Below are 57,015 nucleotides of genomic sequence, written 5' to 3' on the forward strand. Positions count from 1 at the left end.
GACGGCGTCGCGTTCACCGCGACCGCCGATCAACGCGCCGCCGGATCGGCCCCGTCACCCAACTCCGGCCATAGCTCGTCAAGACGGTGCCGTACACGATCCACACTGTGCTGACCGACAACGGCGTCCAGTTCGTCCAGCACGACAAGCAGGCCGAAAGCGGCTTCGTCGCTCATATCTTCGGTGCCGGCTGCGCGGCTAACGGTATCGAGCATCGCCAGACAAAGCCCCATCATCCCTGGACGAACGGTCAGGCCGAGAGGATGGTGCGAACCATCAAGGACGCGACCGTGAAATCCTTTCACTACGCATCCATACATGACCTCCGTCGCCATGTCAGGGACTGGCTGCTCGCCTACAACTACGCCAAGCAGCTCAAGGCTCTGCGTTTCAAAACGCCGTTCGAAGCCATCCGACAAATCAGCAAGACAAAACCGGAAATCTTCCGCCGATCACCAAGCCATGATATGATGAGACCAAACACCTAGGCAGCGCGTATGCCGACGCCATGTGTCGACGAAGCGTCGCTGCGTCCTGAGTATCCGCAGCGTCCTTTCTAAAACCCCAATCCAGCCGCAGCGAGAACTAAACCCTTGTCCATTATGGTAGAAATCGCTCCGGGGGAGCTCGTCGACAAGATTACGATCCTGCAGATCAAGCTAGAGCGCATTACAGACCCCGCGAAGCTCGCCAACCTAAGGGTGGAATATGATATTCTGACCCGCAAGGCGGAAACGGCGCTCCAAGCGTCCCCCGAGCTATCTGAGATGAGCGACCGGTTAAAGGAGATCAACGGTCGGCTCTGGGAGATCGAGGACGAGATCCGCGACCTAGAACGAGCCAAGAGTTTCGGACCTGAGTTCATCGCGCTCGCGCGCTCGGTCTACCGTACCAACGACGAGCGCGCTGCTGTGAAGCGGCGGATAAACGAACTGCTCAACAGTGCGATCATCGAAGAGAAAAGCTATGCGAGCTATTAAAGGTCGCGTGAAGCCACTCACTCCCGTAGCGAACCCGTTGACTGGCGGCCGTAAAAGACGTCGCGGAGGCCTGATCAATACTCTCGCAACGATGTAACAATCTCTTCGCCGATGTCGAGCGCGGTCTTGCGGGGCCGTCGGCCCGCTGCGGCGATGAAATCGCCGATATCGACTTGGAACGCCGGACCGGTATCGCTGTCGGGCTGTTCGGTCAGCACATGATCTTCCAGTCTGAGATTGTGACGTTCGAACAGGGCGGTAGCGATGTCGCGGCCTTTGACCGTCCGTCCTGATGCCACGATGAGTTCTTCGACATCGGGTCCGGCGGCGATATCGGCGACCATACCCATGATCTCGTCGGCGGCGCTCCAGTCTATGAGGAAATCGAGCGTCCGGATCGTGACAACGGCGGGCCGGCCGTCAAGCGCCGCTGCCACAGCAGAACCGAGCTTGGGCAGTAGAAACTGTGAAGGACGACGCGGACTGTCATGGTTGAACAGCACGAGGTTCGTGCTCCTCACGCCATGCTCGTGCCTGTAATGGCGCATTAGGTCGCGAGCCGCAAGCTTGCTTATGCCATACAGGCATGTCGCGCGCATCGGTGTCTGTGCCGTCACCAATCCCTGCCATGGTGCAGGAAACACCTTGGCAGAGCCCGCATAAATGATCCGCATGGCAGGTGCGGCGGTGCGAGCATGCTCCAGCAGCACATGCAGAGCGAGCACATTGACCTGCATGACTTCGCGCCACACGGCCTCGTAGGCGAAGCCTGAGGCGATCGCTCCATGAACCGCCGCGACATGGAAGGCTACGTCGGGGCGTACTTCGCTGACAAGAGTCTCCAAGCCCGCGGCGTCACACAGGTCGAGCGGCACGTAATGAAATCGATCCGCCGGCCAGTCGTAGATTGCGGTACTACTGCGACCGACGCCCACCACGGTATAGCCGCGCTGCAGCAAGGAGTCCGCGAGATAGCTGCCGTCCTGGCCGAGGACGCCTAGAATCAGCGCAGTCGGCATGGGCACCTACGGCGATTGTGCCAAAGGGAAACGGATCGCGCTGGCATTCTATGGTCCGGTCGTTGAAGAGATGAAACGTTCGCAACGCATGCTGCCGAGCCTTGCGGTTCGCTCATAATGTGGTGCTTATCAGAAAGATGAAACCTCGGTACCGAACATCCAAAGCGAACTTGACCCAAGCTCGTTTCGCGCTGTCGAACGGCACTCAATTCCTAGAGCCTGTTATGAATCGGTTTTGATGGTTTTGGACTTGTACCGTGAAAGTGGAGAGCGTTTTCGATTTTACGCGGTCTGCCTCTCGAACTGAAGGGTGAACTATGGCGGAAACTGGATGATGTCGGTCTGAAAAAGGCGGCGTATCGAGGCGGGTGATCAAGCCTGCCAGAACCTCCCGAAGGAGCGATATGCCGTGACGACGGATAGCATCGTTTTCCCATTCCGACATCCCGACGCGATCGATGATCAGAGGTGACTCGGCCAATCTGCACAGCGGGCTGAGTGGATTGTCTGCCTGAAGGCGGCCAGGATGGCCGGGATCAGGAGAGACGATGACAAAAAGACCCAGGCGGAACCACAGCCCGGCCTTCAAGGCGAAGGTGGCGCTCGCGGCGGTGCGCGGTGACCTGAGCCCCTGAACTTCCTCCAGATTTGGGTAGAGTCCGTCGATCACGGAGACGGACGATGCGACCATCACGGTTCACAGAGGAACAGATCATTGTCAAACGGCCTTCAAAATTGACCCCCTATCGGCGTCCAAAATTGGGTCTGACTCATATCTGATTCAGTTGAGGAGCGGACTGGCGATTCATGAAGGAGATCGCCATGTCGAACGCCATTTCGCTGTCATCGCTCATTCCGGCCGGGCTCTCGGTCGAGCAGTTTGAAGCCTGTGAAGGGGCCCTCATCGTAACCGCATCCGCCCGGAACAGGCAGGCGGTGTGCCCCTCTTGCTCATCGCGCGCAAGCCGCGTGCATAGCCGATACATTCGAGGCGTGACGGACTTGCCGGCAGCGGGGCGAGTGGTTCGGCTGCGTCTGGTCACCCGCCGTTTCCGGGGCGACGTTGGCACCTGCCGGCGCAAGATCTTTGCCGAACGCTTCGGTGACACGGTCCCCGAACGAGCGCGCCGCACGGGCCGGATGGAGTGCATAGTCCACTATCTCGGTCTTGCGCTCGGCGGTCGTCCGGCAGCCAGCTTCGCCGAGCGTTTAATGATGCCAGTCAGCAATGACACGCTGCTCCGTGTTGTCCGGCGCCGGGCGCAACAGCGAGACGATCCCCTGAGGGCCGTTGGCATCGACGACTTCGCGTTCCGCCGGAACCACTGTTACGGCTCGATTATCTGTGACCTCGAGCGGCGACAGATCGTCAAGATTCTGCCGGACCGGGAGATCGCCACGGTCGCGGCATGGCTGGCCGATCATCCAGAGATCCGCATTGTCTCACGCGACCGTGGTGGCGGCTATGGTGAGGCAGCGGCGCTCGCATTGCCAGAAGTGGTGCAGGTCGCGGACCTGTGGCACTTGATGGAGAATGCCAGCGCGGCCTTCCTCGCCACGGTGAGGAACTCGATGAAGCCAATCCGGGCCGCTCTCGGAGCGACGACGATCGACCCGAAGCTCCTGACTTCGGCGGAGCGGATCCAGTACGAAGGCTATCTGCGGCGCGAGGAGATGAACGGGGTGGTCGCAAGCCTCGCGGCGAGCGGCATCACGATCAAGGAGATCGTTCGGCAAACGGGTCGGAGCCGGAAACTGGTTCGCCAGATTGTCCGCGGCGAGCGCACCGATCTATTCCGCACGCGACAGGGATCGCTCGACCCGCACCTTCCTTATCTCGACGCCCAGTGGGAAGCAGGCTGCCGGAACGGCGCCGAACTCTGGCGTCGTCTTCGCAGCCAAGGGTTCAGGGGTTCGCTGCGGGTTGTTGGTGAGTGGGCCACGCGACGCAGACGATCAGAGCAAATCTCAGGATCTGAGCTTCGAAGGACCCCGTCCGCGAGAGCCATTGCCCGTCTGATGACGCTGAAGCGAGATCATTTGACGAAGACCGAGACGGTCACGGTCGCCGCGATCGAAGCCGGAGTGCCCAACCTGGCCAAGGCGAGAGAGTTGATCGACCGGTTTCATGCCATGATCCGCAGTCGAGAAGTCGGGGATCTTTCGTCCTGGATTCACGATGCCGAGGGAAGTTTGTTGGCGTCCTTCGCTCGCGGCATCAGTAAGGATGCATCCGCAGTGCAGGGTGCGATTACCGAACCGTGGTCGAACGGCCAGACGGAAGGCCAGGTGAACAAGCTCAAGCTCGTGAAGCGGCAAATGTACGGGCGCGCCAAGCTTGATCTTCTTGAGGCCCGCTTGCTCGGCGCCGCCTGATCGTCATCGAAAGTGCGTCAGACCCAAAGTTGCACGCCGAATGACAGACGCGACCGGGCAAGCGGACTGGGCAGGTCGCGGATGGTTGCGTACCCTGCATTCATCATGTCGATCAGCTCGAAACCTGCGGCCCGCAGATTGCTGTCGATTTCGCCAAAGAGGGGCTGCCCGGCGTAGCCCTTAGCGAACTCGACCTCGCAATGCACGGCAACGGTATGATCGAGAACTTCAGGTGCGCCCAAGAGGACGTCGAACTCGCCGCCTTGCACGTCAATCTTGAGGAAATCGCAATCTCGCACGGCCTCGATGTCGTCCAGGCGGGTCGTCTCCACCTCATGCTCGCTTACCGGTTTGCACATCTCGGAGAGTGATTGGAAGCGATCGAGGAGGGCTAAATTGGCGGGGAACAGCGAGGAGGTGGGACCGAACTTGTTTTGCCGAAATATCGCTTTTGAGCCATTTCCGACGAAGTAGTTCAGCATGGTCACGCCGGACTCCGTCTTCGCGCGTGCCTCGGCATGCTCCTCGATCGGTTCGAAGCCCACGACGTCGGCGATGCCGAGGTCTACGAGCGCTTGATAGGCATGTGCCTTGGAGGAAAGCTGCTTTGCGCCGACATAAACCTCGTCAGGCGCGGAAAGCGCCCATCCGCTAATATCGCCTAGGGGAACGGCGCGATGACGTCGCGGATCCTGCCATGCTCAGCGATCCCGCCAGTCCTCGTCGCCTCCTGCAGCTTGACCAAGAGTTCGCCGCGCTCAGCTGCCAGCAGAGCGAAGTGTTTGCGCAAATGATCCAGTTCGAGCTTTATCTGAGCGTTCGCATCGGACGTCACCGTCCCCCGCCCAGTGCCGTTGCCGGAGATCTTCGACCGAACACCGGCCAAAAAGCGCTTTACGCCAGCATTCACTTCTTAGCTCCCTTCGACCGCGGTGAGGCGACTTCGTGCCCGAACTTGTGGGCTGGTGCCATGTTATCTGCAACTTATAGTTTTGACCCACAGACCAGGCAGCCATCCGTAAGCGCGCGGCTATCTCTACGATCCCGCGCCGACGGATAGGTTTTGATGAGCTGAGCCTGCTTTTCCAGAGCGGCGATGCGGATGGCCGCAGCCCCGTAAGACTCGCCCATCCGCTCCAGTTCGAGCGTCTGCGCGTGGTGGCGAGCCTGCAGATCGGCAAAAGCGGTCGAGAGCCGCTGAAGTTCCTTCGCATGCGCTTCGGTGATCTCAACGAGAACACCCGCGATACGCTGGTCCTCCAAAACAAGCCGATGCATCTCGTCGAGGACGAACTGCTTATTCGTCATACCCTTTACGAAACCACGCAGGCGCAATCCGACACGTTCCAGAACCGACGTCATCGAAGTAAGCTCGACCATCTCGTCATGTCGCCCTCCGTTCCCCTGACCCAGCAGAGGCAATCGCGAAGTCAGTCCGGAAGGGAATTGCGCCCATGCCGTCGAAACGAGAAGACGCTGCGTTGGCGCGCACTCGCAGTCGCACCGCCCGTTCGCGCGCGTCGTGGTGGACGCCGCTGTCGCCGGACGCTGCGGCATCATTGTCAGACGCGAGAAAGCTCATGAGATAGGTGCCCGGCGCCGTGTCCATCGGTACGCGATATACCACCCGGCATGCTTGCCCGGCCGACAGGTCCGCCAGTACGACACTGTGATTAAGGGTACCTTCGGAAAACACGAGTTCGCCGTTTTCCAGGTTGATGGCGTAGCCCAGATTTGGCCGACGCACGGGCGATCGTGCGACCGCAACGATCTCAATATCGATCGAGTCGCCGCACTCGCATTCGAGCCCTCCGGCGACCGGCTCCGCGTTGACCCTGACCTCGATCAAGGCTAGGCCGTCAGTCTTCGGGCTAGCTAGCTCAGTAATCAGATTGGACATGTTTCCAGTGTCGTCTTCGTGTTGCCCTCAAATGGCCTCTGCTGTATAGCACCTCCCTTACATGATATCCACATCGCCCCTCACCGAACCTCAATCGACCGTACCTGTGGCCGACGGACGACCAGAGGCGATCGTGGTCGACAGCATCACGAAGCAGTTCAAGCTCTATCGTCGCCCGATGGCCCGCTTCGCCGATTATGTCAGGCCGAAGCCCGGCCGTTTCGAACTGGTCAGCGCACTGGATGACGTCTCCTTCACGGTAAGCCGGGGAGAATGTTTCGGCATCGTCGGCTCGAACGGTTCCGGCAAAAGTACGCTACTGAAGCTGATCGCCGGAACCCTCGTACCGACGCACGGGAGTATCGGAGTCGAAGGTCGGGTGCTTGCACTTCTCGAACTCGGAGGAGGCATCAACCCCGAACTGACGGGCCGACAGAACATCGGCGTGAGTGCAACATTGCTGGGGTTCCCGGAGGGATACGCCGACGCCCGCATGGAGGACATCCGGAAGTTCGCCGAGCTAGGCGATTATTTCGACCGTCCCATGCGGACCTACTCCTCCGGCATGTACGTGCGGCTCGCCTTTTCGATCTATCTTTTCATGGACCCGCAGGTGTTCATCGTCGACGAGGCGCTCAGCGTCGGCGACGTCTTCTTTCAGCAGAAATGCTACGAGGCGCTACGAGACATTATGGCTCGCGGTGCGACGGTGCTTTTCGTATCGCACGATACTGGGGCGGTGCAGAAGCTGTGCGACCGGGCGCTCCTGCTCGAAAGGGGCAAGGTCCAGTTCATCGGCCTGCCGGACGAGACGGTGAACCGCTATCACACCAATCTGGGCCGCCAAACCCAGGCGAAACGCGAAAAGGAAGCGGCTGCCCTCTTAGCGACGTCCGGGCAAGCCGCCTTCGACAGGACTGGATCGGAAAGTCTACTGCGAGGCGGTCCGGTGATCTCGCGTGGAGAGCGCCTCAGCCTGACGGGCGCGCGAGTGATTGGTCCTGAGGGCGAGCCGCTGGTGGTGCAGGACATGCGCGGCGATCTCCGAATTCAGGCACTGATCGAGGCGAGGGGACAAGTCGAAAGACCGGACGTCCGGCTCACTGTACATGACCGCTTCGGCAGCCTCGTTTTCCGTTCGTCACCTGCTAGGCAAGGTGCGCCCCTGCAGGCGCTTGCGGACGGCGAACGCATGCTGGTCACGCTTACGCTGGGCTGTTGGATTGCAGCCGGCCAATACACCTTCACCCTCGGCGTCAACGAGGACGCGGAAGCGGCCGAGGACGGCTGGAGGGACTCGGCGATGCTTGGCCCGCTGTTCGTCGTCTGGGACAAGCAGACAAGCCCATTCTACGGCCAGCTCGGTCTCCGCTCGGAACTTGTGGTGGCGGAACCGCAGTGATCTGGCTCGAGCTTCTGCGGTATAGGCACTTTATCCTCGCCAACGCTCTGAGCGAAACCCGCCACCGATATGCGGGCACCGCCATGGGCGTGTTCTGGCACGTGATACAGCCGCTGGCCCTTATCTTCTTGTTCTCGTTCATCTTCGCCGGCTATTTCCCTATGCGACAGGGGGCAAGTTCGACCACGTCTTCTTTCCTGCACATCATGTCCGGCATGCTGCCTTGGTTGGCATTCGTCGACGGCCTGTCCCGCAGCACCATGTCGCTGACGGAGAACGCGCACTACCTGCGCAAGCTGCCGCTGCCCGAGTCGATCTTCGTCGCCCGGACCGCCGCATCCGCTGCGGTCACCATGACCATTTCTCTGGCCCTGGCAGCTGTCGCGACGATCGTCTTCGGTATATTACCGACCCTCGCCTGGCTGACTATACCGTTGGCTGGGTTTTTGATGATCGGCTTCGCCTTCGGGCTCGGGCTGATCTTGGCACCGATCCACGTCTTCCTCCGTGACACAGGCCAGGCAGTCAACGTTTTCACGCAGTTCTGGATGTGGCTCACGCCGATCGTGCTGGCCGAGAGCGTGCTGCCAGCGCTCCTACGCGAAGCCCAGACCTTCAATCCAGCCTACTGGTTCGTCACCGCCATCAGGACGCCTTTGCTGACGGGTGAGGCTGCCCCGCTCCACGCCTGGATCGTAATGGTCGTCCTCGTCGTCGTCACCGTTCTGGTCGGCGGGCGCATGACCAAGGTCATGCGCTCCGACATCCGCGACACGCTTTGAGCCCAACCTGCCCGCGACCATGCTCTCGGGTTAGCGCTTAAAGTGTTGGCGGGCGCTCGACCACTCAAACGAGCCGCCTAGATGGGCAGCGATCCGATTACGCGCTGTCGTCGCGCCAGACGTATGAAGAGCCTTCGCTCCAGAGACGCTGCCGGCGCAGAAGAGCTCCCTCTCCGGCAGCATCTAGATCGTGACGGAAGCGATCTGCCACGCGTCGGTTGTCGGGAAACAGCCAGGACGGATCGCAGGCCAGCTTCGGCTCGACCTTGCGGCGGCCGAAATCGACCAGTTCTGGAGCCCAGCCGTATCGCTCGGCCGTGATCGAGAGAGCGCGGGCCACGTCCAGATACCTGTCGCGCCGAACGAGCGTTTCTGTAATCAACCCGAGGTAGTGGTCGAAGGTGACGGGGCGATGCTCGTCAAACTCGGCGCGCGCGGCTCCGATGCCTCGCGTGCAGACGGATGCGATGCAGCGGGCGATGGTACGCGGATCCTCCTCGGTGATCTCGATGATCGGCCGCCCCGTCAGGCCGAAGTACTCGAAGTCGTGCGCGAAGGAGGCATAGACCGAAGTCGCGCGAGAGAGAATCTGGACGTTCGGTAGCGGCTTCGACGCGGTCGATGTCGCGGACACCGTGCCGCCGCTGCCGCAGCCGACAAACAAACTGCAATGCTGCGTCAATTCCGCGATCTCTCGCAGACTGATTCCGCCCGCATAGCGCGAGCGCGTATCTCGCAGGACCATCGGCAGGTGAGTTGAGAAGATCACCATGGAGTTCGGCAGAATGTCGTAGAGTTCGTCAGCGACGTCCTGCGCGACTTCCGGGGTAACAAAGGATTGCCCGCTCTTCGACGAGCACTCGAACAAGATGCGATGCTCGCGGTCGGCAAGTCCCGCCTGCCGCGCGAATGTGCTAACGCGCTCAAGTTCCACATCGTCCAGGACGATCACGTTCTCGATTGGAACGGTGATCGGGCGCCCGAGATTGCGCAGCAGCGAGCTGCGCACCGTGCCGTCGTAATTATGGAAGTTGTTCGGCCAGATCTGCGTCAGGTAGATATCGTCGAATTCCCGTCGCCCGTAGCGGCGCAACGCCTCGCGCTCGAACAAGCGCCACATGGACTCGTGAAGGTCCCAGCTGGGGATCTCGATTTCCCAGACGGCGTCGACATGCGGATTGTTGGCGATCAGCCGCGAGCATTGGCTGGAAATCGCCCAGGTGATCTCGGCGTCGGGATGATCGTGCCGCAGCTGCCGCGCGATAATGGTGGCATAGAGGCAGTCGCCATTGGCGCCGAGCTGGCCGAGTAAGATGCGTTTCATGAACGTCGCCGATGATCGGCCCGGACCGAGGCGCCTCGCATGCTAGGCTTCCGATCTGGCCAACGCCAGGCTGAGCATGCTCGAATCGCTCTTGGCGCGCTCGAGCATCTCTTCGAAATTGTCCGCCGATACCACTTCAACCTCGGGCAAGGGGAAGATCATCTTCGTCCCCGCCATGATCATGTCGCGCTCGCGTTCGAGAAATTCCTTCCGGAAATGCCAAGGCAGGACGAGGTAGTAGTCTGGTCGCGCCTCGCGCGACTCCGCCTCGGACACGATCGGGATGTCGGTGCCCAACGTCCGCGACCCGGCCTTCTGCGGGTTCCGATCCGCTGCGCAATCGACGATCACGCGGTTGATGCCGTACCACTGGAGCAGCACGTTGCCCTTGGTCGAAGCGCCGTAGATATGGATGCGCTCGCCGCGCGCACGGATGTCGAAAAGAAGTCGACTGAGTTCGTCGCGCAAATGGGCGATCCGCCGCTGGAAATCGACGTAGGGGCGATCGGTGTCGAGCTCCAGCTCGAATTCGCGTGTGCGCAGGCGATGCATCAGCGCGCGGTCCTCGGCGGTCCCATGCTTGTCGCTGAAGGCGTGGCAGGCGTAGCAGCGGATGCTGCCGCCATTGATGTTGTTCACCAAGATCTTGAAGATTCGCAGGCCCGCACGGGCCGCGATATCTTCCAAGACGGCCAGACTGTAATATTCTAGGTGTTCGTGGCAGATCGTGTCGAAGGAATTCTGCAGCAGCATGAGCGGCAGATACGACATCTCGAAGGCCCAGACCCCCTCCGGCTTGAGAAGACGGCTGATGCTGGCCGCGAAACCCACAGGGTCCTCGAGATCGTAGTACATCGCGATAGAGGTCACGATGTCGAAACCCTTCTCCGGAAGGATGGCGCTCGCCTGGCTCGACGGGAACACCGTATTTACGACCGTGACGTCGGGCCCGATCTCGTTGGCGATGTCTGAGGGATCGACGCCGTACTTCTTGGCGTTTTTCGGATAGCTTTTCAGCAGCGTGCCATCGTTGCAGCCGATGTCGAGCACCGTCAAGGTCTCAGCCTTCACAACCTCCTGCGCGCTCCGGACAATCTCGGCCAAGTGGTCGCGCATGGTCTGGTTGGTTCCGGAGCGGTACCAGTAGTTCGCATAGAGGATTTCCGGTGGGAACGAGTGACCCAGCTGCAGGAGGCCGCAGCCGTTCTCGTTGGCAGTCACGTCGCACCGCACGAGTTGCGTTGGCAGCTTGCGCATCGGCGGCATGAGCTTGCCAGGCTTCACGAAGGAGCCCTGGAGGTACTGCTCGCCCAAATCGATCACCGGCGTCAACTTTGTCGACCCGCAGACGCGGCAAGTCTGACGATAGCGTGGATGCAAAAAGGCCTCCCGGTTTGCTCCGATACGGCGGCGGCTATCGAGAAGCGACCGCTATATGCTGAGATCAGGCGCCTCGTAACCCAAAGCTTCCGGCATGGCAATCACGGCACCGGAGCGTGCCTCGGTAGCCGTCAGTCGCCGAAGATCGACTGTGGCCCGTGACTGAGGAGGAAATTGGCCATTCGCAGGCTGCCGCCGTTCAGGCAATTGGCCCACTTGCCATCGCACCTTTGCCGGAGCCATCGGCGGACCTGATAGGATTTTCCGAGCGGAAGCCTCGCAGCGGACAGCCGACGCCTTGCGCAGGATCTCATTGGCTTGGCGAAGCTCGCGGACCTCGCGTTCAAGAGCCTTGATCCGATCCCGCTCTTCGCTTGTCTGTCCAGCACGAGCGCCCTGATCCCGCTCGGCCTGCTGCACCCATTTTCGCAGCGTCTCGCCCGATCAGCCAATCTTGGCCGCAATGGAAGAAATCGCCTTCCACTGGGACGCGTGATCGGCTCGATGCTCTCGCACCATTCGGACAGCCCGCTCACGAACCTCCTGCGAATATCTCTTCGATGTCGATTTTGTCATGATGACCCCATTCTCTCAGGGAATGAGGTCTCCGGTGTGTAGGGCGGTGAGAAAGTAGGCCACGGAGCGGCGGCGCTGATGCTGCGGCGGCCGGAGTAAAATCCGGCCAGTGGTTAGGCTGATTTCCTTTTCGGGAACGGCCGGGAATGTTCGCTGTGGAAGTTTACGCCGCCGTTCGGCATTTCGTGCTTATCGAGCGCAACAGCCAGCGAGAAGCGCCCGGGTGTTTGGGCTGAGCCGCGAGACGGTCTCGAGGATGTGCCGGTTCTCGCTACCGCCGGGCTACACGCGGGCGAAGCCGGTTGCCAGGCCGAAGCTGGGAGCGTTGCTGCCGGTGATCGATTGGATCCTGGAAGCGGACGGTGTGGTATCTGAGTGAGGAATGCGGTCTCGCGGTGTTGAAGTCCTGCCGTCATTCGGCGATGGCGCTGTGGCGTGATCGAGGCCGAAGAACAGGCTATCATTCAAGAGCTCGTCGCGCATCCGGCCGTTGAAGCTCGCGACATAGCCATTCTGAATCGGCTTGCCCGGCGCGATGTAGTGCCACTCGACGCGATGATCCTTCGACCAGGCGAGGATCGCGTTCGAGGTGAACTCGGTCCCGTGGTCGGAAACGATCATCTCCGGCTTGCCGCGACGCCTGATCAGATCGGTCAGTTCACGTGCCACCCGCCGACCGGAGATCGAAGTGTCGGGGATCGCGGCCAGGCATTCGCGCGTGACGTCATCGACGATGTTGAGCACACGGAAGCGCCGCCCGCAGGCGAACTGGTCGTGCACGAAGTCGATGGACCAGCGCGCGTTCGGTCTTGCCGCGACCAGGATCGGCGCGCGCGTCGTCGAGACCGGCGTTTGCGCACCGTCAGCCCTTCCTCCCGGTAGAGCCGATAGATGCGGTTGATCCCTGACGGCTCACCCTCCCGCCGCAGCAGGACGAACAGGCGTCGATAGCCGAAACGCCGTCGCTCATTGGCAAGGTCACGTAGGGCCGCGCAGTTCGGTCTCCGGCGGACGGCACGACTGGTAGCGGATCATCTTGCGATCGGCGCCGACGAAGAAACAGGTCCGACGCTCCGATAGGCCCATGACGGCCTTCAGATGCGCGACGGCTTCGCGCTTGGCGCGGGCCCTACCATTTTCTTGATAGTGGGAGACCGCAGGTCGGACGTCGCGGAGTGCCGAGGCTTCCAGCATCTGGTCGGCGAGCAGCTTCTTCAGCTTCGCGTTCTCGTCTTCCAGTGCCTTCAGGCGCTTGGCGTCGGACACGTCCATTCCGCCATACTTCGCCTTCCAGTTATACAGCGTCGCCTCGCTGACCCCGTGTTTGCGGGGCAGGTCGGCTGCCTTTGCCCCCGCCTCGTGCTCCCCGCCGAACCGCAATGATCTGCTCGTCCGTGAACCGCATCCGCTTCATTTGTCCGTCCTTCCATCGAGGCCGGACTCTAGCTCCGGGTGGACGAAAAAATCAGTGGCAGGTCAGCGAGACTGTTCGGGCAACAGGGACAAGTCCACCGAACCGGGCGCTTACCCAGTAGCGAAATTACGAAACCAACTCTAAAATGGTCTCCAAGGAATCAGTCGGATCGAAAAATGATCCACTTTGACGCTGCGAAATTAAAGAACAGGCCTGCGACTGCGGCGATTCCCAGTGCGGCGATCGGGAGTTTGCACATAACCGAGCTATAGAGAACGAGTGCCAGGTAGGTTCCATTCGTAACGAGCCAACCCACGAAATTGCCAGCGATGTAGAGCATCCATTCGGCTCGCCACGGCCGCGTGCTGGTGAATGTATAACGACGGTTCAGCCACCATGTGACCGTGATTGCGAATGGAAAGGCGATGAGTTGCGCAGCCACCGGACCCATCGAAAGCAGAGCAGTCTGTAGAATGAGCGCGTTTACGCCGAACCCGATCGCTCCCACCAGGGCGAAGAAGAAAAGTTGACGTAGGTTCAGTGGCAAGGCAGAGCTCGTCTTGAGCATGAGTGTTCGGTCATCGCTAGCCGGTTGCAGATGGATCACGTTGTGAGCGAAGGTGAAGTCGTATGGCGAAGCCGTTTGACGGTCAATACTACGAAGTGGTTGGAGAGAGGAGCTTTTCCGAACGCCTATTGGTAAAAGCGCGCGAGGCGATGTACCGTGATTTTATCGATCGAGTGCAGCCGACGGAGTCGACATCGATCGTCGACATTGGTGTTTCCGACGTTCAAACCAATGGCGCGAACTAGCTCGAAACGGTTTATCCTTATCCTGAACGTCTACATGCCTGCGGCTTGGGTGTAGGAGATGATTTTCGCAAAACCTATCCCCAAACGCCCTACACTCGAATCGCACCTGAGAAGCCCCTACCTTTCGATGACGGCACATTCGATGTTGCAACGTCAAATGCTGTTCTAGAACATGTTGGCTCTCGTGAAAATCAGCGACGATTTATCAGCGAACTGTGCCGTGTCGCACATACGGTTTTCTTGACGGTGCCACACCGGTATTTCCCAGTCGAGCATCACACTGCCCTGCCCATCTTGCACTACAGCGATACCAGTTTTGCAGTCGCATGCCGGTTGATTGGCAAGACCTATTGGCTCGATGAAACCAATCTCATCCTTATGTCGAAGCAGCATCTCACTTCTCTCGCTCCGGTCAATTCCAAGATCGGATATACGGGTCTTAGAATCGGACCTTTTTCGTCGAATCTCTACCTGTTTCTCGATGCGAGGCGTAAAGCGAGTTCATGACGTATATGCGGCGCGATGGGTCTGCTTTGCTTTGCATCGTAATTCCTGCCTACAACGAAGAAATTGCGATCGGTCAGACGATCGTTGACTACAAAGAAGTGTTCCCTGATGCTGTTATTGTCGTCGTCGATAATAATTCGTCGGATCGAACCGGCGAAAGAGCGCTCGCAGAACTCGATTTGTCGCGCGACTTGCTGATTGTGGAACGACGTCAGGGAAAGGGAGCGGCCGTCAAGGCGGGTCTCAGCCGCGTTTGCGCCGACGTCTATATCATGACTGATGGCGACAACACTTACACAGCGGCAGATGCGAAGCGGCTCTACGACATCCTCTTAGACCAACGTTGCGATATGGTCGTGGGTGATCGCGTGACCGGCGGGACATACGCCTTGCAAAACACCCGACGCGGCCATAGTAGGGGAAATCGTATTCTAACCCGCTACATTTCGTATTTGGCCAATCAACACTACCACGACGTCCTCTCGGGATTGCGAATTATGTCGCGACCGTTCGTCAACATGTTGGATATCCGAAGTTCAGGCTTTCAGCTCGAGACCGAACTCAACATCGTTGCCGCCTATGTACGTGCAAAGGTCGTCGAAGAACCAATAGATTATCGCGTCCGGCCAGAGGGTTCTGAATCGAAATTGTCTACGGTTCGCGACGGCATCAGGATCGCGACTTTCGGCCTCATCAACTGGATTGCTTTCTATCCGCTCCAGTTTTTCGGCGCGATTTCGGGCGCGACGCTCGCAGCCTCTCTCGCTCTCGGCTTTTTCGTTTTTTCTGTTTTCTTCGAAACGAACGCGATGCCATATCCGTCGACGGCTGTCGCCGCCGCGGTCATGGGGCTCGTCGGTCTACAGGCAATGTTCGCTGGTCTCATCACCAGAGTGATCACACGTGCAGGTCGGCGACGAGATGTTGCGCGCATGGTGGAAATGCGCCGGAACTGGAACAGGGAACTCGATTCGGTATGGTTCCCACCGTCCCATTGATAGTGGTGGCTCCGTTATGAATCTGCGCTGCTGGTCTCTATTGGAGAACGCGATTTTGGGTTTACAGGCGCAGGTGAAATGATCGAACTTTTGGGAGTGGCGCACTTAGCGGCATTGGCCGCGGTGTTAGTCCCGGGCATCATCGCGCTGCGCGCGCGCCCTATCGCGGCGCTCGCTGGGCTCGGACTGCTGTTCTGGACCGATCTGGTGCTAACGGCCCAGCTCCTGTCCCTCGGTGGGGTCATGAACGTTCTCTGGCTCTATCTCCCGACGTCGCTCCTCCTTGGCGGCATCATGTCCCTGCTGATGATCCGTTTCGGGGCGGGCGACGTTCAGCCAACGGTCGCGCCGGAGGAGCGCCGGTCCGGCGAGGCGGTGATGATCGGTGCTGTGGTCGTGACGTGCCTAATCGCATTCGCGCTGAGCACGCTGATCGGTATAACGCATCTGCCGAGTAACCCCGATACGATCGTCTACCGCTTCGCGCGCGTCTTTTGGTACCTGGGTGCCGGCTCTCTGGAGCATTTCGCGACCGATACCGATCCGAGACTGGTCTATTACCCCACGAACGGGGCGATGCTCTATTATCCCCTCGCGCTCTACCGTTTCGGAGCGCTCTGGTTCAACGTGCCGACGCTGATTGCCTGGTGCGCCGTTCCGCTGGTGACCTTCGCCTTCGCGCGGGACCTCGGCGCGCGCGTTGCCTGGGCGGCGGGCGCGGCATGGCTGATCGCTTTGACGCCGACCGTGCTGGTGCAGGCGGTCTCGACCAATGACGAGATCCTTGCGGCGATCGCCATGCTGGCAGGGCTTTTCTTCCTCCATCGCTGGAGTCGCAGTGGTTCGCTGCACGATCTGGTGCTCGCGGCCTGCGGCGTGGGCCTGAGTATGGGAACAAAGCTGCACGTCTACTTCTATTGGCCGTTTCTGATCCTGCTCGTCGGGGCAACGCTCTTATTGCATCGGCGCGTGCTGATGGCGCGGCTGACCCCGCTCGCGAGTCTTCGCGGTGCAGCAGCCCTAACGGTTTGCGTGCTCCTCGCCGTCGCACTGGTCGGCAGCTTCATCCTTTACAATCTGAAGGCAACGGGCTTTATCACGGAACACAACTTTGCCAATCAGGTGCTGAACACCCCGTTCGCTCCGCTGGTCAGTCTGCAGACGGTGGCGATCTATGCGTCACAGATCGCGCTAGCACCCTTCGCCGACCTTTTTCCCAGCTTGACGGCTACTCGCGTCGAGCACTACGCAGCGTTCAACGCCTTTTTCGCACCACTCTTCGGCTGGGTCGACAACAGCGCTCCCTACATGTCGGTCGGCTATCGCTTCACCGGCGTCACCCAATCGCTGGCCTATTTCATGAACGAGCACACCGTGATGGTCGGCTTCACATGGATCGCAGGCCTCATGGCCTTGGTCTGGCTGACCACACATAGCTGGGTCGAGGGGGGTTCGCGTTGGGCCTTCTGGATGGCGTTGTCCGCGCCAGTCTGGTTTCTCGTCTGGGCGAGCTCAACGAAATATATCGAGGGCATCGGGGTCTATCTTGGCTATGCGGCCGTGATTTCCGCCCCAGCGCTGGCCTTCGCCTTTGCGCCGATCGCGTGGCGGCCCCTACGGATTGTGCGCGCCATCCTAGCAGGTTTCGTTGCGGTCATGCATCTGGCGACATTTCAGGCGATCATGGACAAGAACGCTTCTCGCTCGGTATGGCCCGCCTGGAAGGCATTAGGCGGGAGTCCCGTCTCGCCAGGATTTTCGATCGAGCCATCTGTCACCGACGAATTGGCACTGGCCGTCGGAGGCATGACCCATCGCACCATTGTCTGGGGACAGCCGAACTGGGCCCTCATGGCTTTCAACCCGGAAATTCCACAGTTCCTACGCGGGGCCTATGTCGGACCCGGCAGCACGTCGGTGGCTACTCCGGCCGATCAGGCAGTCCTCGCCAGCATCAGGGGACTCATGCCGCAACCCGGCGACCCGACGCTGAACGTCTATCCGTTCCGGCAGTTTCCGGCCTATGGTCATGCAGCGATAAAGGTCGAAGGCAAGGCGACACCCGGCTTGACGCATATCGGCAATCTCCAGTTTGCGCTCGGTCCGGAATGGGTCTTCGCCTCCGGCAATGGCGTCGAGACGAGACACTCCGGCAAATCTGACTACATCGTCCTGAGCTTCAACGAGGTGAACACCTTCGGTCACGATCCACAACCCTATCTCGACGTGAGCCAGTCGGTGTTCGGGCTTGGGGAGGGCGACGACCTAGAATTCCGCTACGACATGGTGATCGACGGCCGGATTGTAGACCGCACGGGCTGGTCTCGCTCAGCCGGCGCGCGGCTCTCGACAACCGGGCTCGACGCTGGCAATGGAGTGCTGGCGATCAGCGTTCGGCTGTCCCGGCCGGAAGACCGCATCATTATGCACGAGGTCAAGCTGCGCAGTGTCGAGTCTCCGGGAGACATTCCGTGAAGCGCCAGCTCATCAACGGGCTCATCCGCGTCTTTGGTGAAAAGCGTGTTTTCGAGCTCGCTCTCGTCTATCGGCGGCTGCGCAGGATGTTTGGCCTTGCAACCCGCATCGAAGCGCCCCGTGTTCCGCGTAGCGAACGCAATCCTCCTCGCCCCGGTTCGCGGCCACTCGCGGAGGCGCTCGTCGAAGCGCGTTCTCTGCCGGGATCGCTCTCCGACGCAGAGCTGCAGGAGATCTATACACTTGGGACGTCAGGCGCCGATTTCGATTGGATCGGCTTGCCGGAGGAGGGGCACCAAGCGCTCGTCATGGCGCTTGCGGGAGGGGCTGCTGCCTTGCGTTCTCCCGGATGTCAGTCCCTGGCCGACTCCCATAGGCTGATCGTCCAGAACGGCTTCAAATTATCGCCCGGTCAGAGAGCTTCGCTGCCGACAGGATCGCAACTCGTGCACCTCGCGGGCACGAACGTTGCGAAGGTTCGTACTGACAGGTTCAGCAAGCGCTTGGCCGAAGAGGTCCGTCTGCGTGTCGTCTTCGTCAATGATGTCGGCTTTCAGTACGGCGCAGGTATCGCGACACGGCGGCAGGCACAGTCCTTCATGCGCGGCGGCTGGGACGTCGGTTTGATCTGCTGGGATGCCGGGATGTCCGGGAGCTATCCCGCCCTGGCAAACTTTGATGTCGCCGGACGCTGGCTCGGGGCGCTGAGCCTGCCCGGCGCCCACGCCAGCTTCGGCATGAGCGATGCGGAGATCACGCGCCACGTAACGGAGGCCGTCCAGGAGCTTGAGCCCGACCTCGTGCTGTTCGGCAACATCCATGGAGGCAACTGGCCGATCGACATCATCGCGGCCGTGCGCGACCAAGGTTTCGCGACCGCGGCCTATATGCACGACGTGCATTGGGTGACCGGCCGCTGCGCCTACCCAGGCAACTGCGACGCCTATCTTGGCCGCGGCTGCGATGCGCTGTGCCCGACTGCAGATCAGTATCCGCGTTTGCCGCGGGACCAGATCAACCCCGCCTGGCGACGGCGCGCCGACGTGTTCTGTGGCAAGAAGGCAGTTCCGCTGCTCGCAAACAGCGATTGGACGAAGGATGTCGCTTTCGCGCGTTTCGGCGATGCCGCGCGCCTTGAGACGCTCTATCTCGGCCTCGACGAGAATTTGTTTCAACCGCGCAGCCGGAAGGAGGCGCGCGCCCTGCTTGGCCTCGATGACGACAGGCCTATGATCTTGCTCGGCTCGGTCAACGTTCAGGAGAACCGTAAAGGCGGACCGATCCTCGCGGAACTGCTTCAAACGCTGGCCCGTCGGGACGACCTTGGCGTTCTCGCCTTTGGTCATAATTCCGAGGACTTGCCCTGCACGCGAGCCTTTGGTGGGATCACTGACGAGCGCATGATGGCACTCATCTACAACGCGGCAGATATTTTCGTCGGTACGGCGCGCGAGGAGGCGTTCGGTCAGACAATCATAGAGGCGAACGCCTCGGGTCTGCCAGTGGTGGCCTTTGCAGCGGGCGGAGCGCTGGAGGCTATGGAAAACGGCGTCACCGGCGTTGCGGTCGAACGCTTTACGGCGGCCGCGATCATGGAGGAGATCGACCGGATGCTTGCTGATCCCGACCGCATGGCTCAGATGGGTGCGGCCGGACGCCAACACGTCTTGGCGAAGTTCACGCTTCGACATCAATTTGACGGCGCGCGCGATGTCCTAGGTAAACTCTGGCCTGCGTCGAAAAATGCAGTCTGATCCGACGCTCTTCTTAAGAAAAAACGAAAATGGACACCGAAACCCGGTCGTGTCCCCATCCGTGGTGTAGCTTGGCGGTATCGTCGTCGATCTCGTCCGCGCGATTTCATCGCGCTGTAGGACGGATCGGCGGCGCGGTGGTCACCAGCGGTTTCCGGTTAGGCTTGGGTTGCGACATCCAACCCCAACCGGAGATCCCCTGATGAACGACGACAGAGCTATGGCCGGAGTTGGGTGACGGGGCCGATCCGGCGGCGCGTTGATCGGCGGTCGCGGTGAACGCGACGCCGTCGGTGAACTTGATGCCAGCGATGACCATAGGCAAGCAATTTTCGCCTTTCAGCCGCCGCTAGGACTTCGATGCGGCGATAACGAGCTTGAAGACCATCAACCGGGCGGTCTTCTGCGACAGGGCTCCCTTTGTTCTGACCGTCCGGTGCCGGACCGTGGCGAAGACGCTCTCGATGGGGTTCGAGGTCCGCAAATGGTCCCAGTGCTCGGCCGGAAAGTCGAAGAAGGCCAGGAGCGCGTCGCGGTCCTTGGTCAGGCATTCGAGGGCCTTGGGATATTTGGCGCCGTACTTCTCGGCGAAGACCGCGATGGCCGCTTCGGCACTCGCCCGTTCCGGCGCGTCCCGCACCTCGCGCAGGTCCTTCTTCATGTTCGGCTGAACCGACTTCGCCTTCGACACTTACATCGAGACCCAGCTCCCGCCGACGCTGCGCAAAGGCGACATCGTCATTCTCGACAATCTTGCTGTCCACAAAAGTCAGCGGGCGGCCGAGTGCCCTCGACAAAGAGGCGCCTGGTTCCTAGTCCTGCCACCCTATTCGCCGGATCTGAACCCGATCGAGATGGCGTTCTCAAAGCTGAAGGCGCATCTGCGCAAGGCTGCCGCCAGAACATTCGACGATCTCTGGAACGCCATCGGCGATATCTGCGGCCTCTTTGAACCAGAAGAGTGCTGGAACTACCTCAAGGCCGCGGAATATGCGACTGATTAAGCGTCCGACGCTCTAGTCGCAACGACAGCTTGACCGGAAACCGGCACCGAGCCATCATCAGACTCGGACTTGGTCCAGATCGAGAAATGGCCGGCTTCGTTGGGATCGACATCGCCACATTTCGCCTCATGCAACACCTCACTTGAAACTGCCGCGGGGCGGATCGAAACGCTTTGGACATTTCATGACTCGACGCGCCAAGAAGGTGAGCGTTGTCATTCCCAGCTACAACCGCCCTTCGGATACAGCGGTCGCGATCTGTTCGGCTCTCGCGCAGGACGGCGTTGAGGTTGAGGTTCTCGTTGTCGACGACGGTTCGGTTCCACCGCTCGAACTACCGACTGATCTCGCCCGCGAGCCGCGGGTGAGGTTGTTGCGTGCGCCGGCCAACGGCGGTGCCGCGGCGGCACGAAACATCGGCATCGAAGCGGCCCGACACGACTGGATCGCGTTTCTGGATTCCGATGACGAATTCCTGCCCGGTAAGCTAGCCGCCCAACTCGATCTGGCCGACCCGTCGCTTCCGCTGCAGGTCGTCGTCTGCGGCTTCCGCTATCATCGGCTCGAGACGGGCAGCACGAAGGATCTCGTGCCGATTCCCGCGCGCGGTCTTCAAGACTTCAGTTCTGGTTGCTGGTTCTGCCCCGGCTCGACCGCGCTGACGCACTGGTCGGCTTTTACTGTTGTCGGAATGCTCGACGAGCGGCTGCGACGGCTGGAGGACGTCGATTGGTTCCTGCGACTCGGCAAAGCCGGCGGCGGCATCGTCGCGTCTCCGATATGCGGGGCGTTGATCAACGTCGGAAAGAACGCCGCACCGGATCTGGTGGATGGGGCGGCTGCCCTGATGCTAGCGGAGCATCACGATCTGCCTGCGTCCGCCCGCCGCAGGCTCGAAGCCTATCTGGCCTTGGAGCAGGCGGCTGCGCGAGCAAAGCGGCGCGAATGGCTTCCGGCCCTCTCGGCCGCTTTTCGATCCTTCCGCGCCGTTCCTCGTCGCACCCTGCACTTGCGGCGCTGGTGGTCAACAGGAGCCGAAGGTCAGTAGCCCGACAGTTGCCCTCGCCACCTCAGGCTGAGCCGCGCGCCGCGCGTGATCTGGGCCGGTCTGGACAATGCCCCCATGACCACGCTGACATCTCGGCCCCGCAGTCCGCGCTTCAGGCTCGCCACAGTGCCTGAGGCGGCGGCAAGACGCTGCAGTTCGGTGTCCTCATTCGAGGTGAGGAGACCTTCGGAAAGCATCTCTTCGGCCCGGTGAACCCGGGCGAAGCTCGAGCGGTCGCCCGAGATCGTACGCGAGCCCTCGTGGACGCGGTAGAAATAAAGCGGCGTCCCCAGCGCCAATCCGCGCCGCCCCGATCGCGCAACCCGCGCCAGGAACTCTCGGTCCGATGCTAGACCCAGATCGGTCCTGATCGGACCGATGCCATGTAGCAGATCGCGGCGGAAGAGCCGAGCGTTGATCGCCGGAACGCCGAACAGCGCGCCCTCTGCGCTCAGCGGACTGCGATGCGTGCGCTCAACGGCAGAAGCCAACTCCTCCCCGAAAAGTGCCGTACCGCTGACCCAGCCGGCCGAAGTATCGGCCCGTAGTCTCAATAGCGCAGCTTCAACCGCGCCGGGAGGCAGCAGGTCGTCGCTGTTAAGCAGGAGGACGGCGTCGCCGGTCGCAGCAGCAATCCCTCGGTTCATCCCATCGTAGATGCCGCCGTCCGATCGCGAGACGATGCGAAGGCGCGGGTCGCGCGCTGCTATCGTCAGCGTTGCGTCAGTCGAACCGCCGTCCGCGAGGAGGATCTCGCAATCGAGGCCCGGCTCGACGCTTGCAACGGCATCGCCGAGGAAACGCTCCGCGTTGCGCGCGGCGATCACGATGCTCAAAGCCGGCATCAGAAGCCGACCGGCTGCCAGGGAATGTTTTTGAGATAGCGCTCGGCAAGCACGACTATCACGATATCGGGTTCAACCTCTTTGACAAGCTCGAAATTGAAGGTCCCGTTGTTGTGATGAGTAAAGATCGGATCGCGAAAACTCTCATAGAGGAAGCTGGGTCCAAGAATATAATCGGTGAAAGAATCGCCGAAAACGAGTGCCCGGGGAGCATCTCTCAGTCGCGTCTCGTAAAACTTAACCGGCCATCCCCAGAACGGCGGTGTGTCCTTATCCAGACGGATCTCGGCGCCCAGGATATTGACGGGTGGCTTTCGGGTCAGTATTTCGCCTTCCGGCACGATCACGTCCTGCAGTCCCAGGAGGTAGACAAGATCGATCGGAAGTGGCGCAGTCGTTATACCGTAGTCCGACAGGTGGGCTCGCGGCAGGTCGGGATACCGCTCCTGGAGATGGTCCATGAGCATCTCGTAGGCGATGAAGGCGCCCTGCTGGCTCCAATGGCTGTCCGTTTTGTAGTACAGGTCGCTCCGCGTAGGCTTCGCCGCGATGATCGCCTCTCGGGGATCGATGAATTCGAAATCTGTTCCCTTGAGCCGTTCGACGATCTGATCGACGCGCGTCGTCGTGCCCGACCTCCGGGAAAATTGCGGGATCAGTTCAGGATAGATCGTGGACTTTTCCGGCGCGACCATCATCACGAAAGGAATGCCGCGCTCTGCGAGCCACGCGCGGTTTTCCCCCATCCGGGCGACCCATTGCTCGAGCTCCGACGGAGAGAAGACGTCAACCCCAACGTGCTGCTCCATGATTTGATCGGCGGTGTAGAACAGCCAACCGTCGAGTCCAATTGCCACTTGCGGATTGGTACTCAGGCCAAATCGGTAGCGGAAGATCGCGTTGGCGCGCACCATCTCGTCGCGTAGGCCGAAATGGTCTCCGACATACTGCTCGAGCCGTCGAGACAACGTCTCGATGCTGTAGAGGTTGGAGATCGTCGGAAAGGGCGCCAGGTTTCGGTTCTCGCCAGAGCTTCCCGGTCCTTGGCCGGCAATCTGCATTGCTAGAGGCGTCAACATGAGCAGCGCGAACAGCGCGATGACGATCTTTGGGCTGATACGCCAAGGCCGACTGAGCGCCAATCTGTGGATGCGTTCGATCTCGGCCTGCATCGCTGCTCCTTGAGTGGCCGGTCGCTCAAAACCGGAAGTAGATGAATGGATTGTAGGCGCCGCCTGCAAGGCTGAGCGAAACGACGAGGACTATCCCGACGAGGCTAGTCAGACGCACGGCATCGACCAAAAGCCAGTAACGGCTGGCCGCCGTCATAGCGCGATCGAGTGCCGCCTGGCCCCATGGACCCGCCGCGAACAGCGCCGCAACAAAAGCCAGTTGAACATCGGTGCCGACAAAGCGTGTCCAATCCGCAGGGAACGTCGCCGCCGGCGCGAGGCCAGCCATCGTCTGGAGATGGCCGATGGCCTGCGAGAACCCATCGACGCGGAAGAACACCCAGGCGATCATCACCACGAGCAGCGTATAGGCCATCTGCAGTGGGGTTGGAAGTCTCTCAAGCACGGCGCCCCAGCCGGCACGTTCGACGACCAGCATGCAGCCGTGGATCATGCCCCAGATCACGAAGTTCCACGAGGCCCCGTGCCAGATGCCGCAGAGCAGGAAAACGATGAAGAGATTGACGTAAGTGCGGACGGCGCCCTTACGGTTGCCGCCGAGCGGAATATAGAGATAGTCGCGGAACCAGGACGAAAGCGTGATGTGCCATCGCCGCCAAAAGTCCGTTATGGAGCGCGCCGTATAGGGGTAGTTGAAGTTGATTGGATATGTGAAGCCAATCATCAGAGCCAGGCCTATCGCCATCAACGAATAGCCGCCGAAGTCATAGTAGATCTGCAACGTATAAAGGATGGTTCCGAGCCACGCGAGACCCGGCGTCAGCTGCTCCGGCGACAGCGCGAAGATCGGATCAACGCTCGCCGCGAAGGTGTTGGCGATCAACACCTTCTGGCCCAACCCTATTGCAAACACCCGGATGCCTGCCGCGGTCCGCTGCGATGAGAAGACAGGCTGGTGAAGCTCGCTCGAAATGAATTTGTAGCGGATGATCGGGCCGGCGACGAGCTGCGGAAACATCGTCATGTAGACGCCGAGATCTCGGAGGCTTCGTTCCGCCGAGACGTCGCGACGATAAACGTCGATCAGGTAGGATAGCGCGTGGAACGTGTAGAAGGAGATGCCGAGTGGCAGCGGGAGCTCGAAGATGTCCCAGTTTGGCATCGGTGCGTCCAACAGCCAGTACAGGTTGTCGGCGAGGAAGCCAATATATTTGAAGAAGATCAGGCCACCCAGATTTGCGGCGACTGCAAGCGCGAGCACTTTTAGGCGTCCCGGGCGATCGTTTCGTTCATCGATCATAATGCCGAAACGGTGGTTCATCGCGATGCTCAGCAGCATCAGGAACACGTAGAGCGGCTCACCCCACGCGTAGAAAATCAGGCTGAATATGAGCAGAACGTACTTGCTGCGACCAAGTGTATAAAAAGTGATCAGGAAGGTCGGCAGAAAATAGAAGAGAAAAACAATGCTGCTGAAAACCATCGCAATGATCCTGTGCGACGCATTTGGTGCGGCTCTTAGTGCTCCTACTTTATCTTAACCAGCGTTACGAAATGGCCGGCCATCGCTATGGGTCGTTCGAGCTGCCACTTGCCACTCATGGCCTCGACGAACTCGTCGGTCGCCAGCTGAGCGCCTTCGGAAAAGAAGCCATAGTCGTCCACCACGATGCGCGCGCCCGGGGCCATCCGCTCATCGAGGAATTGCAGCGCGTCGCGGATCGGCTCGTAAAAGTCGAAGTCGACATAGGCGAATGCCACCTTCGCAGGCACCTCCGGGGCTTTGATTGACTCGTTCACCCAACCCTTCTTGACGCACAGCCGTTCGCGCGGGAAGCCGACTTTGGCAAGGCGTCCCAGCACCTCGGTCTCTGGCGACATCATCGTTCCGGCATACTCGTCCATCGAGCCGAGTTTGAAGATGTCGTCGATTAAGCGGTCTTCCTTCGTCGGTTTCGGCAGGCCTTCGAAGGAATCGAATAGCCAGAAGACACGATCCGTTGCGAGGATCTCGCTCGCGATGAGTTGGGACGTCGCCCCCTGGGCCACCCCGAACTCGCAGACGTCGCCTTCGATCTTCATGGCCTTGTGGAGGGCATCGACGAGGTAGAGAGCTTCGCAGACGTTCGTTCCGATCAGGTCCGCGAGTTGCGCCTCGCGCCCCTCGCGCTCCGGTAGGTCAGGCAGGGCGACCATACGCAGCAGCATCTCTATCTCCTGAGTGTCGCGCCGATGGATGACCCGCATCGTTTCGCTGTGCGACAGCTGCGCGCGCAAGTCGTCGCTGAACTCGGCTCCAGCGCTCTCGTGCGAACGGCTTGGCGCGCCCGTATCGATCCGATGGATGTCATAGCCGAGGTTGCGAAAGAGGCTGCGCGCGAAGGTCTTCAAGGTGTTCTCCTGAGGCTCGTGGAGGAGTTGAATTGTCCTGTGGGCGGAAGGTTAATTGACGTAGATGACGTATCGCCGCCGGAGAGGCATTCACGCCGCTCAGGGCGTCGTACAGCGCCTGCGATTGCCACGAGGCCGGTGCTGCTTATCGTGTTCACTTCGGCTAAACAAGCTTCTCGCTCCAAGGAAACGCCGCAGTCCACGCTTGAAGGCCACGCACTGTTGCGGCATACACGTGCCGCATCTCTCGCCGTTTCGCGCCTTTGCCGTTCCCGGGAGAGCGTATGATTTCTGGTTCATGTTCTGAAAGTCGGAGTCCTATGATCGCTAATTCAAATTCGCGCCGTGTCGCGATGATCACCGGCGTAACAGGACAGGACGGCGCTTATCTCTCCGAACTCCTGCTGGAGAAGGGATATGAGGTACACGGCCTGAAGCGTCGCTCCTCCTCCTTCAATACGCAGCGCATCGACCACCTCTACCTCGACCCGCACGAGGGGGAGGTTCCGTTTCGCCTGCACTATGGCGACATGACTGATAGCACAAATCTGATCCGTCTTATGGCCGACATCCGCCCGACGGAGATCTACAATCTCGCCGCGCAGAGCCATGTGGCCGTCAGTTTCGAGAGCCCTGAATATACCGCGAACGCCGATGGCATCGGCGTTCTGCGCCTGCTCGAGGCGATCCGCATCCTCGGCATGGAGAAGGAGACGCGCTACTATCAGGCATCGACCTCGGAGCTCTACGGGCTTGTGCAGGAAGTGCCGCAGAGCGAAAGCACGCCGTTCTATCCGCGCTCGCCCTATGCCGTCGCCAAGCTCTACGGCTACTGGATCACGGTGAACTACCGCGAGGCCTACGGGATGTATGCGGCGAACGGCATTCTCTTCAATCATGAGAGCCCCGTTCGCGGCGAAACCTTCGTAACGCGCAAGATCACCCGCAGCGTTGCGCGGATCGAGCTCGGCATCGACGATTGCCTGTTCCTTGGCAACCTCGACGCAAAGCGCGACTGGGGCCACGCTAAGGACTACGTGCGTGGCATGTGGATGATCCTCCAGTCCAACGAGCCGAAGGACTACGTACTAGCCACTGGCGAGACCCGCTCCGTCCGTGAGTTCGTGGACGTCGCGTTCCGCGAAGTGGGCAAGACGATCCATTGGCAGGGTCAGGGCGTCGACGAGGTCGGCATCGATGCGGCAAGCGGCCGGACGTTGGTGCGGATCGATCCGCGCTACTTCCGTCCGACCGAGGTGGATTTGCTGATCGGCGACGCATCGCACGCCCAAAAGGATCTGGGCTGGGTGCCCGAGATCGACTTCGCACAACTCGTCCGGGAGATGGTGCGAACTGACCTTGAGAATGCGCGCGCGGAGGCGGCCAGTGGACGCCGCTGATTTCCGCCTTGTCGGACGTCGCGTCTACGTCGCCGGGCACAAGGGCATGGTGGGCGGGGCCTTGGTGCGCCGGCTTGCAGCGGAAAACTGCGACGTTGTCGTCGCCGACCGCGCAGAGGTCGACCTCGTCGACATGGCCACCGTACGCCGTTTCCTTGCCCGCGAGAGCCCCGACGTGGTGATCGTTGCGGCGGCGAAGGTGGGTGGCATCCACGCGAACAATACTCTGCGCGCCGAATTCATCTATGAGAACCTGGCGATTGCCGCCAACCTGATCCACGCCAGCCACGAACAGCAAGTTTCCAAGCTGCTGTTCCTCGGCTCGTCCTGCATCTATCCCCGGCTGGCCGCGCAGCCCCTGCGCGAGGACTCGGTGCTGACCGGCCCGCTCGAGCCGACCAACGAGCCCTATGCGATCGCCAAGATCGCAGGCATCAAAATGTGCGAGAGCTATCGCCGCCAATACGGCAGCGATTTCATCTCCGTGATGCCGACCAACCTCTACGGCCCCGGCGACAACTATCACCCCGAGAACAGCCACGTCGCGGCGGCGCTGATCCGGCGCTTCCACGAGGCGGCGATCTCAGAGGCCGAGGAGGTCGTGGTCTGGGGCACGGGTATGCCACGTCGCGAGTTCCTGCATGTGGACGATATGGCCGACGCCTGCGTGCACCTGCTCAAGGTCTATTCGGGCGAGGAACTCGTAAATATCGGAACGGGAACGGACGTCACGATCCATGAGCTTGCCGAACTGATCGCGGAAACTGTCGGCTATCGCGGGAGGCTGGTCTTGGATCCCTCGAAGCCTGACGGCACGCCGCGCAAGCTCCTCGACGTCTCGCGCCTCGAGGCTCTCGGCTGGAAAGCCCGGATCCGGCTCGCCGACGGATTGAGGGATGCCTATCGTGCCTACCTCGCCGGACCGCAATTGAGCCGCTGAAAGAGCGGACCGCCGAGGGGGCGACCCTATGTTCAGCAATCTCAAAGCAATGCTCGCCAACCTTGCCGGAGGGCTCCAGCGGACCGAAGCGTCGGCCCGCGAGGCCGCCGGGCACTCCGCCATGAACCGTCTGGTTCTGACCGATTTCACCGAGCGGACGCTGCTCCTGCAGGGAAGCATGGCGGCGCGGGAGCTGCCGCGCGGGCAGCCGATCGGCAGGCTGTCCGACGTCGAGTTCCGGGTCTTCTCGCAATGGGGAGAGGACGGAATCATCGAGTGGCTGGTCGGCCATCTCGATCTCGAGGACCAACGGTTCGTCGAGTTCGGCGTCGAGACCTTCCGAGAGGCCAACTGCCGTTTTCTCCTGCATCACCGGAACTGGAAAGGCCTGGTCATGGACGGCAGCGCCGCCAACATGGCTACGCTGTCCGCCAGCCAATCGTTCTGGAAGCACGACCTGACGGCCGAGACCGCCTTCGTCACGGCCGAGAACATCGACGACCTCTTGGAGGAGGCTGGCTTCACAGGGCCGATCGGCATCCTCTCGATCGACGTCGATGGCAACGATTACTGGATCTGGAAAGCGGTGACGTCCGTCTCGCCGGCCATTGTGATCTGCGAAGTCAATCCGGTGCTCGGCGACACTACACCTCTCACCGTGCCCTACGAGCCGCATTTCGACCGGTTCGCCGCCCATCATAGCGGCCTTTGCTTCGGTGCTTCGATCGCGGCGCTCAAGCTACTCGCCGAGGAGAAGGGGTATGTGTTCGCCGGCACCGGGGCCAGCGGCGTGAACGCCTTCTTTCTCCGCCGCGACCTCGCTCAGCCGGTGATGGAACTGATCGTCACCCCCTACGCCTGGCCGTCTCAGCATCGCGACAGCCGCGATCGCGACGGCAGATTGACTTTCGTCGGCGGTGCGGCGAGAGGCCGCCTGATCGCCGATTGCAGCCTCGTGAACCCGCAAACGGGCGAGCGACTGCGCTTCGGGGACGTCTTGGAGCCCTATTCGTCCGACTGGCTGCGCCGGATGGGCTGACGCAGCGTCCTCGGCGCCGCGTCGCCCTGATACCGGCCCGCGCTTGATCTGACTCAGTTGCGATTTTCTTGTCGTGGGTGATCGTGATTCCCTGTTTTCGGCAAGGGAAGGAACGAGCGATGGCTGAAAATCAACGAGGATCTATCGGCTGCGGAGCTTCGGGCTCTGGCGCGGCGAGAGACCAACGGAAGGGTGGCGAGCCGTCTGCTGGCGCTGGCGGGCGCGCTGTCGGGAATAAACCGGATGCAAGCGGCCGAGGCGGCGGGCATGGACCGGCAGACGCTGCGCGACTGGGTGTGGCGCTATAACGCCGAGTGTCGTTGCGGGCCTGCGCGATCGGACAAAGGGGCATCCGCCCGAAGCTCTCACCGAGGCCGAACAGGCGAGCCTTGCCAACATCATCTTCCGCGGGCCGGATCCGAAGAAGGAGGGCGTGTCCACCTGGACACTGGCGGAACTCTCCCGCTGGATCGAGGCGCGGCTCGACAAGCGTGTTCATCCCGCCAGCCTGTCGCGCATCCTGCGCCGTAACGGCCTTTCCGCACCAGAAAGCCCGGCCAACCCACCCTCAGAGCGATCCGGGGCGCCAGGCGCGCTTTAAAAAAAGGGCTCGCCGAGGCCCTGAAGGCGGCAAACGTCGACCATCCCGACAAGCGGATTGCGCTCTGGTATCAAGACGAAGCACGGGTTGGCCAGAAATGAACTGATGCCGTGGATGCCCCCACGCAGCGGCATCTTGTATGCCATGACGGTTCTACAGGAACCAAGCGGAGGGCGCATCAATGACGAAAATCAGCATGTTGGCGATCGACCTGGCGAAGGGAAGCTTTCAGGTCTGCGCCGTTGGGCCGGATGGGGCGGTTCTCTACAATCGGGCGCTGTCGCGGCCGCGTTTGATTGCATTGCTGGCCGACCATCCGGCTTGCGTGGTTGCGATGGAGGCCTGTGCGACGTCGCATCATTGGGGTCGGGTGGCGCAGGCGCACGGCCATGAGGTCCGGCTGGTTCCGGCCGTCTACGTGAAGCCCTTCGTCAAGCGCCAGAAGAACGATCGCGCGGATGCCGAGGCCATTGCGGAGGCGGCGTCGCGACCCTCGATGCGCTTCGTGGCAGTGAAGAGCACCGAGACGCAGGGCCGTGCAGTCGCCTTTCGCACCCACCAGTGTCTGGTGCGGCAACGGACGCAACTGATCAACGCGCTTCGTGGTCATCTGGCCGAGTTCGGTCTCGTGGCACCGAAGGGGCCGGCGAGCCTCAAGGTGCTGGAGGACGCGCTCGCTGACGAGGCCAGTGATCTGCCTGCCGTGGTGCGAGAGATGGGCGCGATCTATCTCGAGCAGATCGCGCGGCTCACGGAGGTGATCGAGCGGCTGGCGGATGAACTGGAGGCAGCCTCGAAGACGGACACGGAACTCCGAAGGCTCTGCACCATACCGGGGATCGGGCCGGTAACGGCGGGCGCCGTTGCGGCCTTCGCGCCGGACCTCGACACGTTCGACAGCGGGCGCAACTTCGCAGCTTGGCTGGGCCTCGTGCCCAGGCAGCGGTCTACGGGCGGCAAGTCCAAGCTGGGGTCGGTCAGCAAAATGGGCCAGACCGACATCAGGCGGCTCCTCATTGTCGGCGCCATGAGCGTGATCCGGTGGGTGGTCCGCAAGGGTGGTAGTGCGAACCGCTGGCTCGCGAATCTCGTCGCGCGAAAGCCGAAGATGGTCGCCGCTGTCGCGCTTGCGAACAAGATGGCGCGCATGATCTGGGCGTTGAGCGTGAAGAAGGAAGATTACCGGATGGCGTGACCTGAAGCCCTTCGGGGGAAAGTCACGGCATGGCCGCAAGGCCGGGGTGAGCGATCGACGAGGAGTAGGCGACACGGACTTCGAAGTTCAAGGCAGGGACATTCAGACCCGGGGCCCGAGCGCATTGCAGCTCTCTGAACCGATGTGAACCCCGCTTTCCGAACAGCATACTGGCCCGTGGCGTCATCAAGGCCACATCGAGAGGCCTGACACACGTCCGATCGAAGACCCCGCCGCCGAAAGACCGAAGATTACGCTTGCCAAAAAGGGGGCATCCACACACACCCCGGGTTTCCCGGAGTGTCAACGTCGGAGCAAAACCAGGCCAGCGGGACGGGGTAAAAGCAGGCCACCTGGCCGACAGGGGCGCGACATAGGAAAGGGCCCGATCGGGCCCTTTCCTATGTCGCGCGGTCTATCCTGAGGATCAGGGGGCACTGATCTCGCCGGTATCGGGATCCACGGTCTCGGCGGTGGCCTGGTTTTGCTCCGCCCTTGCCGCGGCAGCCCGGCGTCGCCCGGCGGACTGCTTGAGGCGGTAGCTGTCGCCGTTCATCGTCAGGATACGGACGTGGTGCGTCAGGCGATCGAGCAACGCGCCGGTGAGCCTCTCCGACCCCAGGACGCTCGTCCAGTCCTCGAACGGCAGGTTCGAGGTTACGATGGTGGAGCCGCGCTCGTAGCGCTGCGAGAACACCTCGAACAGAAGCTCGGCGCCCGTCGGTGAGAGCGGCACGTAGCCAAGCTCGTCGACGATGAGGAGTTGCACCGTCTGAAGATCGCGTTGCTGCTTCAGAAGACGGCGCTCGTCGCGGGCTTCCATGAGCTGGTGAACGAGAGCCGCCGCCGTGGTGAACGTGACGGTGAGCCCCTTCTGGCAGGCGGCCAGTCCAAGAGCCAGGGCCACATGGCTCTTGCCGGTGCCGGAGTTGCCGAGGGCGATGACGTTCTCCCGGCGCAGGATGAACTCGCACCGCGCCAGCTCGAGCACCAGCATCTTGTTGAGGTTCGCAGTCGCGGTGAAGTCGAATGCTCTGTCGACTATCAGGCGCTGCTCCGAAGGCGCGGCATCCTGATCTCGATGAGCGGGCGCGGGAACTGCTACGACAACTCGATGGTGGAAACGTTCTTCAAGACCATCAAGTCGGAGCTGATCTGGCAGGTCGCATGGCAATCCCGCAAGCAGGCCGAAAACGCCGTCGCCCAATACATCGACGGGTTCTATAACCCTGTCAGGCGCCATTCATCGCTCGGCTTCCAGAGGCCCATCGCCTTCGAGCGAAACGCCCGGGAAATGAGCTAAACGCTCTCCACAAAAGCCGGGCAAGTCCACGCCCGGCCGAAGCGGCCGACTGAGCACTGCCAGGACACTTGGGAAGGCGATCTCATTCTTGAGCTAAATAACTCGGCGATCGGCACGCTCGTCGAAAGCACGACGCGCTTCACAATGCTACTGCATTTGCCGCGACTCGAAGGACATGGCAACGGACCGCAAGCCAAGAACGGACCGCCCTTTGCGGGTCATGGCGCCGACGCTGTTCGCGATGCGATCACCCGCACCATCGTGACCTTGCCTGAGGAGCTGCCCCGTTCGTTGACCTGGGTTCAGGGCGCCGAAATGGCCCAGCACGCCGCCCTCAAGATCGATATGGGCATCGAGGTCTACTTCTGCGATCCGCAGAGCCCTTGGCAGCGCGGCACCAACGAGAACACCAACGGACTGCTGCGCGATATTACCAAACGGCACCGGTCGTCAGACGCCAGCGTCCTTCGAATACGTGGAATCCCTTAGGACCAAACCGAATTCAGAGCCGGTCCTGCTGCCGCTACAACAGGTCATCGACTTGGACGGCATCAGGAGGTTCCGATGACAACTGCTCTGGCAACGCGAAGCGAGCGGAACTCCACAGCAGGACATCTGGCGGCACAGGCCTTTTGTGCCCGTACGCAGGCGGCGCCGCGGCCTGAGACCGGCGGCGTTGCGATCGCCGGGCAGGTCCTGAACTTTGCCCAGGACAGCGAAATCTACGCCGAATGCAGCGAGGTCCGCTCCTTCTACAAGGTCGTCGGCGGCGTCGTGCGCACCTGCAAGTTCCTGAGCGACGGGCGGCGCCAGATCGAGGGCTTTCATTCGGCCGGCGACATCTTCGGCCTGGAACTCGGCGATAGCCATGGAATGTCGGCTGAGGCAGTCTCGGACTGCACGATCGTCGCCTATCGCTGGCGCGGCCTGACCGCGGCGGCGGCCTGGAACGACCAGATGGCGCCGCAGATCTTCCACTTCGCCATGCAGTGCTTGCAACGCGCCCAGCAGCATGCGCTGCTGCTGGGTCGGCGCAGCGCCGCCCAGCGCGTCGCCGCCTTTCTCATCGAAATGGCCGACGACGAGGAGCCAGCAACGGTCCATCTCGCCATGACCCGTCAGGACATTGCCGACTATCTCGGCCTGACCATCGAGACGGTGTCGCGGACCTTGTCGCAGTTCGAACGCGACCAGGTGATCACCCTGCCATCCACCCGGCACGTAATTCTCGAGGACCGGGATGCCCTGATGGCGCTCAACGACTGAGCCGGCGACACGCGCCGGCCTCGGAGCCGAAGAACGGCCTGGAGCCGAAGAGTGGCTAAGCGCCGGCGAGGGCAGGCGGAGGCCTCGCAAGGCAGCGCTGCGTCCGCCAGCGTACTAAACCCGACTTTGCCATGGGACCGCACGCGATCTTTGCGATCTCTTCACCACGTCCGCAGCTTGCCCTCGATTTTCGGTTGGTGGGGACCGGAAATTCACCGGGCCGAAACTCGTCTGCGCCACAACCGACCTTCAGCTTCGCGATCTCCCGGCAGAGGAGACGGCAGGAGGAGCCAAGCGTTGGACGCCAGATCTCCGCAGACCGAGACGACGATCTTCGTCGACCTCGACGGCACGCTGATCCACAGCGATCTTCTCTGGGAAACCCTGTTCCTGGCGGCGCGCCAGAAGCCCCAGGTCATGCTGCAGGTGCCCGGCTGGATCGCCGCCGGCAAGGCGCGCCTGAAGGCCGAACTCGCCCACGCCATCGATTTCGATCCGGCGTTGCTGCCCTATCGCGAGGAGGTCGTTGAACGGCTGCGGCGCGCGCGGGCCGAGGGCCGCCGCATCGTGCTGGCCACCGGCGCCAACGAGAAACTTGCCCACGCTGTGGCCGATCATCTCGGACTGTTCGATGCGGTCATGTGCTCCTGTGACACGGTCAATCTAACCGCGCATCGCAAGCTCGACCGCATCCTCGACGAATGCGGCGAGGATGGCTTCGACTATGTCGGCAATTCCCACGAGGACATCTGCCTTCTGGACAAGGCGGAAGAGGCCTTGGTCGTGGCGCCGGACCGGGCCGCGGCGCGATGGCAGAAGCGCTCCGGCGCCGAACGGATCGACGATGCCGGCGGCCGGCTGCGCCCGGCGTTGAAGGCGATGCGGCCGCATCAATGGCTGAAGAACGTTCTGATCTTCGTGCCGATGGTCCTGACCCACGAATTCTTCAATATCGAGATGCTGGCCGGCGCCATGCTCGCCTTCATCAGCTTCTCCTTCGCCGCGTCGGCCGTCTACATCCTCAACGATCTGCTTGATCTGACCGCCGACCGCCGGCATCGCTCCAAGCGCAACCGGCCCTTTGCCAGCGGCGCGCTGGCGATCCCCACCGGCATCACGCTAGCGGCCGCCCTTCTCGGCACTTCGCTGGGTATCGGCTTGTTCCTGCCGGATTATTATCTGGTCGTACTGGGACTCTACCTTGTGACGACGACGGCATATTCCTTCGCCCTGAAGCGCATGTTGCTGATCGACGTTCTGACGCTCGCCGGCCTCTACACCACACGCATCGTCGCAGGGTCAGAAGCCTCGGGCGTCGAGACCTCGTTCTGGCTGCTCGCCTTCTCGCTGTTCTTCTTCCTGTCGCTGGCGCTGGTGAAGCGCTTCACCGAGCTGCGGGATTTCGGCATCGGCGCCGGGCGGGCGACGACCGGGCGCGGCTATGTCGACGCCGATCTGGAAACGCTCGGCCAGGCCGGTATGGCCTCGGGCTTCGCCTCGGTGCTGGTCCTGGCGCTCTATATCGACAGCATGGAGGGCGCCGAGCAATATACCGAGCCCTTCCTCGTCTGGCCGCTGTGCCCGCTGGTTCTCTACATCATCGTGCGGATCTGGATTCTCGCTCGCCGCAACCAGATGCACGAGGACCCGGTCGTCTTCATCATGAGCGACTGGCGCAGCCAGGTAATGATCGCCGGCGGCGGTCTCCTGTTCCTCCTGGCCGCCATTGTCTGAGGCCCGCTACGAGAGCTGGGGGCGGTCGGCCCGCACGCCGCGCCGGGCGCTCTCCGGCTGCGACCTGCCGCGATTGTCGCCCGCCGAGGTGCAGGGGCGGGAAGGGGACGGCGACGGCACCTTCCTGCCCTTCGGCAATGGCCGCTCCTATGGCGACAGCTGCCATGACGATGCCGGCACGCTGATCGACAGCCGGCCGGGCGCCCGCATCCACGCCTTCGATCCGCAGACCGGTCTCCTCACCGCCGATGCCGGCGTGCTGTTCAGCGAGATCACCCGCCGTGTCGCGCCGGCCGGCTGGTTCCTGCCGGTGACGCCCGGCACCCAGTTCGTCACGCTGGGCGGCGCCATCGCCAACGACATCCACGGCAAGAACCACCACCGCCGCGGCACCTTCGGCGCCTGGGTGGAATCGATCGTGCTCGACCGCTCGGACGCGGAGCGCCTGCATTGCAGCCGCGACGCCCATCCCGAACTCTTCGCCGCGACGATCTCCGGCATGGGCCTGACCGGGCTGATCCGCGAGGCGACGATCCGGCTTCTGAAGGTGCCGTCGCTGACGATCGCCGAGACGACCACCCGCTTCGACAACCTGGCCGACTATTTCGAGCTGACCGAGGCGGCGGACAAACGCCACGAATATGCCGTCGCCTGGATCGACTCGCTGGCCACGGGCCGGGCGCTGGGCCGCGGCCATCTGATCGCCGGCGACCATGCCCGCGATGGCGAGCGGACCGGCCTGGCCCGCGCGCCGCTCGCGGCGGTGCCCATTACCCCGCCGATCAGCCCGCTGCGCGGCCTTGCGCTGCGCGCCTTCAACGAGGCCTATTATCGCAAGGCCCGCCCCGGCACGACGCAAAGATTGGTCTCCTTCGACCAGTTCTTCTATCCGCTGGACCGGGTGGGCCGGTGGAACCGGCTCTATGGCCCGCGCGGTCTGCACCAGCACCAGAGCGTCGTGCCGACGACCACGGGCCCGGATGCCGTGCGCGCTCTCATCGAATGCGCCCGCAGCCACAAGCAGGGCTCGTTCCTGACGGTGCTGAAACGGTTCGGCGACAGGCCGAGCCCCGGCCTCACCAGCTTTCCGCGGCCGGGCTACACGCTGACCCTCGACTTTCCCCATCGCGGCGAGATCACCCTGAGACTGCTCGCCGAGCTCGACCGGATCACCGTCGCAGCCGGCGGTGCAGTCAATCCCTACAAGGATGCCCGCATGTCGCCGGACACCTTCGCAGCGGGCTTTCCACGCTGGCGCGAACTGGAGGCGTTGCGCGACCCGGCCATCGTTTCCAATTTCTGGAAGCGGACGGCGCTGCGGCTCGACACGACATCAACGAAGACGCCCAAGCAACTGTAAAGCCGTCAGGTTGCGGCAAAGGGTTTGTTTACCGTGACATGAACCGTCGGTGGTCCGGCGGCGCGAATACGCCGATCTTAAAACATATCACACGGGTTTCCCTTAGATCAGCTTCAGCAGATCCGGCCGGTCCGGACGTTGGAACGAGGCAGTGCCGATGGCGAAATTCCTTCCCTTCATCCTGTTCACGGTGTTCACCAACGCCGCGGCGCAGGTGATGCTGAAATACGGCATGATGCAGCTCGGGCCGCTGAGCTTTGCCGGCGTCAACCCGATCCTGAAGATCCTGCAGATCGTGTTTAGCCCCTGGGTGTTCCTCGGGCTCTGCACCTTTGTGATCTCCATGGCCTCGCATCTCTACGTCCTGTCCAAGGTCGAACTGTCCTTCGCCTATCCCTTCCTGTCGCTGGCCTATGTGGCGGTGGCGGTCTTCGCCTATTTCGTCTTCCGCGAGGACCTCAACGCCCTGCGCATCGCCGGCATCGGCCTGATCTGCGTCGGCACGATCCTGATCGCCCAGGGCGGCACCACGATTCACGGCGAGGAGCCCGCGCTCGACGTCGCCCAGGCTCCTGCAAACGAGGTTTCCCGATGAAGCACGTTCTCTTCGGCGGCGACGGTTTCGTCGGCCGCCACCTGGCCCAGAAGCTCGTCGCCGACGGCGAAAGCGTCCTCGTCGCCGACATCGTCAAGAGCGACCTGCCGCATTACGCCCAGTGCGAGTTTCTGCACACCGACGTCACCGATCCGGCCGCCGTGCGCGCCGTGCCGATCGCGGCGGACGACATGGTCTACAATCTGTCGGCCAAGATGCTGTCGCCGATCATGCCGCGGGCCAAGCGCCACGATTTCTTCTATCCGGTGAACTACCACGGCACCAAGCACATCATGGAAGCGGTGGGCGAGGCGGGCGCGACGAAGCTCGTCCACTTCACCACCGACATGATCTACGGTCACACCAAGGTCTATCCGATGACCGAGGAGCACCCGGTCTCGCCGCTCGGCGAATATGGCCAGTCCAAGCTCGACACCGAGCATCTGGCGGCCGAATGGCGCGAGCGTGGCATGGACATCACCCTGTTCCGGCCCCGCCTGATCATCGGCCCCGGCCGTCTCGGCATCCTGGAAAAGCTGTTCAAGCTGATCGACGCCAATTTGCCGGTGCCGATGATCGGCTCGGGGCGCAACCCGTATCAGTTCATCTCGGTCTTTGACTGCGCCGAGGCGGCGCGGCTGGCCTGGAAGGCGGGCGTGCCCAACGAGGCCTACAATCTCGGCTCCTTGAACCCGCCGCCGGTCAAGAAGCTCCTCGGCGACCTGGTCAAACATGCCGGCTCGAAGTCGCTGCTGATCCCGACACCGGGCTGGGCCGTCAAGCGCACGCTCGACTTCCTCGACCTGATCAACATGCCGCTGATGGATCCCGAGCAATATCTCATCGCCGACGAGATGTGCGTGCTGGACGTCGGCAAGGGCGAGCGCGACCTCGGCTGGGTGCCCCAGTACCGTGACGGGGACATGCTGATCGCCGCCTATTCCGAATATCGGGCCAAGCGCGGGGGCCATGCCCCCGCCGCCGGTTCGTACCCGCAGCCGGCCGAGTGAGCCGACCCTTAGCGAGGAGAGACACGATGCTCGACCGTCCCATGGCTGCGAACCCCGGCCTCGCCCCGACCCATCGTCGCGGGCCGGCCAAGCCGAACCTTTTGACCGTCGAGGACGCCAAGGCGCTCGACGTCAAGACGATGGCGGACCTGTTCAAGGACTACATCAATCCCGGCCAGTTTCATTTCATGAAGCTGCTCGGCTTTCACAAGGTGAAGGTCGAGCGCGCCGAGGGCATGTATTACATCGACCAGAACGGCCGGAAGATCCTCGATTTCTTCGGCGGCTTCGGCTCGCTGGCCTTCGGCCACAACCATCCGCGCATCATCGAGGCGCGCCAGCGCTTCCAGGACGAGCGCCGGCACGAGATCGCCATCGCCTTCCTGTCGCAATACGCCTCGGCGCTGGCCAAGAACCTGGCGGCCTGCTCGCCCGGCGATCTCGACATGGTGTTCCTCGGCTCCTCCGGCTCGGAAGCCATGGAAGCGGCGATCAAGGTCGCCGAGCGCGCCTCGGGCCGCAAGAACTGCAAGATCGTCCATGCCGAGAACTCCTTCCATGGCAAGACCAAGGGCGTCCTGTCGCTGACGGATTCGCCGCTCTATCAGGGTGAGTTCAAGCTGGTCGGCAACACCTGCAAGGTGCCCTTCGGCGACCTCGAGGCGCTGACCAATGCCATCCGCAGCGATCCGGAGATCGGCGTCGTGGTGCTGGAGACGGTGCAGGGCGGCGGCGGCATCATCACCGCCTCGACGGATTACTGGCAGGGCGTGCGCGCGCTTTGCGACAAGCACAACGTCCTGTGGGTCGCCGACGAGGTGCAGTGCGGCTACGGGCGCACCGGCCGCTTCTACGCCTTCGAGCATCACGGCGTGGTGCCGGACGTCACCGCGCTGGCGAAATCGCTGGGCGCCGGCAAGGCCGCCGTCGGTGCGATGATCGCCCGGCGCGAGGTCTACATGAAGGCCTATGGCACGCCGAAGACGGCGATGATCCATGCCCAGGCGACCTTCGGCGGTATCGGCGAGGCCTGCGTCACCGCCATCGAGGGCCTCAACGTCCTCTATGACGACGATCTGATCGGCAATTCCGCCGAGGTCGGGGCCTATCTCCTGGAGCGCCTGCAGGCGATCCAGGCGAAATACCCGTCCATCGTCAAGGACGTGCGCGGGCAGGGGCTGATGGTCGGCCTCGAGTTCCACGACTTCTCGCGGACCCTGCCGATGGCGCTGCGTCCGATGGTGGCAATCCTCGACGACAAGCTGAAGGGCTCGCTGTCGGGCTTCGTCGGCGCGCTCCTGCTGCGCGATCACGACGTGCTGGTGGCCTTCACCGAGTACAATCGCAACGTCATCCGGCTGGAGCCGCCGCTGATCTGCGACGAAGGCCATGTCGACCAGTTCTGCGACGCACTGGACGCGCTGCTCGGCCGCGGCATCGTCTCCATCGTCAAGGACTTCATCCGCTCGCAGATGGGATAATCGCCGGGCAGCCCCGGGCGACAGACACGGAAGGGCCGGGCATATGCCCGGCCTTTTCGCGTTGTGGGGCTGCACGTGTCGATGCGGGTTCAGGTGGCAAGGCCACCACGGGCGCGATCGGCCCCTGGAGGCATCGCTCTCTCCTCGGACGGGTTGGCCAACCTGATCCTAGCGCCTCTTGTTGCGCCTTCCGCCTGTGCCGCCGGCCCAGGGGGCCTTGGCGCGGTCGCTCTCGGCGTTCTCGTCCTGCAGCTTGCGCCAGCGCTCGAGCCGTTCTCGATCGATGGCTCCTGCGGCCACCGCCGCCTGGACTGCGCATCCCGGCTCATGCGCGTGAGTGCAGTCGCGAAATCGGCACTGTGCCGCCTGTTCCGTGATCTCGGCGAACAAGATGTCGAGGCCGTCGGCGACGTCGCTGACCTGCAATGTCCGGATCCCCGGCGTGTCGATCACCCAACCGCCACCTGCAATCGGGTGAAGGGAGCGGGCCGTCGTGGTGTGACGTCCTTTCGCGTCGTCTTCCCGAATGGAGCCGGTCTCCTGCTGCGGTTCCTCGGTCACGCCGACAAGCGTGTTCACCAGGGTCGATTTGCCGACGCCGGATGAGCCGAGCAGCGCGACCGTTTGCCCAGGCTTGCACCATTGCGCCAGGGAGGCTGTCGCATCGCTCGACTTTGGATTGACGATCACCACCTCGAGCCCGCGCTGCAGCGCGCGGGCCTGATGCTCGTATGAATCCAGATCGTCTGTGAGATCGGCCTTCGTCAACAAGATGACCGGCTCCATTCCTGCCTGATTGGCCCAGGCAAGATAGCGTTCAAGCCGGGCTGGGCTGAAATCCATGTTGCAGGATGTCACGATGAACAGCGTGTCGATGTTGGCCCCGGCAAGCTGCGGAACCGTGCCGCCGGAAACGCGACGCTGGATGACGGAGCGTCGCTCGAGGCGGCGCTGGAGAAGGAGGGTGGCGGGGTGGATGAGAACGAAGTCGCCGACGGCGAAATCGCTCGTCGTGACGTCGGACGTCAGGACCGGTTCGACCGGCCCCTGTGGCGACAGGGCCGTGAGCCGCGAGCGGTGGACCCTCGCGATACGAACTGGCTCTAAACCCGCATCGTCCGGCGTGATCTGTTCGGCAAAGAACGAACTCCAGCCCAGGGCGGAAAGCAGCTCATGCTCTGCGGTTTCAGCTCGCGTGCTCAATGGGGCGTCCGATGAGAAAGGGCTGTCGCCATCTGCTCTCCAATATCGAGGCGGGGCTTCCCTGCCATCATGTCCTGTTCCTCAACGCTTGAAAGCGGCAGATCCGGAAGTCTTATCGAAACCCGTTCGGTCTCGATACAAGATCCCGTTCAACGCGCGATCGGGTGTGCTGCAGAACCACGTCCAGATCGCGGGCGGCGACCGCGGCGGCACTCCTGCCGCTACTGCGGTGGCAGCAGATCGTTGCGGACATAGGCGTCCCAGCAGGGCGAGAGCTGGATGCGGCTGTGGCCGGCCAGGCCCGGCGCGTAGAGGTCGCGCAGCAGGCGATTGGCCACGGTGACCGGGCAGAGCGGGTAGAGCAGCAGGTCCGTTTCCTTCACCGAGGCGAGCACCGCCTGGTCCGGGTCCGGCACTGCGCGGAACGGATCGGCGCCGATGGCGATGCCGCGCGGCGCCTGCCGGTCGAGAAGCCAGGGGAAGGGATTGACGAAGTTCAGGTTCATGATCGTCTCGAAGCGCACGCCGCGTGCCGCTTCCAGCGCCTCGATCGCCTCGACCGCCTCCTCGACCCCCATGAGCCAGGTCAGGTGGAAATCCGGCTCGTTGTAGAGGGTGAAGCTCGGCAGCTGCTCCTCGTCCGCCAGATGGTCGAAGGCCTCGGGAAAGCGCTGGTAGGTGTCCAGCATCACCGTGGCGCGCCGGATCAGCTCCGGCCGCTGCGAGACGGCGGCGAGGGTGCCGAGGCGGGGCGCGTCGAGATCGACATAGGCGATCTGCCCGACAAGGGCGCGGGCACCGCGATGGATCACCTGCACGAAGGTCGGCAGGGCACTGGCGGCGACGAGGCTGAGGACCAGCGCCAGCCGCCATGTCGGCGCGCCGCCGGCCCGCACCAGAATGCGCAAGAGCACTGGCCAGACGAAGATGAAGGCAAGACCGCCGGTGTTCTGGGTTTCCACGAACAGCGCCGCGAAGCTCACCACGCCGAGCCAGAAGACGTCGCGGTCGATGAGCGCCGCCAGAGCGGCGACGCGCCGCGAGCGGACAAGCGTGGTCGTTGCTTGCAGAATGTCGGGCAGCCCGATCAGAGCGAGCGCGGCGATCAGGATCGCCAGCGGGCCGAAGGCCATGAAATGGATTGAGGCCGCCTGCAGGAAGCGCGGCAGGATGCTGCCTTCGTTGAGCGCCACCAGCGCGGCGATATCACCGACATAGGCGCTGACGACGCCGGTCGTCAGTTCCAGGAGCGCCAGCGCGGCGAGGAAGCCGACAAGCGCCCCGATCGCCGTGCGCAGGGACACGCGTCCGGCGGCGAAGGCGAAGGCGCAGATCAGCGCGCCGCCGGCAAAACCGGTGATCTTGACGAGAAACAGCGCCAGCATCGTGCCGGCGATCGTCACCAGCACCGTTATGCGGCCCCGGGCGAAGACCAGCCCGGCCGTCAGCACGTAGAGCAGCAGGCACATCTGCCGGTTGTAAATGCCGAAGCCGTCCACACCGGGAAAGCTGTAATAGGTCTCGACATTGATCGGCAGGATCTGGAAGACCAGGAACGGCGCAAGGAGCGCCAGCGCGACGAGCCGCGAACGGCGGTCGATATCGACCAGCACCAGCGCCAGTAGCGGCGCGGTGACCGCCATGAGCGACCATTGCGCGATCAGCAGCGGCTGGCCGTCGGGAAACAGCCCCACGAACAGGGCGAAGAGCCAGTAGCCTAGCGGCCCGACCGGCGTAAAGAAGTCGACGCCGGGAAGCTGGCCGCTCCAGATGCGGTTCGCCGCGTCGAAATAGATGAACAGGTCCCAGTAGAAGGCGCCGATCGGCAGCGTCAGCTTCAGGGTGAGAAGCGCGGCGAGGACGGCGCAGACCAGCGCGAGCAGAAGAAGCGGCGAGGTGAGGGCGGATTTCACCGTTCCGGCATCCTGTCGGTCAACGGAGGAAATGAGCGTCACGGATCCGTCCCATCGCGATCTGTCTCGGAACGGCATCCTCCCCGAACATGGTTAACAAAACCCTCCCGGCAGGTTGGTCCGGTGGCGGTCCCGGTCGGCCGGCAGCCAGGCTGCGCCGTTCGCCCGACAGCCGATGTCGCAAAAAGACTGCGTGTGCGCCAACCGCTCCACTAGGCTCGACACGCCGCTACGGCAGTCTGGCAGACGAGGGGTGGTCATGCAGGATCGGGCGCGGGCAGTGGTCATCGGCGGCGGCGTGGTCGGCGTGTCGACGCTCTATCATCTGGCCCGCAAGGGCTGGACCGACAGCGTCCTGATCGAGCGTCGCGAACTGACTTCCGGCTCCACCTGGCACGCCGCCGGCCTGCTGCCGCTGTTCAACATGAGCTATGCCGTCGGCCAGCTGCACCGCTATTCCGTGCGCTTCTATCGCAAGCTGCAGGAAGAAACCGGCATGAATGTCGGCTTCTCGAACGTCACCAATATCCGGCTGGCGCGCACCAGGGACCGCTGGGACGAGTACATGTACTATGCCGGCGTCGCCGAGACGATCGGTGTGCCGGTCAGGCTGCTGACGCCCGCAGAGCTGAAGGAGATCTGGCCGCTCTGCGAGACCGACGGCATTCTCGGCGCGATCCAGCATCCCGAGGACGGCTATATTCAGCCCGCCGACCTGACCCAGGCGCTGGCCCGCGGCGCCCGCGACCGCGGCGCCACCATCCACCGCAACACCACCGTCAGCGCCATCGAGCAGCTCGCCTCCGGCGCGTGGAAGATCGTCACCGACAAGGGCGAGATCGTCTGCGACCACGTCATCTCGGCCACCGGCAATTTCGCCCGGCGGACGGGGCGCATGGTCGGGCTGGACGTGCCGGTGATCCCGGTCGAGCACCAGTACATCGTCACCGAACCGCATCCGGCGATCGTCGAGCGCCGCCGCCAGGGCCTGCCGGAAATGGGAGTGCTGCGGGAAAGCGATTCCTCCTGGTACATGCGCGAGGAGAATGGCGGCCTGCTGCTCGGCCCCTACGAGATCGGCGCGCCCTGCTGCTATCTCGACGGGCCGGACGCCGACAGCGAATACGAGCTCTTCCAGGAGGATCTCGACCGGCTGATGCCGCATATCGAGGCCGCCATCGCCCGCGTGCCGGCCTTTGGTGAGGTCGGCATCAAGAAGGTCTATAACGGCGCCATCGCCTATACGCCCGATGGCTCGCCCATTGTCGGTCCGGCGCCGAACCGCACCAATTTCTGGCTCAACGAGGGCCATTCCTTCGGCATCACCGCGGCCGGCGGGGCGGGCTGGCAGCTCGCCGAATGGATCGTCGACGGCGAACCCACCGTGGATCTGGCCGGCGTCGATCCGCGCCGCTTCGGCCCCTATGCCGGCGAAGGCTATCTGCGCGCCAAGAACGAGGAGGCCTATGCCAACGTCTTCTCGGTGCATTATCCCGACGAGGAACGCGCCGCCGCCCGGCCGCTGAAAACCTCGCCGTCCTATGAGCGGCAGAAGGTGCTCGGTGCCGTTTTCGGCTCCGTCTATGGCTGGGAGCGGGCCAACTGGTTCGCCCCCGACGGCTATGCGGTGCCCGAGGCAGAGCTCGATGTCGGCGCCGACGTCCTGATGAAGCACAATCATGCGCCGGCCGATCACACCGGCCGCATCCGCGAGCGCTGGTCCTTCCGCCGCTCCAACTATTTCGAGCATGTTGGCGCCGAGGTGCGGGCGGTCCACGAGGCTGTCGGCCTCCTCGACATGACGCCCTTCGCCAAGGCCTATGTCAGCGGGCCGGGCGCCGCCGCCTGGCTCGACGGGCTCCTTGCCAACCGCGTTCCGAAAACGCCGGGCCGCGTGGCGCTCTGCCATCTCCTGACCCCGGCAGGCGGCGTGCGCTCGGAGTTCACCGTCTACAAGGCCGGCGCGGAGAGCTACTATCTGGTCTCCGGCGGCGCCTATGAGGGCATCGACCATGACATCCTGCAGAAGGCGCTGCCGGGCGACGGCAGCGTGGCGATGCATCCAGTGACCCATGCGCTCGGCGTCCTCGTGGTCGCCGGCCCGAAATCACGCGAGGTGCTGGCGAAGCTCACCCGCACGGACCTCTCCAACGCGGCGTTTCCCTGGCTGACCGGACAGCGCCTGTCGGTCGGTCCGGTGGCCTGCACCGCCCTGCGGGTCAATTTCGTCGGCGAACTCGGCTGGGAGCTGCATCACCCGATCGAGATGCAGAACGCGCTCTACGACCTCTTGATGGAGGCCGGGGCCGAATTCGGCATCCGCCCCTTCGGTATTCGCGCCATGGGGGCGATGGCGCTGGAGAAGTCCTACCGCCAGATCCCGCGCGAACTGTCGATCGAATACAATGCCTTCGAGTCGGGCCTTGAGAGGTTCGTTCATCCCAGCAAGGGCGATTTCATCGGCCGGGATTCGGTCGTAGCGGCTCGCGAGAACGGCCTGCGCTGGCAGTTCGCGACCCTCGAGGTGCACGGCGTGACCGATGCCGACGCCCGCGGCTCCGAACCGGTCTATGCCGACGGCGTGTTGGTCGGCCGCGCCACCAATGGCGGCTTCGGCTGGCGGGTCGGCAAGAGCCTTGCCCTGGCGATGCTCGATCCGGCCCATGCCGGCGAGGGGACGCGGCTGACGATCCGCATCCTCGGCACGCTCCACGACGCCACGGTGATCGGCGAAAGTCCCTTCGACCCGGAGAATGTCCGCCTGCGCGGCTGACATGGAACGGGCCGCCCGGCCACCCGTTGCTGGCGCAGCTTCCGCCGCCCGCGCATGCCGCCGGCGGCGTTTTTCATCATCGAAAGGACGATTCCATGCCCCATACGACGCCCATGCCCGGCGACAAGGCACCGGCCCTCAAGGTCGCGACCAGCGACGGCGACCAGCTCGATCTGGCGAACGACAATCCCGAGAACTTCTCGCTGGTCTTCTTCTATCGCGGCGTCCACTGCCCGATCTGCAAGAAGCAGATCGGCGAACTGGCAGAGCGCCGCGAGGAATTCCGCGCCAAGGGCTTCAACGTCCACGCCGTCTCGATGGATGACGAGACCCGCGTCCAGCGCCAGAAGGCCGAATGGGACCTCGGCGACATGCCGGTGGGCTACGGCCTCAGCGAGGAGAGCGCCCGCGAATGGGGCCTCTACATCTCCTCCAAGGCGCAGGATTCCGAGCCGGCGCGCTTTGCCGAGCCAGGTCTGGTGGCGGTGCGCCCGGATGGCACGATCTACGCCATGTGGCTGCAGACGGTACCCTTCACGCGGCCGAGCCTCGACGATCTCCTCGGCGGGCTGAGCTTCGTCGTCGACAAGGGCTACCCGTCCCGCGGTGAACTCGCGGCCTGATCGGCCTCGCTGGAAGGCGGGGGGACGAGGTGACGCCTTTGTGAATTGCGCGGCCGGCCATCCGGCGTGACGCTTCCATAATGGGACATCGCACCCTGATCCTTGCCTTCCTGTCGGCGGCGCTGGCGCTTCTGCCGGCGCTGACCGGACATGCGGCGGCCGGCGCACAGCAGCGCGGCCTGCGCGATCTCGGTTCCGACCTCGGAGCCAGCCCCGACGACGGCATCAGGGTCGACGCCGAGCTGGTTCTCGCCGTCGACGTCTCCTGGTCGATGGATCGCGGCGAACAGGAGATCCAGCGGGCCGGCTATGCCGCCGCCTTTCGCAGCGAGGACGTGCAGAAGGCGATCCTCGGCGGGCCGCATGGCCGCGTCGCCGTCGCCTATATCGAATGGGCCGGCACCCTGTCGCAGGCGGTCGTGGTGTCCTGGACGCTGATCGATTCCCGCGAGGCGGCTGACGGCTTCGCCTATCGCCTGCAGACGGAGGAGGCGGATCGCGAGCGGCGCACCTCGATCTCCTCGGCCATCGACTATGCCGCAACCCTCTTCGACGACAATGGCTATGCCGGCCTGCGGCGGGTCATCGACATTTCCGGCGACGGGCCGAACAACCAGGGCCGCATGGTCACCGAAGCGCGCGACGCGGCGGTCGCCCGCGGCATCGTCATCAACGGGCTGCCGCTGATGACCACCGGCGGCTTCAGTTCATGGGGCTCGATCCCCGATCTCGACCGCTACTACGCCGATTGCGTCATCGGCGGCCCCGGCGCGTTCATGATTCCGGTCAACGAATGGGACCAGTTTCCCGCCGCGGTCCGCCGCAAGCTGGTGATGGAACTGGCCGATGCCTGGCCCGATCCGGCCCCACAGGCGCCTGCCGTGGTGCCGGTGCAGGAGACGGCCAGCAGCGACTGCCTGATCGGCGAGCGTCAGTGGCAGGAGCGGCAGCGCCGCTGGATGGAGGATTTCTAGCTTCGCGCTTCCGAGAGGCCCGCGACACGCCGCCCGTCAGGCCGGGGCGAGGACCGAACGCGTGGCGCGCTCCTGCTGGGGCGAGCGCGAATAGAGTTCGCGGTAGCATTTGGAAAAATGCGAGGCCGAGACGAAGCCGCTGGCCACCGCGATCTCGACGATCGGCAATTGCGACTGCAGCAGCAGGTGCCGCGCCCGGTCGAGCCGGATCTCCAGATAGTAGCGCGCCGGCGAGCGGCCCATCTCCCGGTGGAACAGCCGCTCCACCTGGCGGCGCGACAGGCCGACATCCTCGGCGATCTCGACCAGCGATAGCGGGTCGGCGAGATTGGCCTCCATGATCTCGATCACCCGCAGCACCTTGGAGTGCTGCACGCCGAGCCGGGCGCGCAGCGGCAGGCGCTGGCGATCCTGTGAACTGCGGACCCGGTCGGTCAAAGCCTGCTCGCAGACCCGGTTCACCACGTCCTCGCCGAGATCCTCGCCGATCAGCGTCAGCATCATGTCGAGGGCGGCGGTGCCGCCGGCGCAGGTGTAGATGTTGTGGTCGATCTCGTAGAGATCGGCATAGGCGTCGACCCGCGGGAAGGCCTCGGAGAAGCCGGGCAGGTTTTCCCAATGGATGGCGCAGCGCCGGTCCGCCAGAAGCCCGGCGCGGGCGAGAATCCACGCCCCGGTGCACAGGCCGCCGACGCTGATGCCGCGCTGGTGGCTCTCGCGCAGATAGGAGAAACTGGTCTTGTCGGTGAAATCCTCGACGAAGACGCCGGAACAGGCAAAGACCATCGAGGGCCGGTGCTCGGACGGCAGCGCCTTGCGCTCGGCTTCCACCGAACTGGTGACGGCCACTTCGACGCCGTTGGAGGCGCGGACCGGCTGGCCGTTCGGCGAGGCGAGGCGCCAGCGATAAATTTCGCGGCCGACGACGCGATTGGCGATCCGCAACGGCTCGATGGCGGTCGCGAAGGCGATCATCGAGAAATTCGGAACGAGCAGGAAGACGATGGTCCGCTTCGGGCCGGAGCCCGGGCCCTCGCTCGCGCCGGGCCGGGGCTTGTCGATCAGGCCGCCCGCATTTCCTGGACCCATACCGCCCGCTCCGCATCAAGGGCCATTCACGCATCGCGTGCGCGGCCCAAGGTGGAGTGGAATGACGGGTTTCGCAAGCCGGGAACGGCCGCCGATGTCAGACAGTCGGCGGCAATCGGCGGGTGCGAATTACTTCTTGCCCTTGCGCGCCTTGCGGGCGGCGTAGCGGGCGTCGCGCTCGGCCTTCTTGGCGGCCTCGTCGGCGACCATCTGCGCCAGCGGCCGGTTCTTCTCGGCCTTGCGGGCCTCTTCCTCGGCGAGCCGCTCGGCTTCCGCCTCGGCGTCGCGCTCGGCTTTCTCGCGGGCCTTCACCTCGTCCTCGGCGCGCTTCTTGGCGAGGCGCTCCTCACGGGCCGCTGCGATCTCCGCGCGTTCCTGCCGGGCCTTTTCGGCCTCGGGGCTGTCCAGCCGCTCCTTGGCCTTCTGCAGCAGCGCCATCTTGGCGTCGCGGGCCGCATTACGGCGTTCGGCGAAATCGGTATCCTTGGGCTTCAAATCATCACCAGTGGTCGTCGGTACGGCGCCGCGCAATGCCTGCGCGGATTTCGGGGTCGCCTGTCATCGCTATGGATGCTGTTGGATAGGCCTCCGAGCGTCCCGGCGCAACGGTTGGCGGGCAAAACTTCGGTCGTTTCTCGCCGATGCGGCGGAAATTCGCGGCCTGACGGGCCGAATCTGCAGCCGGTGTTGCAAAGCACCGCCGCGTTCGCGCTCACGCCTGGCGTTCGCGCGCCCGCGATCCGGCCCGGCGCCGGCGCCCGTCGCCGACGGGAGTACCGCCCGTGTCTGGGCGATTTGCAACGACACTGCCGTCCGCGCTGCGATTGGGCAGCGGCTGCACCCGGCAGAGCTCTGGGTACGCGTCGAGCTTGTTGGGAAACGCCATGGCGGCGACGAAATGGCGCTGGAAGTCGGGCTCCAGCGCGGTCTCGATCTTGGCGATGCGGGTGACCGTCGCCTCGATCTCGCGGCGATAGGCCCGGTTGAGCAGCGCCATGCGGGCGCCGGCGCCCGCCGCGTTGCCGATGGAGCCGCATTTGGCCAGGTCGCAATCGGGCACGAGGCCCAGGATCATCGCATAGCGCGGCTCGATGAAGGAGCCGAAGGCGCCGGCCAGCGCGATCCGGTCGATGCGGATCGGCGCCGTCGTCGCGGATGTCTCGGGCACGGGGAGGGGCGGCGGCAGAGGGACGGCCGGTTCGGTGGCCCGGCCGGACTGCGCGGCAAACAGCGCGTCGGCGAGGGCCGGGGCCTCGGCCGGGTCGAGGTCGAGCGGCAGATCGTCCGGCACTGCGGCGGGTGCGGGGGGCGGGGCCGGGACGGCCGGTGCAGGCGGAACCGCGAACCGGTCCATCAGCAGCTTGATGCCGGCATAGAGGGCCGCCTTGCCGAGCTGGATGGCGCGGATGTCGGTCTGAAGGACGCGGATCGTCTGGTCGGTCGTCTCGTGCAGCACATAGGCGAAGGTGCGGCCCTCCCGCACGATCCGCGGGGACCGTGCGGCGAGCGCGCCGTCGATGACGCCGTCCTCGGTGACGATCCCGGCGAGGAACATCTCGGCGATGACCTCAATGATGCCCGAGCCGCAGATGCCGGTGACGCCCACGGCTCGCGCGGCCTCGGCGAAGCCCGGCTTGTGCGACCATGTCTCGACGCCGATCACCTTGAAGCGCGGCTCCAGCGTGGCGGGATCGATCCGCACGCGCTCGATTGCGCCGGGCGCCGCCCGCTGGCCGCTGGAGATCTCGGCGCCCTCGAAGGCCGGGCCGGTGGGCGAGGAAGCGGCCAGCAGCCGGCTGCGGTTGCCGAGAACGATCTCGGCATTGGTGCCCACATCGACGATCAGCATGGTCTCGTCCTGGCGGTGCGGCCCTTCCGACAGGGTCACGGCGGCCGCATCCGCGCCGACATGGCCGGCAATGCAGGGCAGGAGATAGGCGCGCGCCGCCGGATGCAGGGTCAGGTCGAGATCGCTGGCCGGCACGGCCACGGCGCCCGAGACCGCCAGCGCGAAGGGCGCCTGGCCCAGCTCGGTCGGGTCGATGCCGAGAAACAGGTGGTGCATGATCGGATTGCCGACGAAGACGCAGTCCATGATGTCGGCGGTGGCGATGCGTGCCTCTGCCGCGACCTCTTCGATCAGCGCCTGGATCGCGGCGCGGACCGCCACGGTCATCTGCGGCCGGCCCTGCGGGTTCATCATCACGTAGGACACCCGGCTCATCAGATCCTCGCCGAAGCGGATCTGCGGATTGGGCGCCCCGGCCGAGGCGATGGTTGCGCCGGACAGCAGCGAGGAGAGATGCAGCGCGATGGTGGTCGAGCCGATGTCGACCGCAATGCCATAGGCCTCGTTCTTCAGGCCCGGATAGAGGCCCGTGAGGCGCGGACGCTCGTCGTCGCGGTCCAGCGCGATGGCGCAAGTCACCTTCCAGCCGCCACGGCGCAGGATCGCCTGCACCTCGGGCAGGATCGCCGGATCGACGATCGGCGCCGCCACGTCCCAGTCCCGTTCCAGCGCCGCGAAGATCCGGTCGAGATCGCCAAGCGGCGCATGCATGTCGGGCTCGGCCACCTCGACATAGAGCAGGCGGATGGCCGGATCGCGGGCAAAGTCGCGGGTGTCGACGGCCTTGCGCACGACGGCGGAATTGATGGCCATGCCGGTGGGCAGGTCGACAACGAGATCGCCTTGGATGGTCACCGAGCAGGACAGGCGACGGCCCGGCGGGAAGGGCCGCTTGGCGGCGTAGCGCGCTTCCTTGGCCGACCAGGCGGAGAGATGGTCGGCGGCCGAGACGATCTTGTGCTTGGCGAAGACGCCTTCGGCGATCTCGATCTGGCAGCGCCCGCAGATGCCGCGTCCGCCGCAGACGCTTTCCACATAGACCCCGAGCGTTCGCGCCGCCTCGATGACGGGCGTGCCGCGGGGAAAGCGGCCGCGCCGGCCGGACGGCATGAACAGGACGAGGGGATCGGCGCCGGTGGTCATCGGCGCGCCGTGTTCCGGCTGAGGCTTACTGGGCGAGACGCTTGCGGTTGGCGCGCACGCGCTGGGAATAGGGCTTCAGCCCGGCTGACAGGATCGTGTCGCCGTGGTTGCTGCCGCGGCCGGAGCCGGTCACCGTTGCCATGGCGAGAGAGGTCATCGCCTCGATGGTGGCGAGGTTCATCGCCACGATGGATTCGCCGGCCGCCTGCATCTTTTCGCTCAGCATGCGGGAGACTTCGTCTCGATCCTTGGCCTGCGGCGACGCGGCGGCCATCGAGAACTGGGTCAGGCGCGTGCCGATGACAAAGGGCGACATCAGCATCAGCGTCGTGAGTTCCGCCGCCGTCTTCGGTGCGTGGAAGAAGGACGCGGGGTTCGGGTTGCGGCTCATGCGGGGTGTTCCTTGTTCGGTAGTTGCTACCAAACGCGCCAGATGGCGAAATGGTCTCCCGATCCGTAGCTTTATTTCGCACCTGCAAAAAGCGCCGCAACGACACGATCCGCAGTTTAAACGGCCGGCCGGTCACGACGCCGCCCTCCGGCCTTCGCGCCCGCCACGCCGCCGCCCGCCTGCTCCGGTGGTAGGAGCGGCGACGGTCGCTGCAGACGCCCCGCCCGCCGGCGCTACGTCGCGATAGTGGCGGATCCACTCGCCGCAGGAGGGATCGTTGCCCATCAAAACGTTGGCGGCCCGCACCGCTTCCATTTCCTGCGGCCGGCAGGGATTCATGATGGCCGAGGTCATGCCGGCCGCAATGGCCATCGGCAGGAAGGCGGCGTTGACGGCGTGGCGGTGGGGCAGGCCGAAGGAGATGTTCGAGGCGCCGCAGGTGGTGTTCACCCCGAGTTCCTCGCGCAGCCGGCGCACCAGCGCGAAGACCTGCCGGCCGGCGGTGCCCATCGCGCCGATCGGCATGACCAGCGGATCGACGACGATGTCGGCGGCGCTGATGCCGTAATCGGCGGCATGGCGGACGATGCGCCTCGCCACCTCGAAGCGCACGTCCGGGTCTTCGGAGATGCCGGTCTCGTCGTTGGAGATGGCAACGACGGGCACGTCGTATTTCTTTACCAGCGGCAGGATCGCCTCGAGCTTTTCCACCTCGCCGGTGACCGAATTGACCAGCGGCCGTCCCTTGGCCACGGCCAGCGCGGCGCTCAGCGCCGGGGAGACGGAGGAATCGATCGAGATCGGCAGGTCGGTGAGGCTCTGGACGAGGCGGATGGTCTCGACCAGCAGCGGCGGTTCGGAGACGTTCGGGTCGACGGCGGTGACGCCGGCATTGACGTCGAGCATGGTGGCGCCGGCGGCGACCTGGGCGAGGACATCGCGCGTCACCGTTTCGAAATTGCCCGCGACCATCTCGGCGGCGAGGATCTTGCGACCGGTCGGATTGATGCGTTCGCCGATGACGCAGAAGGGCTGGTCGAAGCCGATCACGACCTCGCGGCTGGCGGATGCGACGATGGTGCGGGTCATGGCCGAAGCTCCGGTCGGTGAAGGCGTCGCGCGGTAAGCGGCGTCAGGCGTGCTGGCGGTCGCCCGCCGCGGTCTGGATCGCCGTCGCGTCCATCCAGGAGCCGCGGCCGTAGAGCCATTGCGCCGAGGCAGCGAGCCCGCCGAAGGGAAAGACGTGAAGCTGCCTGACCGGGGTATCTGTCGTCTCGGCCCAGTGCCGCTCGATCGGCCCGGCGACGGATTCGGGCGAATGGGACGTGGCAAGCGCGGTGAGGGCGCTCGGCCGCTTCTTCAGGACGGATACCGAATTGCCGATGCCGCAGAGGGCCGCGAAGCGGATCAGCGTCGCGATCTTGGCCGGGCCGGCGACACCGAGATGGATCGGCAGGTCGATGCCCGCCGCGCGGACGGACTCCGCCCAGTGCAGATAGACCGCCGCGTCGAAGCCGAACTGCGTGACGATCCGCAGCCTTGCATCGCTGCGCCGGGCGAAATCGCGTTTCAGCCGCAGCGCTTCCGAGGCGGTGGCGGCGGAGAAGTCGGGCGTGCCCTCCGGGTGGCCGGCGACGCCGATGTCGCGAAAGCTGTGGCGGTCGAGGATGCCCGTCGAGAGGACCTCCATGGTCGAGCTGTAGGGCCCGGCCGGTCGCGTCAGCCCGCCGCCGACCACCAGCACGTCGCTGGCGCCGCCTTCTTCGGCATAGGCCTGGACGCGATCGCGCAATTCGGCATGGCTGCGCATCCGGCGCGCCGGAATATGCGGCACCGGTTCGTAGCCGAGGTCGCGGACCCGCCGGACGGCACGGACGAAATCCTTCACCGCGTCGACGCCGACGTCGCAGAGATAGGTCTTCGTGCCGGGCGGAAAGAGCCCCGGCAGATCGCGCGATTCCAGCGCCTGGCGCGGGGCGATCTCGATGGAGGCGGGCATGGCCGTGCGGCCGGCATGCATGTCGTATCGGATCGGCTTCATGGTTCGCGCCCCTCGTTCGCGACGAGCGCCTTGAGACGATCGTCGTCGTAGCTCTGTTCGATATCGCGGGTCAGCCGTTCGGCTTCGGCTTCGGCTTCGAGGTCGCTCACCTCGGCCGGCGACGAGCCTCGTCGCCATTCGGCCAGATAGGCGTCGCTGTCCTTCGCACCGACGCGCATGGCGCAGCGGTCGATGGCCTCGATGAAGCGGGAAGGAAGTTCGCGGCGGGCGGATTTGCGACCCTGCCGCACCACGATCTGGGCGGGAATGTCACGCCAGTAGACGATCTGCAGTTCTGCCATCCGCCACCTCCGATGACCCCACTGTGGTCCGGCGGAAACGGTGCGGATATGCCGGGCGCGACGGGCCGCGATGCCGTTTGCGACATCGGGCGCGCGTGGCGCGGGGACAGGCGTCCTGATGCGGTCCGGCCACGGCGGCCGGTGTGGCGTGGGGCGGCTAGAACAGCCCCATTACGGCCAGGGCCGCGGCGCCGTAGACGCTGAGAAGGAAGATCGTCGAGGCGATGCCGACGAGGATCGAGGCGATCAGCCAGAGGCCGTCGCGCGCCGTGATGGCGATGCCGGCAATGGCGACGGAGACGCCCGGGAACATGTTGGTCAGCGGAAACGGAATGGCGATCAGGATCGACATGACGAAGCAGAACCAGCCGATGCCCGAAAGCAGCAGCCATTCGGGCTCGGGCCAGTAGCGGTGCCGGGCGAGCCGCTCGATCCGGCGCAGCATCGGTCCGATGCGGGTGACCACGCGTCCTAGCATCTCGGAGGTGATCCGGATCTTGCGGATGCGCTCGGGCAGCCACAGCCGATGCCGGCCGACCGCCAGCTGCAGCGTGAACAGCACCAGCGGCAGGCCGAGGAAGATCGATGCGCCGGGCGGCAGCGGCACCAGGTTCAGGCCGCCGAACAGGATGAAGAAGGCGCCGAAGGAGCGGGTGTCGAAGGCCTGGGAGAGCTCGCCGATCGTCGCGCCGGCACGGTTGCGGTGGGACAGGCCGCGCAGGATCGCTGAAATCCGCTTCTGCCGCTTGGCACCACGCCGCCGGAGCGATTGTCGGAGGCTGGAGAAAACGGCAGGTGACACGGAGGACGCTCTGGGAACGGGGACTTCGGAAAAGCTCATGATGCGGCCTGTTCCGTCGCGTGTGAGGAACGGTCCGCGAACGACGCTGCCGCCTGACCGGGCTTCGTCGATCCACTGTGCCCTTGAAGGCGTTAAATCGGGGTTTTCCCTGTAAAGATCAAGACGTGATCCCCGCGGGCCCTGCGAAGGTCGCAGGGGGGGCGACGCCGGGCCACCACCGTCCACGGGCGAGAACCGCGCAAACGGGCCGGCGGCAGGGGGCTCAGGCGGGGGCGTGTTCCGGCACGGGCGCGGCGGCAGCGATGATCGCATCGCTCAGGTCGCCGTAGCCGACAAAGCGGCGCTCGTAGCCAAGCCCCAGTTTCGCCGCGATCTCCCGGCCGCGCCGGTCGAGATCCGGGGCGTCGGTCTGCGCGAGATAGACGACGCGTTCGTAGTGCCCGAAGAGCATGCCGATCAGTTCGGGATGGCGGTCGAGCTTCATCGGGCGGGTGACGAAGGCGTCGAACTGGCGGGCGAGAAAGTCGGTCAGCCAGAAGGTCGTCATGTGCGCCTCCGCATCGGCGGCAAAGCGATCATTGCCGGCGAAGAACGCATAGCAATGCGGTCCGGCAATGCGTTCGACGCCGTGGCGCTCGCAGACCGCGTCGAGGAGACCGCCGGTGCCGCAATCGGCATAGGCAATGAAGATCCGCCCGGCGCCGTCTGCGCGGGCTGCCATGATGGCGCCCTCGACGGCGGGTGCGATCTTCTGCGGTGCGTTGTGCAGGTCGGCGGGCAGGCAGGTGACCGTGACATGCGCCAGCCCGTTGGCCGACAGGACGGCCAGAACCTCGTGGGCGATGGCGCCGCAGGCGATGACCGTGAGCGTTTCGGGGGCGGGCGCGGCCGACGTCTGCGGGTTGTTATGCGGCTGGGGATTCATTGCCCGGTGGCCTGACATTCACCACGCCGGTCAAAAACCCAAGCGCGGCGGGAACCAGCGGGGCACTGCACCGTTTTTCGGTCACATTTGCCAACCGGAGACCCCACAATGACCAAGCGCATCGCCATCGTGTCCACTCTTCTCGCCGGAGCCCTGGCGCTTTCGGCCTGCGCCAACACCGTGCGCGGCGTCGGCCGCGACGTGGGCAACACGGTGGATGCCACCGGCGCCGCCGTGAACGACGTCGCCCGGTAAACGCGCCCGTCAGCAGTTCGAGAAGGCGTGGTGACCAACGGTCGCCGCGCCTTTTGCGTATCTGGGATCCGGCGCGAAGCCGGACGAGCGGGCAGGGCCGGCGTCACAGCTGGTTGTGCCGCCGTTCCATCAGGTTCCGGGCTGTCTCCACCGTGACCGCCGCGTCGCGGCAATAGGCGTCGGCGCCGACTTGGTTGGCAAAATCCTCGTTCAGGGGCGCGCCGCCGACCAGCACGATGACATCGTCGCGAATGCCCTTCTGGACGAGCGTGTCGATGACGACCTTCATGTAGGGCATGGTCGTCGTCAGCAGCGCCGACATGCCGAGGAATTCCGGCTGGTGGTCCTCGATCGCCGCGAGATATTTGTCGACGTCGATATTGATGCCGAGATCGACGATCTCGAAGCCGGCGCCTTCCATCATCATGCCGACGAGATTCTTGCCGATGTCGTGGATGTCGCCCTTCACCGTGCCGATGACCATCTTGCCCTGCTTCGGCGCGCCGGTCTCGGCGAGCAGCGGCCGCAGGATGGCCATGCCGGCCTTCATCGCATTGGCCGACAGAAGCACCTCGGGCACGAACAGGATGCCGTCGCGAAAATCCTCGCCGACGATCTGCATGCCGCCGACCAGCGCCTTGGTCAGGACGTCGTAGGGCGTCCATCCGCGTTCGAGGAGGATCTGCG

Annotated in this window: 50 protein-coding genes and 9 pseudogenes (1 of these 59 only partly in view); 30 read left to right on the forward strand and 29 right to left on the reverse strand. The window is 63.7% G+C overall.

The genetic code is table 11. The features are described 5' to 3' along the window. Positions 1-74: 74 nt before the first annotated feature. Together N7I30_RS19895 and N7I30_RS19900 are read left to right on the forward strand one after the other, a co-directional pair. Positions 75-488 (forward strand): annotated as a pseudogene (locus tag N7I30_RS19895) (integrase core domain-containing protein); the annotation flags it as partial. Between the two features lie 114 nt (positions 489-602). Next, positions 603-980, forward strand: coding sequence for a DUF6165 family protein (locus N7I30_RS19900; protein WP_498640910.1), 378 nt, complete (start codon positions 603-605; stop codon positions 978-980). A gap of 74 nt (positions 981-1,054) precedes the next feature. Here N7I30_RS19900 and N7I30_RS19905 read toward each other — a convergent pair whose 3' ends face one another. Together N7I30_RS19905 and N7I30_RS19910 are read right to left on the reverse strand one after the other, a co-directional pair. Then, positions 1,055-1,999, reverse strand: a complete 945-nt coding sequence (locus tag N7I30_RS19905) for a GDP-mannose 4,6-dehydratase (protein ID WP_498640878.1) — start codon at positions 1,997-1,999, stop codon at positions 1,055-1,057. A 205-nt stretch (positions 2,000-2,204) separates the two neighbouring features. Further along, positions 2,205-2,669 carry a hypothetical protein gene (locus N7I30_RS19910; RefSeq protein ID WP_498640879.1) on the reverse strand — a complete coding sequence of 155 codons (465 nt, stop codon included), beginning with the start codon at positions 2,667-2,669 and terminating at the stop codon, positions 2,205-2,207. Positions 2,670-2,821: 152 nt separating this feature from the next. Between N7I30_RS19910 and N7I30_RS19915 the strand changes: the two genes are divergently transcribed. Then, positions 2,822-4,375, forward strand: coding sequence for an ISL3 family transposase (locus N7I30_RS19915; RefSeq protein ID WP_498640911.1), 1,554 nt, complete (start codon positions 2,822-2,824; stop codon positions 4,373-4,375). A 17-nt stretch (positions 4,376-4,392) separates the two neighbouring features. On the opposite strand, the gene N7I30_RS19920 is transcribed toward N7I30_RS19915, so the two are convergent. The 4 genes from N7I30_RS19920 to N7I30_RS19935 all read right to left on the reverse strand — a co-directional run bounded on the left by N7I30_RS19920 (position 4,393) and on the right by N7I30_RS19935 (position 6,275). Further along, complete coding sequence (locus tag N7I30_RS19920) at positions 4,393-5,031, reverse strand: FkbM family methyltransferase (protein WP_498640912.1); 639 nt, start codon at positions 5,029-5,031, stop codon at positions 4,393-4,395. A 5-nt stretch (positions 5,032-5,036) separates the two neighbouring features. Further along, positions 5,037-5,285, reverse strand: coding sequence for a hypothetical protein (locus N7I30_RS19925; protein WP_498640880.1), 249 nt, complete (start codon positions 5,283-5,285; stop codon positions 5,037-5,039). 74 nt (positions 5,286-5,359) lie between these two features. Continuing rightward, a complete protein-coding gene (locus N7I30_RS19930) occupies positions 5,360-5,755 on the reverse strand; it encodes a hypothetical protein (RefSeq protein ID WP_498640881.1) in 396 nt (131 codons plus the stop codon). A 4-nt stretch (positions 5,756-5,759) separates the two neighbouring features. Then, a complete protein-coding gene (locus N7I30_RS19935) occupies positions 5,760-6,275 on the reverse strand; it encodes a Wzt carbohydrate-binding domain-containing protein (protein ID WP_498640882.1) in 516 nt (171 codons plus the stop codon). 133 nt (positions 6,276-6,408) lie between these two features. Here N7I30_RS19935 and N7I30_RS19940 point away from each other — a divergent pair, with 133 nt between their 5' ends. Both N7I30_RS19940 and N7I30_RS19945 read left to right on the forward strand, forming a co-directional pair. Beyond that, positions 6,409-7,677, forward strand: a complete 1,269-nt coding sequence (locus N7I30_RS19940; protein ID WP_498640883.1) for an ABC transporter ATP-binding protein — start codon at positions 6,409-6,411, stop codon at positions 7,675-7,677. After that, positions 7,674-8,459 carry an ABC transporter permease gene (locus N7I30_RS19945; RefSeq protein ID WP_498640884.1) on the forward strand — a complete coding sequence of 262 codons (786 nt, stop codon included), beginning with the start codon at positions 7,674-7,676 and terminating at the stop codon, positions 8,457-8,459. Before N7I30_RS19940 ends, N7I30_RS19945 begins: the two co-directional genes overlap by 4 nt. 97 nt (positions 8,460-8,556) lie before the next feature. Here N7I30_RS19945 and N7I30_RS19950 read toward each other — a convergent pair whose 3' ends face one another. From N7I30_RS19950 to N7I30_RS19960, 3 genes and pseudogenes are all read right to left on the reverse strand, one after another. Beyond that, positions 8,557-9,783 carry a glycosyltransferase family 9 protein gene (locus N7I30_RS19950; RefSeq protein ID WP_498640885.1) on the reverse strand — a complete coding sequence of 409 codons (1,227 nt, stop codon included), beginning with the start codon at positions 9,781-9,783 and terminating at the stop codon, positions 8,557-8,559. A 42-nt stretch (positions 9,784-9,825) separates the two neighbouring features. Continuing rightward, positions 9,826-11,163 carry a class I SAM-dependent methyltransferase gene (locus tag N7I30_RS19955; protein ID WP_498640886.1) on the reverse strand — a complete coding sequence of 446 codons (1,338 nt, stop codon included), beginning with the start codon at positions 11,161-11,163 and terminating at the stop codon, positions 9,826-9,828. 264 nt (positions 11,164-11,427) lie between these two features. Continuing rightward, positions 11,428-11,739, reverse strand: a pseudogene (locus N7I30_RS19960) (transposase); the annotation flags it as partial. A 146-nt stretch (positions 11,740-11,885) separates the two neighbouring features. On the opposite strand from N7I30_RS19960, the pseudogene N7I30_RS19965 reads away from it, so the two are divergent. After that, positions 11,886-12,100, forward strand: a pseudogene (locus tag N7I30_RS19965) (IS21 family transposase); the annotation flags it as partial. On the opposite strand, the pseudogene N7I30_RS19970 reads toward N7I30_RS19965, so the two are convergent. Both N7I30_RS19970 and N7I30_RS19975 read right to left on the reverse strand, forming a co-directional pair. Next, positions 12,011-13,153: pseudogene (locus N7I30_RS19970) on the reverse strand (IS3 family transposase). The pseudogenes N7I30_RS19965 and N7I30_RS19970 sit on opposite strands and share 90 nt — an antisense overlap. 160 nt (positions 13,154-13,313) lie before the next feature. Then, positions 13,314-13,721 carry a GtrA family protein gene (locus N7I30_RS19975; protein ID WP_498640887.1) on the reverse strand — a complete coding sequence of 136 codons (408 nt, stop codon included), beginning with the start codon at positions 13,719-13,721 and terminating at the stop codon, positions 13,314-13,316. A 62-nt stretch (positions 13,722-13,783) separates the two neighbouring features. Here N7I30_RS19975 and N7I30_RS19980 point away from each other — a divergent pair, with 62 nt between their 5' ends. The 5 genes from N7I30_RS19980 to N7I30_RS20000 all read left to right on the forward strand — a co-directional run bounded on the left by N7I30_RS19980 (position 13,784) and on the right by N7I30_RS20000 (position 19,700). Then, on the forward strand, positions 13,784-13,966 hold the full coding sequence (locus N7I30_RS19980) for a hypothetical protein (protein ID WP_498640888.1): 183 nt from the start codon (positions 13,784-13,786) through the stop codon (positions 13,964-13,966). Positions 13,967-14,011: 45 nt separating this feature from the next. Then, positions 14,012-14,473, forward strand: coding sequence for a methyltransferase domain-containing protein (locus N7I30_RS19985; protein ID WP_498640889.1), 462 nt, complete (start codon positions 14,012-14,014; stop codon positions 14,471-14,473). Beyond that, the gene (locus N7I30_RS19990; protein ID WP_498640890.1) at positions 14,470-15,471 is read left to right on the forward strand and encodes a glycosyltransferase family 2 protein; all 1,002 of its coding nucleotides are present in this window, start codon (positions 14,470-14,472) and stop codon (positions 15,469-15,471) included. Before N7I30_RS19985 ends, N7I30_RS19990 begins: the two co-directional genes overlap by 4 nt. Before the next feature lie 78 nt (positions 15,472-15,549). Beyond that, positions 15,550-17,946: a glycosyltransferase family protein gene (locus N7I30_RS19995; protein ID WP_498640891.1), complete on the forward strand. Its 2,397-nt coding sequence runs from the start codon at positions 15,550-15,552 to the stop codon at positions 17,944-17,946. Further along, positions 17,943-19,700, forward strand: coding sequence for a glycosyltransferase (locus N7I30_RS20000; protein WP_498640892.1), 1,758 nt, complete (start codon positions 17,943-17,945; stop codon positions 19,698-19,700). Before N7I30_RS19995 ends, N7I30_RS20000 begins: the two co-directional genes overlap by 4 nt. Before the next feature lie 250 nt (positions 19,701-19,950). Here the strand turns inward: N7I30_RS20000 and N7I30_RS20005 are convergent. Beyond that, positions 19,951-20,379, reverse strand: a pseudogene (locus N7I30_RS20005) (transposase); the annotation flags it as partial. 1 nt (position 20,380) lies between these two features. Here N7I30_RS20005 and N7I30_RS20010 point away from each other — a divergent pair. Both N7I30_RS20010 and N7I30_RS20015 read left to right on the forward strand, forming a co-directional pair. After that, a pseudogene (locus N7I30_RS20010) lies at positions 20,381-20,704 on the forward strand (transposase); the annotation flags it as partial. A 184-nt stretch (positions 20,705-20,888) separates the two neighbouring features. Continuing rightward, entirely contained in the window at positions 20,889-21,752 is an 864-nt protein-coding gene (locus N7I30_RS20015) for a glycosyltransferase family 2 protein (protein WP_498640893.1), read from the forward strand. Here N7I30_RS20015 and N7I30_RS20020 read toward each other — a convergent pair. The 4 genes from N7I30_RS20020 to N7I30_RS20035 are packed head-to-tail and all read right to left on the reverse strand — an operon-like array spanning position 21,746 to position 26,121. Next, on the reverse strand, positions 21,746-22,579 hold the full coding sequence (locus tag N7I30_RS20020) for a glycosyltransferase (protein ID WP_498640913.1): 834 nt from the start codon (positions 22,577-22,579) through the stop codon (positions 21,746-21,748). The two genes, N7I30_RS20015 and N7I30_RS20020, sit on opposite strands and share 7 nt — an antisense overlap. 17 nt (positions 22,580-22,596) lie before the next feature. Then, on the reverse strand, positions 22,597-23,769 hold the full coding sequence (locus N7I30_RS20025) for an alginate O-acetyltransferase AlgX-related protein (RefSeq protein ID WP_498640894.1): 1,173 nt from the start codon (positions 23,767-23,769) through the stop codon (positions 22,597-22,599). Positions 23,770-23,794: 25 nt separating this feature from the next. Further along, positions 23,795-25,213, reverse strand: coding sequence for an MBOAT family O-acyltransferase (locus N7I30_RS20030; protein ID WP_498640895.1), 1,419 nt, complete (start codon positions 25,211-25,213; stop codon positions 23,795-23,797). 44 nt (positions 25,214-25,257) lie between these two features. Next, on the reverse strand, positions 25,258-26,121 hold the full coding sequence (locus tag N7I30_RS20035; protein WP_498640896.1) for a TylF/MycF/NovP-related O-methyltransferase: 864 nt from the start codon (positions 26,119-26,121) through the stop codon (positions 25,258-25,260). A 320-nt stretch (positions 26,122-26,441) separates the two neighbouring features. Between N7I30_RS20035 and gmd the strand changes: the two genes are divergently transcribed. The 5 genes from gmd to N7I30_RS20060 all read left to right on the forward strand — a co-directional run bounded on the left by gmd (position 26,442) and on the right by N7I30_RS20060 (position 31,296). After that, positions 26,442-27,521: a GDP-mannose 4,6-dehydratase gene (gene gmd, locus N7I30_RS20040; protein ID WP_498640897.1), complete on the forward strand. Its 1,080-nt coding sequence runs from the start codon at positions 26,442-26,444 to the stop codon at positions 27,519-27,521. Then, positions 27,487-28,461, forward strand: a complete 975-nt coding sequence (gene fcl / locus N7I30_RS20045; RefSeq protein WP_498640898.1) for a GDP-L-fucose synthase — start codon at positions 27,487-27,489, stop codon at positions 28,459-28,461. The genes gmd and fcl overlap by 35 nt, the downstream gene beginning before the upstream one ends. 178 nt (positions 28,462-28,639) lie before the next feature. Then, positions 28,640-29,500 (forward strand): FkbM family methyltransferase, encoded by an 861-nt coding sequence (locus N7I30_RS20050; RefSeq protein WP_498640899.1) that lies wholly within the window; start codon positions 28,640-28,642, stop codon positions 29,498-29,500. Between the two features lie 433 nt (positions 29,501-29,933). After that, positions 29,934-30,101 carry a winged helix-turn-helix domain-containing protein gene (locus N7I30_RS20055; RefSeq protein WP_498640900.1) on the forward strand — a complete coding sequence of 56 codons (168 nt, stop codon included), beginning with the start codon at positions 29,934-29,936 and terminating at the stop codon, positions 30,099-30,101. Positions 30,102-30,282: 181 nt separating this feature from the next. Continuing rightward, on the forward strand, positions 30,283-31,296 hold the full coding sequence (locus N7I30_RS20060) for an IS110 family RNA-guided transposase (protein WP_475362138.1): 1,014 nt from the start codon (positions 30,283-30,285) through the stop codon (positions 31,294-31,296). Positions 31,297-31,723: 427 nt separating this feature from the next. On the opposite strand, the pseudogene istB reads toward N7I30_RS20060, so the two are convergent. Continuing rightward, positions 31,724-32,329, reverse strand: a pseudogene (istB, locus tag N7I30_RS20065) (IS21-like element helper ATPase IstB); the annotation flags it as partial. Between istB and N7I30_RS20070 the strand changes: the two are divergent. The 8 genes and pseudogenes from N7I30_RS20070 to N7I30_RS20105 form a co-directional block, all read left to right on the forward strand. After that, positions 32,312-32,599: pseudogene (locus N7I30_RS20070) on the forward strand (integrase core domain-containing protein); the annotation flags it as partial. The pseudogenes istB and N7I30_RS20070 overlap by 18 nt on opposite strands. Positions 32,600-32,622: 23 nt before the next feature. Further along, positions 32,623-33,167 (forward strand): annotated as a pseudogene (locus tag N7I30_RS20075) (IS30 family transposase); the annotation flags it as partial. Beyond that, positions 33,164-33,865 (forward strand): helix-turn-helix domain-containing protein, encoded by a 702-nt coding sequence (locus tag N7I30_RS20080; RefSeq protein WP_498640901.1) that lies wholly within the window; start codon positions 33,164-33,166, stop codon positions 33,863-33,865. The pseudogene N7I30_RS20075 and the gene N7I30_RS20080, both read left to right, overlap by 4 nt. A gap of 297 nt (positions 33,866-34,162) precedes the next feature. Next, entirely contained in the window at positions 34,163-35,599 is a 1,437-nt protein-coding gene (locus N7I30_RS20085; protein WP_498640902.1) for a UbiA family prenyltransferase, read from the forward strand. Next, complete coding sequence (locus N7I30_RS20090) at positions 35,592-36,959, forward strand: FAD-binding oxidoreductase (protein ID WP_498640903.1); 1,368 nt, start codon at positions 35,592-35,594, stop codon at positions 36,957-36,959. The genes N7I30_RS20085 and N7I30_RS20090 overlap by 8 nt, the downstream gene beginning before the upstream one ends. A gap of 157 nt (positions 36,960-37,116) precedes the next feature. Continuing rightward, positions 37,117-37,554: an EamA family transporter gene (locus N7I30_RS20095; protein WP_024351380.1), complete on the forward strand. Its 438-nt coding sequence runs from the start codon at positions 37,117-37,119 to the stop codon at positions 37,552-37,554. Then, entirely contained in the window at positions 37,551-38,564 is a 1,014-nt protein-coding gene (locus N7I30_RS20100) for an NAD-dependent epimerase/dehydratase family protein (RefSeq protein WP_498640904.1), read from the forward strand. Before N7I30_RS20095 ends, N7I30_RS20100 begins: the two co-directional genes overlap by 4 nt. A 41-nt stretch (positions 38,565-38,605) precedes the next feature. After that, positions 38,606-40,045 carry an aspartate aminotransferase family protein gene (locus tag N7I30_RS20105; protein ID WP_491391169.1) on the forward strand — a complete coding sequence of 480 codons (1,440 nt, stop codon included), beginning with the start codon at positions 38,606-38,608 and terminating at the stop codon, positions 40,043-40,045. A gap of 168 nt (positions 40,046-40,213) precedes the next feature. On the opposite strand, the gene rsgA is transcribed toward N7I30_RS20105, so the two are convergent. Both rsgA and N7I30_RS20115 read right to left on the reverse strand, forming a co-directional pair. Next, entirely contained in the window at positions 40,214-41,248 is a 1,035-nt protein-coding gene (gene rsgA / locus N7I30_RS20110; RefSeq protein ID WP_491391166.1) for a ribosome small subunit-dependent GTPase A, read from the reverse strand. Positions 41,249-41,469: 221 nt separating this feature from the next. Further along, entirely contained in the window at positions 41,470-43,161 is a 1,692-nt protein-coding gene (locus N7I30_RS20115; protein ID WP_491391167.1) for a hypothetical protein, read from the reverse strand. Between the two features lie 259 nt (positions 43,162-43,420). Between N7I30_RS20115 and N7I30_RS20120 the strand changes: the two genes are divergently transcribed. The 3 genes from N7I30_RS20120 (at position 43,421) to N7I30_RS20130 (ending at position 47,531) form a co-directional block, all read left to right on the forward strand. After that, positions 43,421-45,934, forward strand: a complete 2,514-nt coding sequence (locus N7I30_RS20120) for a GcvT family protein (protein ID WP_498640905.1) — start codon at positions 43,421-43,423, stop codon at positions 45,932-45,934. A gap of 95 nt (positions 45,935-46,029) precedes the next feature. After that, positions 46,030-46,557 (forward strand): peroxiredoxin-like family protein, encoded by a 528-nt coding sequence (locus N7I30_RS20125; protein WP_491391239.1) that lies wholly within the window; start codon positions 46,030-46,032, stop codon positions 46,555-46,557. Between the two features lie 80 nt (positions 46,558-46,637). Beyond that, on the forward strand, positions 46,638-47,531 hold the full coding sequence (locus N7I30_RS20130) for a DUF1194 domain-containing protein (RefSeq protein ID WP_498640906.1): 894 nt from the start codon (positions 46,638-46,640) through the stop codon (positions 47,529-47,531). A gap of 36 nt (positions 47,532-47,567) precedes the next feature. On the opposite strand, the gene N7I30_RS20135 is transcribed toward N7I30_RS20130, so the two are convergent. The 9 genes from N7I30_RS20135 to N7I30_RS20175 form a co-directional block, all read right to left on the reverse strand. After that, positions 47,568-48,506, reverse strand: coding sequence for a GlxA family transcriptional regulator (locus N7I30_RS20135; protein ID WP_230785383.1), 939 nt, complete (start codon positions 48,504-48,506; stop codon positions 47,568-47,570). Positions 48,507-48,749: 243 nt separating this feature from the next. Next, a complete protein-coding gene (locus tag N7I30_RS20140; protein WP_228241586.1) occupies positions 48,750-49,115 on the reverse strand; it encodes a DUF6481 family protein in 366 nt (121 codons plus the stop codon). 217 nt (positions 49,116-49,332) lie between these two features. After that, the gene (locus tag N7I30_RS20145) at positions 49,333-51,612 is read right to left on the reverse strand and encodes an ASKHA domain-containing protein (RefSeq protein ID WP_491373371.1); all 2,280 of its coding nucleotides are present in this window, start codon (positions 51,610-51,612) and stop codon (positions 49,333-49,335) included. Between the two features lie 25 nt (positions 51,613-51,637). Continuing rightward, positions 51,638-52,003 carry a hypothetical protein gene (locus tag N7I30_RS20150; protein WP_024351369.1) on the reverse strand — a complete coding sequence of 122 codons (366 nt, stop codon included), beginning with the start codon at positions 52,001-52,003 and terminating at the stop codon, positions 51,638-51,640. A 132-nt stretch (positions 52,004-52,135) separates the two neighbouring features. Continuing rightward, positions 52,136-53,092, reverse strand: coding sequence for a methyltetrahydrofolate cobalamin methyltransferase (locus N7I30_RS20155; protein ID WP_421462453.1), 957 nt, complete (start codon positions 53,090-53,092; stop codon positions 52,136-52,138). Between the two features lie 43 nt (positions 53,093-53,135). Continuing rightward, the gene (locus N7I30_RS20160) at positions 53,136-54,044 is read right to left on the reverse strand and encodes a methylenetetrahydrofolate reductase (RefSeq protein ID WP_491391241.1); all 909 of its coding nucleotides are present in this window, start codon (positions 54,042-54,044) and stop codon (positions 53,136-53,138) included. Then, positions 54,041-54,346, reverse strand: coding sequence for a virulence factor (locus N7I30_RS20165; RefSeq protein WP_491391242.1), 306 nt, complete (start codon positions 54,344-54,346; stop codon positions 54,041-54,043). Before N7I30_RS20165 ends, N7I30_RS20160 begins: the two co-directional genes overlap by 4 nt. A gap of 157 nt (positions 54,347-54,503) precedes the next feature. Further along, positions 54,504-55,148 carry an exopolysaccharide biosynthesis protein gene (locus N7I30_RS20170; RefSeq protein ID WP_024351365.1) on the reverse strand — a complete coding sequence of 215 codons (645 nt, stop codon included), beginning with the start codon at positions 55,146-55,148 and terminating at the stop codon, positions 54,504-54,506. A gap of 262 nt (positions 55,149-55,410) precedes the next feature. Further along, positions 55,411-56,073, reverse strand: coding sequence for a DUF1638 domain-containing protein (locus tag N7I30_RS20175; protein ID WP_491373368.1), 663 nt, complete (start codon positions 56,071-56,073; stop codon positions 55,411-55,413). Positions 56,074-56,181: 108 nt separating this feature from the next. On the opposite strand from N7I30_RS20175, the gene N7I30_RS20180 reads away from it, so the two are divergent. Next, positions 56,182-56,328: an entericidin domain-containing protein gene (locus tag N7I30_RS20180; RefSeq protein WP_169513634.1), complete on the forward strand. Its 147-nt coding sequence runs from the start codon at positions 56,182-56,184 to the stop codon at positions 56,326-56,328. Positions 56,329-56,431: 103 nt separating this feature from the next. On the opposite strand, the gene N7I30_RS20185 is transcribed toward N7I30_RS20180, so the two are convergent. Then, positions 56,432-57,015 carry the 3' portion of a corrinoid protein gene (locus N7I30_RS20185; protein WP_187390596.1) on the reverse strand. It continues 109 nt past the right edge of the window, so the window shows 584 of its 693 coding nt (coding positions 110-693); the start codon falls outside the window, past its right edge — the gene reads right to left on this strand; the stop codon is at positions 56,432-56,434.

The sequence above is a fragment of the Aurantimonas litoralis genome (assembly GCF_026153195.1).
Classification (GTDB): Bacteria; Pseudomonadota; Alphaproteobacteria; order Rhizobiales; family Rhizobiaceae; genus Aurantimonas; species Aurantimonas coralicida.

What these genes read in the sequence shown, in the direction of transcription:
- N7I30_RS20125 (WP_491391239.1), top strand. Translation starts at nt 46,030, where the DNA reads ATGCCCCATACGACGCCCATGCCCGGCGACAAGGCACCGGCCCTCAAG.
- N7I30_RS20030 (WP_498640895.1), bottom strand. Translation starts at nt 25,213, where the DNA reads ATGGTTTTCAGCAGCATTGTTTTTCTCTTCTATTTTCTGCCGACCTTC.
- N7I30_RS20130 (WP_498640906.1), top strand. Translation starts at nt 46,638, where the DNA reads ATGGGACATCGCACCCTGATCCTTGCCTTCCTGTCGGCGGCGCTGGCG.
- N7I30_RS20060 (WP_475362138.1), top strand. Translation starts at nt 30,283, where the DNA reads ATGACGAAAATCAGCATGTTGGCGATCGACCTGGCGAAGGGAAGCTTT.
- gmd (WP_498640897.1), top strand. Translation starts at nt 26,442, where the DNA reads ATGATCGCTAATTCAAATTCGCGCCGTGTCGCGATGATCACCGGCGTA.
- N7I30_RS20100 (WP_498640904.1), top strand. Translation starts at nt 37,551, where the DNA reads ATGAAGCACGTTCTCTTCGGCGGCGACGGTTTCGTCGGCCGCCACCTG.
- N7I30_RS20150 (WP_024351369.1), bottom strand. Translation starts at nt 52,003, where the DNA reads ATGAGCCGCAACCCGAACCCCGCGTCCTTCTTCCACGCACCGAAGACG.
- N7I30_RS19915 (WP_498640911.1), top strand. Translation starts at nt 2,822, where the DNA reads ATGTCGAACGCCATTTCGCTGTCATCGCTCATTCCGGCCGGGCTCTCG.
- N7I30_RS19975 (WP_498640887.1), bottom strand. Translation starts at nt 13,721, where the DNA reads ATGCTCAAGACGAGCTCTGCCTTGCCACTGAACCTACGTCAACTTTTC.
- N7I30_RS20050 (WP_498640899.1), top strand. Translation starts at nt 28,640, where the DNA reads ATGGCGGCGCGGGAGCTGCCGCGCGGGCAGCCGATCGGCAGGCTGTCC.
- N7I30_RS19930 (WP_498640881.1), bottom strand. Translation starts at nt 5,755, where the DNA reads ATGGTCGAGCTTACTTCGATGACGTCGGTTCTGGAACGTGTCGGATTG.
- N7I30_RS20105 (WP_491391169.1), top strand. Translation starts at nt 38,606, where the DNA reads ATGGCTGCGAACCCCGGCCTCGCCCCGACCCATCGTCGCGGGCCGGCC.
- N7I30_RS20135 (WP_230785383.1), bottom strand. Translation starts at nt 48,506, where the DNA reads ATGATCGCCTTCGCGACCGCCATCGAGCCGTTGCGGATCGCCAATCGC.
- N7I30_RS19980 (WP_498640888.1), top strand. Translation starts at nt 13,784, where the DNA reads ATGGCGAAGCCGTTTGACGGTCAATACTACGAAGTGGTTGGAGAGAGG.
- N7I30_RS19995 (WP_498640891.1), top strand. Translation starts at nt 15,550, where the DNA reads ATGATCGAACTTTTGGGAGTGGCGCACTTAGCGGCATTGGCCGCGGTG.
- N7I30_RS19950 (WP_498640885.1), bottom strand. Translation starts at nt 9,783, where the DNA reads ATGAAACGCATCTTACTCGGCCAGCTCGGCGCCAATGGCGACTGCCTC.
- N7I30_RS20025 (WP_498640894.1), bottom strand. Translation starts at nt 23,769, where the DNA reads ATGCAGGCCGAGATCGAACGCATCCACAGATTGGCGCTCAGTCGGCCT.
- N7I30_RS19900 (WP_498640910.1), top strand. Translation starts at nt 603, where the DNA reads ATGGTAGAAATCGCTCCGGGGGAGCTCGTCGACAAGATTACGATCCTG.
- N7I30_RS20145 (WP_491373371.1), bottom strand. Translation starts at nt 51,612, where the DNA reads ATGACCACCGGCGCCGATCCCCTCGTCCTGTTCATGCCGTCCGGCCGG.
- N7I30_RS19935 (WP_498640882.1), bottom strand. Translation starts at nt 6,275, where the DNA reads ATGTCCAATCTGATTACTGAGCTAGCTAGCCCGAAGACTGACGGCCTA.
- N7I30_RS20095 (WP_024351380.1), top strand. Translation starts at nt 37,117, where the DNA reads ATGGCGAAATTCCTTCCCTTCATCCTGTTCACGGTGTTCACCAACGCC.
- N7I30_RS20015 (WP_498640893.1), top strand. Translation starts at nt 20,889, where the DNA reads ATGACTCGACGCGCCAAGAAGGTGAGCGTTGTCATTCCCAGCTACAAC.
- N7I30_RS20160 (WP_491391241.1), bottom strand. Translation starts at nt 54,044, where the DNA reads ATGAAGCCGATCCGATACGACATGCATGCCGGCCGCACGGCCATGCCC.
- N7I30_RS20175 (WP_491373368.1), bottom strand. Translation starts at nt 56,073, where the DNA reads ATGAATCCCCAGCCGCATAACAACCCGCAGACGTCGGCCGCGCCCGCC.
- N7I30_RS20120 (WP_498640905.1), top strand. Translation starts at nt 43,421, where the DNA reads ATGCAGGATCGGGCGCGGGCAGTGGTCATCGGCGGCGGCGTGGTCGGC.
- N7I30_RS19905 (WP_498640878.1), bottom strand. Translation starts at nt 1,999, where the DNA reads ATGCCGACTGCGCTGATTCTAGGCGTCCTCGGCCAGGACGGCAGCTAT.
- N7I30_RS20155 (WP_421462453.1), bottom strand. Translation starts at nt 53,092, where the DNA reads ATGACCCGCACCATCGTCGCATCCGCCAGCCGCGAGGTCGTGATCGGC.
- N7I30_RS20180 (WP_169513634.1), top strand. Translation starts at nt 56,182, where the DNA reads ATGACCAAGCGCATCGCCATCGTGTCCACTCTTCTCGCCGGAGCCCTG.
- fcl (WP_498640898.1), top strand. Translation starts at nt 27,487, where the DNA reads ATGCGCGCGCGGAGGCGGCCAGTGGACGCCGCTGATTTCCGCCTTGTC.
- N7I30_RS19990 (WP_498640890.1), top strand. Translation starts at nt 14,470, where the DNA reads ATGACGTATATGCGGCGCGATGGGTCTGCTTTGCTTTGCATCGTAATT.
- N7I30_RS20080 (WP_498640901.1), top strand. Translation starts at nt 33,164, where the DNA reads ATGACAACTGCTCTGGCAACGCGAAGCGAGCGGAACTCCACAGCAGGA.
- N7I30_RS20165 (WP_491391242.1), bottom strand. Translation starts at nt 54,346, where the DNA reads ATGGCAGAACTGCAGATCGTCTACTGGCGTGACATTCCCGCCCAGATC.